Source organism: Streptomyces amritsarensis, from assembly GCF_001953875.1.
GTDB classification, from domain to species: domain Bacteria; phylum Actinomycetota; class Actinomycetes; order Streptomycetales; family Streptomycetaceae; genus Streptomyces; species Streptomyces amritsarensis.
The window spans coordinates 1-40,439 of record NZ_MQUR01000073.1 but is presented as its reverse complement, the minus strand read 5'-3'; the positions used below and the strand labels follow the sequence as shown (position 1 = coordinate 40,439).

The 40,439-nt window shown below is 72.6% G+C and carries 41 protein-coding genes and 4 pseudogenes; 20 read left to right on the top strand and 25 right to left on the bottom strand.

Going from position 1 to position 40,439, the window contains the following annotated elements; genetic code table 11:
* The 4 genes and pseudogenes from AVW11_RS37510 to AVW11_RS26115 all read left to right on the top strand — a co-directional run.
* Positions 1-324 (top strand): annotated as a pseudogene (locus tag AVW11_RS37510) (hypothetical protein); the annotation flags it as partial.
* 12 nt (positions 325-336) lie between these two features.
* Positions 337-636, top strand: a complete 300-nt coding sequence (locus AVW11_RS26125; protein WP_030851862.1) for an RNase A-like domain-containing protein — start codon at positions 337-339, stop codon at positions 634-636.
* A 12-nt stretch (positions 637-648) separates the two neighbouring features.
* The gene (locus AVW11_RS26120) at positions 649-1,305 is read left to right on the top strand and encodes a contact-dependent growth inhibition system immunity protein (protein WP_076046186.1); all 657 of its coding nucleotides are present in this window, start codon (positions 649-651) and stop codon (positions 1,303-1,305) included.
* A gap of 179 nt (positions 1,306-1,484) precedes the next feature.
* Complete coding sequence (locus AVW11_RS26115; RefSeq protein WP_030851867.1) at positions 1,485-1,757, top strand: DUF1876 domain-containing protein; 273 nt, start codon at positions 1,485-1,487, stop codon at positions 1,755-1,757.
* A 47-nt stretch (positions 1,758-1,804) separates the two neighbouring features.
* On the opposite strand, the gene AVW11_RS26110 is transcribed toward AVW11_RS26115, so the two are convergent.
* Both AVW11_RS26110 and AVW11_RS26105 read right to left on the bottom strand, forming a co-directional pair.
* Positions 1,805-2,551, bottom strand: coding sequence for an ABC transporter permease (locus tag AVW11_RS26110; protein ID WP_107277760.1), 747 nt, complete (start codon positions 2,549-2,551; stop codon positions 1,805-1,807).
* Between the two features lie 5 nt (positions 2,552-2,556).
* On the bottom strand, positions 2,557-3,492 hold the full coding sequence (locus tag AVW11_RS26105; RefSeq protein WP_076046184.1) for an ABC transporter ATP-binding protein: 936 nt from the start codon (positions 3,490-3,492) through the stop codon (positions 2,557-2,559).
* A gap of 104 nt (positions 3,493-3,596) precedes the next feature.
* On the opposite strand from AVW11_RS26105, the gene AVW11_RS26100 reads away from it, so the two are divergent.
* Positions 3,597-4,406, top strand: a complete 810-nt coding sequence (locus AVW11_RS26100; RefSeq protein ID WP_076046182.1) for a TetR/AcrR family transcriptional regulator — start codon at positions 3,597-3,599, stop codon at positions 4,404-4,406.
* A gap of 32 nt (positions 4,407-4,438) precedes the next feature.
* On the opposite strand, the gene AVW11_RS26095 is transcribed toward AVW11_RS26100, so the two are convergent.
* Positions 4,439-5,194, bottom strand: a complete 756-nt coding sequence (locus AVW11_RS26095) for a hypothetical protein (protein ID WP_030851879.1) — start codon at positions 5,192-5,194, stop codon at positions 4,439-4,441.
* Complete coding sequence (locus tag AVW11_RS26090; protein WP_076046180.1) at positions 5,178-6,365, bottom strand: hypothetical protein; 1,188 nt, start codon at positions 6,363-6,365, stop codon at positions 5,178-5,180. Before AVW11_RS26090 ends, AVW11_RS26095 begins: the two co-directional genes overlap by 17 nt.
* Before the next feature lie 283 nt (positions 6,366-6,648).
* On the opposite strand from AVW11_RS26090, the gene AVW11_RS26085 reads away from it, so the two are divergent.
* Both AVW11_RS26085 and AVW11_RS26080 read left to right on the top strand, forming a co-directional pair.
* Positions 6,649-8,163: a hypothetical protein gene (locus AVW11_RS26085; protein WP_076046178.1), complete on the top strand. Its 1,515-nt coding sequence runs from the start codon at positions 6,649-6,651 to the stop codon at positions 8,161-8,163.
* On the top strand, positions 8,157-8,783 hold the full coding sequence (locus tag AVW11_RS26080; RefSeq protein WP_143568904.1) for a hypothetical protein: 627 nt from the start codon (positions 8,157-8,159) through the stop codon (positions 8,781-8,783). Before AVW11_RS26085 ends, AVW11_RS26080 begins: the two co-directional genes overlap by 7 nt.
* Positions 8,784-8,819: 36 nt before the next feature.
* On the opposite strand, the gene AVW11_RS26075 is transcribed toward AVW11_RS26080, so the two are convergent.
* Together AVW11_RS26075 and AVW11_RS39440 are read right to left on the bottom strand one after the other, a co-directional pair.
* A complete protein-coding gene (locus tag AVW11_RS26075) occupies positions 8,820-9,065 on the bottom strand; it encodes a DUF397 domain-containing protein (RefSeq protein WP_060180852.1) in 246 nt (81 codons plus the stop codon).
* Between the two features lie 108 nt (positions 9,066-9,173).
* A pseudogene (locus AVW11_RS39440) lies at positions 9,174-9,362 on the bottom strand (Scr1 family TA system antitoxin-like transcriptional regulator); the annotation flags it as partial.
* Here AVW11_RS39440 and AVW11_RS26070 point away from each other — a divergent pair.
* Together AVW11_RS26070 and AVW11_RS26065 are read left to right on the top strand one after the other, a co-directional pair.
* Positions 9,312-9,625 (top strand): annotated as a pseudogene (locus AVW11_RS26070) (ATP-binding protein). The pseudogenes AVW11_RS39440 and AVW11_RS26070 overlap by 51 nt on opposite strands.
* Positions 9,626-9,861: 236 nt before the next feature.
* On the top strand, positions 9,862-10,056 hold the full coding sequence (locus AVW11_RS26065; protein WP_060180855.1) for a hypothetical protein: 195 nt from the start codon (positions 9,862-9,864) through the stop codon (positions 10,054-10,056).
* A 160-nt stretch (positions 10,057-10,216) separates the two neighbouring features.
* Here the strand turns inward: AVW11_RS26065 and AVW11_RS26060 are convergent, their stop codons facing one another.
* On the bottom strand, positions 10,217-11,014 hold the full coding sequence (locus AVW11_RS26060) for a VOC family protein (RefSeq protein ID WP_076046187.1): 798 nt from the start codon (positions 11,012-11,014) through the stop codon (positions 10,217-10,219).
* A gap of 176 nt (positions 11,015-11,190) precedes the next feature.
* Here AVW11_RS26060 and AVW11_RS36040 point away from each other — a divergent pair, with 176 nt between their 5' ends.
* Together AVW11_RS36040 and AVW11_RS26050 are read left to right on the top strand one after the other, a co-directional pair.
* Complete coding sequence (locus AVW11_RS36040) at positions 11,191-11,445, top strand: type II toxin-antitoxin system VapB family antitoxin (protein WP_037833972.1); 255 nt, start codon at positions 11,191-11,193, stop codon at positions 11,443-11,445.
* The gene (locus AVW11_RS26050; RefSeq protein ID WP_060180857.1) at positions 11,442-11,846 is read left to right on the top strand and encodes a PIN domain nuclease; all 405 of its coding nucleotides are present in this window, start codon (positions 11,442-11,444) and stop codon (positions 11,844-11,846) included. The genes AVW11_RS36040 and AVW11_RS26050 overlap by 4 nt, the downstream gene beginning before the upstream one ends.
* A gap of 60 nt (positions 11,847-11,906) precedes the next feature.
* Here AVW11_RS26050 and argS read toward each other — a convergent pair whose 3' ends face one another.
* A complete protein-coding gene (argS, locus tag AVW11_RS26045; RefSeq protein WP_030851902.1) occupies positions 11,907-13,676 on the bottom strand; it encodes an arginine--tRNA ligase in 1,770 nt (589 codons plus the stop codon).
* Positions 13,677-13,855: 179 nt separating this feature from the next.
* Between argS and lysS the strand changes: the two genes are divergently transcribed.
* Positions 13,856-15,595: a lysine--tRNA ligase gene (gene lysS, locus AVW11_RS26040; RefSeq protein WP_076046176.1), complete on the top strand. Its 1,740-nt coding sequence runs from the start codon at positions 13,856-13,858 to the stop codon at positions 15,593-15,595.
* A gap of 97 nt (positions 15,596-15,692) precedes the next feature.
* Here the strand turns inward: lysS and AVW11_RS26035 are convergent, their stop codons facing one another.
* The 3 genes from AVW11_RS26035 to AVW11_RS26025 all read right to left on the bottom strand — a co-directional run bounded on the left by AVW11_RS26035 (position 15,693) and on the right by AVW11_RS26025 (position 18,977).
* Positions 15,693-17,072 (bottom strand): DUF2637 domain-containing protein, encoded by a 1,380-nt coding sequence (locus AVW11_RS26035; RefSeq protein ID WP_076046174.1) that lies wholly within the window; start codon positions 17,070-17,072, stop codon positions 15,693-15,695.
* A 124-nt stretch (positions 17,073-17,196) separates the two neighbouring features.
* On the bottom strand, positions 17,197-17,961 hold the full coding sequence (locus AVW11_RS26030; protein ID WP_076046172.1) for a DUF3558 domain-containing protein: 765 nt from the start codon (positions 17,959-17,961) through the stop codon (positions 17,197-17,199).
* A 113-nt stretch (positions 17,962-18,074) separates the two neighbouring features.
* Positions 18,075-18,977 carry a hypothetical protein gene (locus tag AVW11_RS26025; protein ID WP_063898618.1) on the bottom strand — a complete coding sequence of 301 codons (903 nt, stop codon included), beginning with the start codon at positions 18,975-18,977 and terminating at the stop codon, positions 18,075-18,077.
* Between the two features lie 190 nt (positions 18,978-19,167).
* Between AVW11_RS26025 and AVW11_RS26020 the strand changes: the two genes are divergently transcribed.
* The gene (locus AVW11_RS26020) at positions 19,168-20,361 is read left to right on the top strand and encodes an RtcB family protein (protein WP_060180865.1); all 1,194 of its coding nucleotides are present in this window, start codon (positions 19,168-19,170) and stop codon (positions 20,359-20,361) included.
* Positions 20,362-20,435: 74 nt separating this feature from the next.
* On the opposite strand, the gene AVW11_RS26015 is transcribed toward AVW11_RS26020, so the two are convergent.
* The 3 genes from AVW11_RS26015 to AVW11_RS26005 all read right to left on the bottom strand — a co-directional run bounded on the left by AVW11_RS26015 (position 20,436) and on the right by AVW11_RS26005 (position 22,388).
* Complete coding sequence (locus AVW11_RS26015) at positions 20,436-21,020, bottom strand: Uma2 family endonuclease (RefSeq protein WP_046779368.1); 585 nt, start codon at positions 21,018-21,020, stop codon at positions 20,436-20,438.
* A gap of 196 nt (positions 21,021-21,216) precedes the next feature.
* The gene (locus AVW11_RS26010; RefSeq protein WP_030851923.1) at positions 21,217-21,990 is read right to left on the bottom strand and encodes an SDR family NAD(P)-dependent oxidoreductase; all 774 of its coding nucleotides are present in this window, start codon (positions 21,988-21,990) and stop codon (positions 21,217-21,219) included.
* A 62-nt stretch (positions 21,991-22,052) separates the two neighbouring features.
* Complete coding sequence (locus tag AVW11_RS26005; RefSeq protein WP_060180868.1) at positions 22,053-22,388, bottom strand: YnfA family protein; 336 nt, start codon at positions 22,386-22,388, stop codon at positions 22,053-22,055.
* A 133-nt stretch (positions 22,389-22,521) separates the two neighbouring features.
* Here AVW11_RS26005 and AVW11_RS26000 point away from each other — a divergent pair, with 133 nt between their 5' ends.
* Entirely contained in the window at positions 22,522-23,013 is a 492-nt protein-coding gene (locus tag AVW11_RS26000; RefSeq protein ID WP_078094865.1) for a hypothetical protein, read from the top strand.
* Positions 23,014-23,055: 42 nt separating this feature from the next.
* On the opposite strand, the gene AVW11_RS25995 is transcribed toward AVW11_RS26000, so the two are convergent.
* The gene (locus AVW11_RS25995; protein ID WP_030851930.1) at positions 23,056-23,784 is read right to left on the bottom strand and encodes a Mut7-C RNAse domain-containing protein; all 729 of its coding nucleotides are present in this window, start codon (positions 23,782-23,784) and stop codon (positions 23,056-23,058) included.
* A 42-nt stretch (positions 23,785-23,826) separates the two neighbouring features.
* The gene (locus tag AVW11_RS25990; RefSeq protein ID WP_030851932.1) at positions 23,827-24,243 is read right to left on the bottom strand and encodes a winged helix-turn-helix transcriptional regulator; all 417 of its coding nucleotides are present in this window, start codon (positions 24,241-24,243) and stop codon (positions 23,827-23,829) included.
* Between the two features lie 131 nt (positions 24,244-24,374).
* Between AVW11_RS25990 and AVW11_RS25985 the strand changes: the two genes are divergently transcribed.
* The 6 genes from AVW11_RS25985 to AVW11_RS39010 all read left to right on the top strand — a co-directional run bounded on the left by AVW11_RS25985 (position 24,375) and on the right by AVW11_RS39010 (position 30,704).
* Positions 24,375-25,271, top strand: coding sequence for an NADP-dependent oxidoreductase (locus AVW11_RS25985; protein WP_060180869.1), 897 nt, complete (start codon positions 24,375-24,377; stop codon positions 25,269-25,271).
* 497 nt (positions 25,272-25,768) lie between these two features.
* Positions 25,769-26,152 carry a peptidase inhibitor family I36 protein gene (locus AVW11_RS25980; protein WP_143568903.1) on the top strand — a complete coding sequence of 128 codons (384 nt, stop codon included), beginning with the start codon at positions 25,769-25,771 and terminating at the stop codon, positions 26,150-26,152.
* 73 nt (positions 26,153-26,225) lie between these two features.
* Positions 26,226-27,170 (top strand): hypothetical protein, encoded by a 945-nt coding sequence (locus tag AVW11_RS25975; RefSeq protein WP_143568902.1) that lies wholly within the window; start codon positions 26,226-26,228, stop codon positions 27,168-27,170.
* A 7-nt stretch (positions 27,171-27,177) separates the two neighbouring features.
* Positions 27,178-28,695: a peptidoglycan-binding domain-containing protein gene (locus AVW11_RS25970; RefSeq protein WP_076046168.1), complete on the top strand. Its 1,518-nt coding sequence runs from the start codon at positions 27,178-27,180 to the stop codon at positions 28,693-28,695.
* Positions 28,688-29,434 (top strand): ABC transporter ATP-binding protein, encoded by a 747-nt coding sequence (locus tag AVW11_RS25965; protein WP_107052359.1) that lies wholly within the window; start codon positions 28,688-28,690, stop codon positions 29,432-29,434. Before AVW11_RS25970 ends, AVW11_RS25965 begins: the two co-directional genes overlap by 8 nt.
* Complete coding sequence (locus AVW11_RS39010) at positions 29,424-30,704, top strand: ABC transporter permease (protein ID WP_143568901.1); 1,281 nt, start codon at positions 29,424-29,426, stop codon at positions 30,702-30,704. Before AVW11_RS25965 ends, AVW11_RS39010 begins: the two co-directional genes overlap by 11 nt.
* Positions 30,705-30,740: 36 nt before the next feature.
* Here the strand turns inward: AVW11_RS39010 and AVW11_RS25955 are convergent, their stop codons facing one another.
* The 9 genes and pseudogenes from AVW11_RS25955 to AVW11_RS25915 all read right to left on the bottom strand — a co-directional run.
* Positions 30,741-31,493 carry a zinc ribbon domain-containing protein gene (locus AVW11_RS25955; RefSeq protein WP_076046166.1) on the bottom strand — a complete coding sequence of 251 codons (753 nt, stop codon included), beginning with the start codon at positions 31,491-31,493 and terminating at the stop codon, positions 30,741-30,743.
* Between the two features lie 1,118 nt (positions 31,494-32,611).
* Positions 32,612-33,184 carry a phage tail protein gene (locus AVW11_RS25950; protein WP_076046164.1) on the bottom strand — a complete coding sequence of 191 codons (573 nt, stop codon included), beginning with the start codon at positions 33,182-33,184 and terminating at the stop codon, positions 32,612-32,614.
* On the bottom strand, positions 33,181-35,154 hold the full coding sequence (locus AVW11_RS25945; protein ID WP_076046162.1) for a putative baseplate assembly protein: 1,974 nt from the start codon (positions 35,152-35,154) through the stop codon (positions 33,181-33,183). The genes AVW11_RS25950 and AVW11_RS25945 overlap by 4 nt, the downstream gene beginning before the upstream one ends.
* On the bottom strand, positions 35,154-35,576 hold the full coding sequence (locus tag AVW11_RS25940; RefSeq protein ID WP_030851958.1) for a GPW/gp25 family protein: 423 nt from the start codon (positions 35,574-35,576) through the stop codon (positions 35,154-35,156). Before AVW11_RS25940 ends, AVW11_RS25945 begins: the two co-directional genes overlap by 1 nt.
* Positions 35,576-35,893, bottom strand: coding sequence for a PAAR domain-containing protein (locus AVW11_RS25935; RefSeq protein ID WP_030851960.1), 318 nt, complete (start codon positions 35,891-35,893; stop codon positions 35,576-35,578). Before AVW11_RS25935 ends, AVW11_RS25940 begins: the two co-directional genes overlap by 1 nt.
* Before the next feature lie 60 nt (positions 35,894-35,953).
* Positions 35,954-37,771 (bottom strand): VgrG-related protein, encoded by a 1,818-nt coding sequence (locus tag AVW11_RS25930; RefSeq protein WP_076046160.1) that lies wholly within the window; start codon positions 37,769-37,771, stop codon positions 35,954-35,956.
* Positions 37,768-38,493 carry a CIS tube protein gene (locus AVW11_RS25925; RefSeq protein ID WP_030856159.1) on the bottom strand — a complete coding sequence of 242 codons (726 nt, stop codon included), beginning with the start codon at positions 38,491-38,493 and terminating at the stop codon, positions 37,768-37,770. The genes AVW11_RS25930 and AVW11_RS25925 overlap by 4 nt, the downstream gene beginning before the upstream one ends.
* An 81-nt stretch (positions 38,494-38,574) precedes the next feature.
* On the bottom strand, positions 38,575-39,000 hold the full coding sequence (locus tag AVW11_RS25920; protein ID WP_030856157.1) for a phage tail protein: 426 nt from the start codon (positions 38,998-39,000) through the stop codon (positions 38,575-38,577).
* A 37-nt stretch (positions 39,001-39,037) separates the two neighbouring features.
* Positions 39,038-40,439 (bottom strand): annotated as a pseudogene (locus AVW11_RS25915) (hypothetical protein); the annotation flags it as partial.

Genomic DNA, 40,439 nt, shown 5'->3' with positions numbered 1-40,439 from the left:
GCCGGGCTCCGGCCGATCACGGCCGGAGCCGCCGTCGAGCTGCTCGCCTCGCTCGCGCAGGAGTGGTTCTTCGAGGACAACCCGGTCCGGTTGAGGAAGGACCGCGACGAGGTACTCGCGGACGCCCGGATCGTGCTGGACCGCTTCGGCCCGGACGCGGCGTTCTGGACCTCTTCCCGCCTCGCCCGTACTAGCGACGCGCCCGACTTCCTGGCACAGGACCTCAGAAGCGGCCACCCCTTCACCGGCTACATGATGGATCTCGGCCTGGTCGCGGTGTCCGCCGACGAGGTCGGTGTCTTCTGGTCGTTCAACGCGAATTGAGACAATGATCCGATGCTGACCCGATCCGCCACCTACCCCGACCGGGAGACCGCACAGTGGGCCACCCAGCAGGTGGTGACCGCCAATGAGCAGGTCATCCACCGCTGGCTCGCCCAGGGAACGCGGGCCCGACTCACCATCGAGGCCGCCTGGCCGTCCCGTGAGGAGCCCGTCGGCCGGGTGCAGTTGGAGGCCATGCTCCTTGCCGGACAGGGGCCCGTCGACGTCCGCGCCGCCCGCGTCGTCCTGCGTCGTGAGGCGGACAGCCCGTACGGATTCGTCGTCCAGACCACCGTCCCGTTCTACCTGTAGAGGCAACCGACCGTGCCCATGAAGCCCCTCGAACACGACCGGCGCTACGGCGAGCTCGATCAGGTGATGCGCGCCTACCTCGGCCAGCAGGGGGAGGACACGGCCGAGCGTCGCAGCCCTGCGCTGGACGCCTATCTGCGCCACACCTGGCACACCCGCCCCTGGGCGATCGCGGAGGCGGAGCGCCAGCTGCGCGAGTACAGCCGGAATCCTCCGGGGCGCCTGCGGATCGACCTCGGCGAGTTCTACGCCGTCCCCGACGTCGGGATTCCGCAGGCCGCGATCGGCGACTGGCTGCTCGTGCTCGCCGACCACCTCAAGCAGAGCGTCGAGGACGGCGAGGTGCCCCCGCCGGCGATCCCGCAGACGCACTGGGAGTGGCACGCGCGGTTCCCGGAGGCCGCCCAGCTGCTGGGCGGCTGGTTCTCGCAGGACATCGTCGACGAGTTCCCCGACCACGAGGCTGCGGTCGCGGACTACGCCGCCACCACCGACCCGCAGCTCGTCGCCCGCCTTGTCGGTGAGCTCCACGAGCTGATCGCCCTCCCGCTGGACGAGGGGGACTACGCCCTGGCCGCGGCGGAACTCGGCATGGAGGTCAACCCGCCCGAGCCGTTCTCGTACGGGGCGTGGTTCCAGTCGGTGGCGACCAGCCTGGCCAGCGGCTGACCAGCCCCATACGCGCTTCCCCCGCGCCCCTGCCTCGCCTCGCGCCCCCCGCCCTGTCGGCTGCCGCCGTGTTGTGACCCTGACGCGCCTGGGGGTGGGGCCGGGCTTTGGCTCCGCTCGCGCCTGTCGCGGCGTGGGCGCACTCTGGAGGGAAGGGTGACCCCTGGAGGTGATGCACCATGGCCACGCTCGTCGGGTGGCATGTGGAGCTCGAATTCACCGAGGAGGGCCACCGCACCAGTGCGGCGGCCCTGGTACGGCTCGGGGACGGCTCCGAGATCAGGGCGCGGGGCTATGCCCTGCGTCATCCCTCCGACCCGGAGCAGATGAGGGTCGGGGAGGAGATCGCGGGCGCGCGTGCGCTCATGGATCTCTCGCAGCAGCTGTTGCAGAAGGCCCACTCGGAGATCGACGAGGCGACGGGCCGTCATTCCTACCCGCTCAACCGCTGAGCGGCGGGCGGACCACCGGCCCGCTGAGGGGCTCCTGCCGGAGCCGCTCAGCGGGTCCTGCTGCGGAACAGGACGGCCGCCAGGGCCACGGCCGCGGCCGTGATGCCCGCGCACCAGGCCAGGGCCGTCCAGGGGGCGCTCCCGGCGGGCTGCGCGAGGAGCAGCGCGCGCAGGGATTCGATCACCGGGGTGAGCGGCTGGTGCTCGGCGAAGCCGTGCAGCCAGCCGGGCATGGTCTCGATGGGGACGAAGGCGCTGGACGGGTACGGCAGGAACATCATCAGGAAGGTGAAGCCGCCCGCCGCCTCCGGCGTCTGCGCGAGCAGCCCGAGTGCGGCGGCCAGCCACGAGATCGCCGTGATGTACGCGAGGAGCAGGCCGGCCGCGGCGAGGAAGGCGGCCGGTCCGGCCTGGGGCCGGAAGCCGATGGCGAGGGCGACGGCGAGGACCAGGGTGGTGGAGAGCAGGTTGCGCAGGACGGAGGCGGTGACGTGTCCGGCCAGGATGGGGATGCCGCCGATGTCGAGGGTGCGGAAGCGGTCGATGACGCCGCTGCGCATGTCGTCGGCGACGCTGACGGCGGTGGAGGCGGCGCCGAAGCCGGCGCAGAGCAGCATGGCGCCGGGGACCACGTACGTCACGTACTCCGTGCCGGTGTCGATGGCCCCGCCGAAGAAGTAGACGAAGATCAGCATCAGCATCACGGGCAGCATCAGCGCGGTGATCAGTGCGTCGGGCTGCCGGCTGCTGATGCGCAGGCTGCGGCCGGCCAGGGTGAGGGCGCTCACGGGCATGGCGGTCATCGGTCGGCTCCCGTCAGGGTGAGGAACACGTCGTCGAGGGTGGCGGTGCGGACGGCGAAGCGGTCCACGGCGGTGCGGTCCGGGTCGAGTTCGTCGAGCAGGGCGCGGACGTGGGCGGCGCTCCCGTCGGTGGTGACGCCGAGGGTGAGGTCGTCCGGGGCGAGGTGGACGGCGCGCGGGGCGAGGGCCTCGTAGGCGGCCCGCGTGGTGAGGGTGAGGTCGAGCCGGTGGCCCGCGACGCGGGCCTTGAGCTCGCCGGGCGTGCCCTCGGCGGCGATCCGTCCGTCGGCGAGGACGACGACGCGGTCGGCGAGCCGGTCGGCCTCCTCCAGGTACTGGGTGGTGAGCAGCACGGTCGTGCCGTCGGCGCGCAGTTCCCGTACGAGTTCCCACAGGTCCTGGCGGCTGCGCGGGTCGAGCCCGGTGGTCGGCTCGTCGAGGAAGATCACCTCGGGTCGGGAGACGAGGCTCGCGGCGAGGTCGAGGCGGCGTCGCATGCCGCCCGAGTACGTCTTGGCGGTGCGGGCGGCGGCGTCGGTGAGCCCGAAGCGGGTGAGGAGCTCGTCGGCGCGGGCGCGGGCGGCGCGCGGGGGGAGGCCGCAGAGCCGGCCCATCATGCGGAGCGTTTCGGCGCCGGTCTGGAGCTCGTCGACGGCCGCGAACTGTCCGGTGAGGCTGATGCGTTCGCGTACCCGCGCCCGGGCGGTGGCGGTGTCGTGGCCGGCGACGCGGGCGGTCCCGGCGTCGGGCGCGGTGAGGGTGGTGAGGATCCGGACGGTGGTGGTCTTCCCGGCGCCGTTGGGGCCGAGGAGGGCGAGGACGCTGCCGCGGGGGACGGCGAGGTCGATGCCGTCGAGGACGCGGACGTCGCCGTAGGACTTGGTCAGGCCGGTGGCGTGGATGCCGAGGGCGCCGGAGGCGTGTGTGGTCATGAGGGGAGGTGCTCCCTTCGCGGGGGCTTCTGCGTATGCCTTACGCTCTTCTGTGTAAGTAATACACAGAACTAGGATGGGGGTCAATCGAGGAGTGGGCGGTCATGGCGGACGAGGACGACGAGGACGACGAGGGCGGCGCGGGCGGCGGGACCGGGCTCCCCGCCAGCCTGGAGATGGCCTGGGGACTGCGCGAACGCCCCGGCAAGGGGCCGCGCCCCACGCTCACGCTGCCGCGCATCGTGGAGACGGCCGTGGCGCTGGCCGCCGGTGAGGGCATGGACGCCGTCTCCATGGGCCGGGTGGCCAAGGAGCTGGGCGTCTCCACGATGTCCCTGTACCGGTACGTCACGGCGAAGGAGGAGCTCTACATCCTGATGTCGGACGCGGGCGTCGGCGCCCCGCCGGCGCTGCCGCCGGAGGCGGCGGGGTGGGGCTGGCGCGAGCTGCTGACCCGGTGGGCGTACGCGCAGCGGGCCGTGCTGATGGCCAACTCCTGGATCCTGCGCATCCCGATCACCGGGGCACCGGTCAGCCCGAACCAGCTGGCCTGGATGGAGCGCGGGCTTGCGGCGATGGCCGACGCGCCGCTGACCGAGGGCGAGAAGATCTCGACGATCATCCTGATCGGCGGCCTGGTCCGCAACGAGGCGACGATGGCCGCGGACATGATGGACGCCATCGTGAAGTCCGGTGTCTCACCGGACCAGGTCATGGGCCAGTACGTGCGCACGCTGCGGCTGATGACGGGCCCGGACACCCACCCGGGGGTGACGCGGCTGCTGGAGTCGGACGCGTTCACGGGCTCGGACGAGCCGGACTTCCAGTTCCGCTTCGGCCTGGACCGGATCCTGGACGGCCTGGCGGCGCTGGTCGAGGGCCGACAGGCCGTCCAGGATGGGGCCGAGGCCTGACGGTGCGGCGGTGGTGAGAGGGGGGACAGCCCTCAGGTGGGCGGCAGCAGGTCGCTTTCGCTGACGGTGTAGGCCAGCGGGGGGTAGCGGAAGTCCGTTTCGTGGTTCTCGCGGCGCCGTAGGCGGTAGAACTCGCGGCTCTGCTCGTCGTCGGCGGCCGTGAGGCGTGCGCCCGAGGGGAGGTACGCGTGTCCGTCGCGAAACCGCAGGAAGGTCTTCGACGTCCGGAAGGTCACGCCCAGCCATTGGTTTTCGGCCGTCGGGGCGGGTGCGTCCAGCACGATCCTGTGTTTGAGCAGCCGGTTGGCGTGCACGGAGAACACGACCACGCTGTGGTGGGTGAGGGGGATCTCGAACGCGGCGTCGGACTCCTTCGACTCGAAGACCAGCTTCCTCGGGGGGCTCGCTTCGGGGTGCTGGTAGCAGGAGAAGACGGCGATGAAGGAATCGTCGGCCAGATCCAGGGCCTGGTCGCAATGGCTGCCCATGGTCCGGTAGGCGTTCGTGTAGCTCTCGATGAGAGCGTTGTTGAAGCCGACCGGGAGGGCAGCGTGTTCCTGGATCTGTTGCGACAGCCGTTCGTGCACCGTGCGGAAGCGCCGGCTCGGGCTGTTGTACCGCGTGGTGGTGCGTACCAGGGGCGTACCGTGCGCGGCGTCGACCCTGGTGAGCGTGGCGCCCCGGCGGCCCTTTCCCACGTCTTCCCAGGGGACCGACGCGGAAAGCTCCGCGAAGAGGTTCTGCTCGATCGGCAGCACGTACGACGAGACCCTAGGCTCGGGGGGCAACGTAGTCTCCCGAGTTCATGCTGAAGAGGAACTGGTCGCCGTAGTCGATGAAGGACGAAGTCCTGTTCTCCTCGGCGTACAGCCGGCGCAGCTCGTCCATTCCCTCCGGCGTGGGCGGCCCCAACTCCACCGGGTCACCAGCTCTTTTCAGGAACGTCTGCCCGTTCCGGTGGACGGCTTCGGCGCTGGAACAGCGCACCACGTACCCCAGCCGGGTCGGGAGCGCCTCGGCGTTCAGCGTCGAGGGCCGGATCTCGTGCGTGTACAGGCGGTTGGTCGACAGCGGCATGAAGAAGACGGAGCCGGGATAGAGGGTCAGGGAGAACTGCGGGGGCAGCCCGTCCGCCTCCTCCTTGAGCCGGAAGTGGAGTCGGGTCAGCCCGCTGGCGCGCTTCAGGCCGTGGTCGAAGGGGTCGTCCGCCATGGGCCGCAGCTTGTCGAGCCCGTCGTAGAAGGTGCAGAAGGCCATGATGCCGTTGCCGGGCATGTCCTTGGTCTTGTCGGCATGGGCCGAGATCTTGGCCTTGGACTGCTTGCGCTCCGCCGTGGCGTGGGTGTTGTGGTAGATCTGCGCGAGAACGTGATTCAGCGGCGCATGGTCCCGGAAGACGGAGGCCGCCTCGCGGTTCAGCGCGTCGACGATCTCCGTGTCCGTGGCGCGAAACCCCTCGGTCGGCCCCGAGAGATTCGTCGAGCACCGGAGCAGCCGGAAATGCAGTGCGTCACCGTCCTGCGTGACGGGCGTCAGATAGATCCCGCTCCGATGGGCCGTCCCGGGCTTCGTGGACTCGGTCAGGGACTGGAAGGCGTGCTCCGCCCGGATCCGTCCGAAGTGATCGGCGTCGAGGTCGAAGAACCGGCGGTAGTACACGCCGGCGCCGTGCACCCGGACGGGAACCCGCCCGCCGTCGACGACCGGCCAGGGCTGCTCCAGCCCCTGGGACAGCTCGCCGATGACGAACACCCGTGCCGCTGACTCCAGGTGGCGGCCATCGATCTCGGAGAGGTCGCCGCACAGGTAGACGGTCCGGCCGGAGAGGTCGGCCGTGGCCAGTTCCTCGGGCGAGATCGTGGCTCCGAAGAAGTCCCTGATCAGGTCATGGCCTCGCAGCGTCGGAGGCGCAACCAGTATGTTGCCCGCCTCGTCGATGCGTGCTTCGGTCCGGTACATCGAACGGCACCTGTCATTCGCAGAAATGGGTCACTACTCGAAGCATCGTCCCGAGGGCGGTGCCGGATCAAGCGTCGGCCGGCGTCGACCGGCATCGGCTAGCGTCGGCCGGCGTCGAACGCCCGACCAGAACGGCTGAGGCGTTGTCAGAGCCCCATGCCAGGATCGTCGCAGGTCGGTGACGCCGATGCCGTGGCAGTGCGATCCACAGCCACCTTCGGGGCCAGCCGGTCCCCGGCCCGCGCCATCTGCGCGGACGGCGGCGCGTCAAGAAGGGATGCGGATGGACACGGACGTGGACGACGTCACGGAGGCGTGGCGCCCGACCACACCTCTGTCACGGCTGCGCGAGTTGGCGGCGCTGGGGCCGGGGCCGGCCCGGATCGTGGCCTCCCGCATAGGCATGCCGGCCGGGTTGGCGCAGGAGGTGGCCGTACGGGCACTGGCAGGCGGCCCGGACTGGTTCGGGGTGCTGTGCGCGCTCGCCGCCCAACCGGCCACCCCGGCCGAGCGGCTGGCCGAGCTGGCCGCTCACCCGGAGGAGTCGGTGCGCCGGGTGGTCGCGGTGCACCGTGCGACCCCGAAGGCGGCGATCAGAACACTGGCCCGGGACGGATCGACGGCGGTGCGCCGGGCGCTGGCCGGCCGCGAGAAGCTTCCCCGCAAGGTGGCCGGGGCGCTGGTCACCGATGCTTCGGGGGAGGTCCGGCTGGCTCTGGTCCGGCGGGTCGACGCCCGTCCGGAGCATCTGCGGGCCCTGGCCGCCGACCCGGACGCCCGAGTCCGCCGCGTGGTCGCCGCACTCGGCCACGCCGGCGATGCGGACCTCACCGACCCGGACCCCGGGGTGCGCCGCACCGCCGTGCACAAGCGCTCGGCACCGGAACTGATCGCGCTGCTCGACGCCCTGGCGCAGGACCCGGACACCCGCATTCGGGAGCTGGTCGCCCAGCAGTACCGCAACCACACCCCGGCCGTACTCGCCCGCCTCGCCTCCGACGCCGAGCCCTGCGTCCGGGCCGCCGCGGCCGCCAACCCCTTCACCCCCGTTCGGCAGCTCACCGAACTGGCCGCCGACCCGGACCTGACCGTGCTCGCCGCCGTCAGCGAGAACATGACGGCCCCGCCCGAGACACTCGCCCGACTGGTCGACACGATGTCACGCCTGTCCGATGACGGTGAACGCACGGCCTTCGACGGGGAGGAGGACGTCCAGCGCCTGGCGTATGCGGCACTGGAACACCCCGCCACCCCTCCCGAGTCGCTGCGCGCCCTGCACGCAGCGAACCTGTGGCCGTACTTCCACCCCGGGAACGCCATGGACCAGCCGAACTGGCCGCCGGACCTGCTGATCGAATTCGGCCTGACGTACAGCGCGAGCACGGTGTCGGGCGCAGCGGAACGGGCGAGCTTCGCGGCGATCGACGAGGCCCGGCACACCGAACCGCCGGAGGACGTGCTCGCCGCCATGGTCCACAGCCCGGTCTACTACCTGCGCCGCGCGGTCGCCAACCGGCACACCCCGCCGCAGGCCCTGGCCGCTTTCGTCCGCGATGGCGCGCACGCCGACGACACCAGCCACCTCGACGACATCGCCAAGAACCCGGCGACCCCGGTCGAGATCCTGCTGGCCTGGGCCGAGGCCGGCGAGTACCACTACGAGATGCTCAAGAACCCTTCTCTGCCCGAGCCCGTGCTCGCCGCCATCGCGGCGAGCACGGACACCTCGTACGCAGGGCAGGCCCGGTGGATGCTGGAGGTCCGGGCGCTCCGGGCCGGAACGGAGACCCCTTGCTGACCATGTCCTCGTGGCGGGCCCGGTTCGACCGGCTCGCCGACACCTCCGCGGTGGTCGAGCGGCTGGGCTCCGCGACGAACATGGCCGACTACCTCCAGGACGCCGGCATCGCGTGGCAGTACCACCCGGGCGACCTGGTGGTCCCGGAGGACCTCGCTCTCGACATCGCGCTGGTCGTCGACGGCGACCTGATCGTGCACGGCTTCCTGGACGACTACGTCCGAGACATCGGCATGCTGGTGGTGCTCGGCGACCTGGTGGTACGCGACCTGGTCTCCTGGGGCTCGGTGTACGTGGGCGGCGACCTGCGGGCGGAGGGCATCGTCTACGGCTACTACAACGACTTCACCTTCGAGGTGGCGGGTCAGGTACACGCCCGGGCGCTGGTGCTGTACGACAAGTCCGCCTCCTACAGGACGGGCGAGCTGGGGGTGGAGGTGGAGTCCTACCACCCGCCCAAGGAGCAACTGCGCGCCGCCCGGGACATCTTCGTACCTCAGGTGTACGACGGTGGCGCGAAGCGGGCCAGGAAGGGCCTGCCGCCGAAGCTGAGCCGCCCGAGCTACCAGCGGGTCTGCCGTCGGCTGCGGGACGGCAAGCCGCTGTTCCGCGGTGCGTAGGCGCCTGCCGGCCGGCTCCCGCCCCCTTGCGGCGGGTTATCGAGCGAGCCAGCCCGTCAGTGCCGCCCAGCTCGCCGGGGCGAGGTCCAGGACCGGGCCGTCCTGGACCTTCGAGTCCCTGACATGCACCGTGTCCGGGCCGGTGGCCACCTCCAGGCAGGCGCCGCCTTCGCTGCCGCTGTACGAGGACTTGCGCCAGCCCACGGCGACCTCCAGGCAGGCGCCGCCGTCGCTGCCGCTGTAGCTGGACTTGAACCACTTCAGTGCGGTCATGGCACTCATGTCTCTCCTGCCAGACGGTCCAACAGGCCCCATGTCTGCTCGGTGCTGGTGGTTCGGCGTTTCCAGGAGGATGAACGGGCCGTCGAGAGCCGCGTGGGACGTCCGGCCCAGTGGCAGCACCTGGAGGCTCACGTCCGGCAGAGCGGCGCAGGCGCGGAGGTGGCGGAGCTGCTCCGCGTACACCTCGTCCCCGCAGATCGTCTCCGCGTCCAGGCGGACCAGTTCGCCCAGTTGTCGCTGGGTCAGATTCTTGGCGAACCCGTACTCATCAAGGAGTACGGGTCGGCGCTCAGCCTGTTGCTCTGTGTGAGCGACCTGGCGACCAACGCGCTGAGGTACGGCGTCCCGCCCGGCCGCGGTTACCTGCTGCGGCTCTTCGGCTTCGAGGACGCGACCGTCAGGGCCGAGGTGCACGACGGCGGGCCCGGGCTGTCGCGGATCGCCGGACGGCCGCACGGGCGGGGGCTGGCCCTCGTCGAGGCGCTCGCAGACGACTGGGGGTGGTGGGACGGGCGCCCGGGAAAATCGTCTGGTGCGAGTTCCGGATCGGATGCCGATGACGCTTTCCCTGAATAGGCTTTCCTGGAATTCGTACACGGAAATGAATTCCACGCCCAACAGATTCGTTTCTCCGTAAATGGTAGCCCAAGTGGCGCCCGGAAATTCCGACACGACAATGCGGCACGCCTGAATTCTGGGTGCTCGGTGAGAGTATTTCCCTGCTCGGATCGCGAACCCCGTGGTGGGTCGACCGCGCAGGGGTTCACGCCATCTTCACTCCAGAAAGAAGGCTGCCATGGCCATCCCCGTCCCCAACGACGTGACGACGTTCCAGAACAACTGGCGGTTCTGCAACCACTGTTACACCCTGTGGTGGAACGGCCGTCCCGACAACGGCGCCTGCCCCTCGGGCAACTCCCCGGACGGGCAGCACCACGGTCAGGGGAGCTGGGACTTCTACCTCCCGGCCGATCCCAGCGGGGCCATCTAGGTATCCGGGGAATTCTGAGGTCATCCGGGATTGACTGAGCGAATACCCCCCGACTGCCGAAATCAGTCGGGGGGTATTCGCGTCCGCGGCCCATCCGCCTGCTGCTGCCGCAGCGGGCGTGGCGGCAGGCGGAAGGGGTCGGGGGAAGGGCCCCAATCGATCAGGCGGGCTGTTCCGGGGCCGTGGCCTTGATCACCGAGAAGACGCCGCCCTGCGGGTCGGCGAGGACGGCCATGCGGCCCGCCGCCATGTCGAAGGCCGGGGCCATGACGCTGCCTCCGGCGCGCTCCGCGGCGGCCTGGATCTCGTCCACGTCGTCGACGTGGAAGTACGGCATCCAGTGCGGCGGCACCCCGTCCGGCAGCTTGGCGAGGTCCATCATCCCGCCTACGGCGCGGTCGCCGACCTTGAACTCGGTGTACTCGCCGGCATCGGGCATCTGGGACTTGGCCGTGGTGACGGGGAGGATCGAGGTGTAGAAGGCGGCCGCGGCGGGGACGTCGCCGGTGTTCAGCTCGTTCCAGATCAGGGCGCCGTGCTCGTTGACGATGCCCGCGCCGTCGAAGGTGCCGGCCTGCCACAGGCCGACGGCGGCGCCGGTCGGGTCGGTGATCACGGCCATCCGGCCGAGGTCCATGACGTCCGTCGCGCCCATCATGACCGAACCGCCCGCGTCGGTGACCGACTTGAGGGTGGAGTCGATGGAGTCGGTGGCCAGGTACGTGGTCCACGCGGTCGGCGGCATCGGGTCGGGCACGGTGCCGTCCGGGTTCATCGCCTTCATGATGCCGGCGACGGGCTTGCCCTTGAGGAGGCAGACGGAGTAGCCGCCCTGCTCGGCCGGACCGACCTCGCCCTGCCAGCCGAAGAGGTCGCAGTAGAAGTCGAGGGCCGCCTGCTGGTCGGGGACCATCAGGTCGATCCAGCACGGGGTGCCGGGCTTGTAGGGGCCGTTCATGTCGGGCACGCATGCCTCCGCTGGTGGATGGGGGAAGGACGCGCCGTCCCCTACCCGGCCCGCATACCCCGAATCGGCCCATTCGGGTGACTGTCTAACCCTTGGGGTGGCTCACCAGCCGCTGATATCTTGTTCTCGGATCGTATATACAGCGGCGTTGCGACCTGGAGGCGGCCATGTCCAGAACGGTGATCGACCTGGACGACGACGCGCTCGCCGAAGCCGCGCAGCTCCTGGGCACCACGACGAAGAAGGACACCGTCAACGCGGCGCTGCGGGAGATCGCGGACCGCAGGCGACGGGCGGCGGCCATCGAGCGGATGCGGCAGATGGTCGACGAGGGCGAGATCGACTTCAGGACGATCGGGCACGGCGACGGCGACGCCGACGCCGACGGTCTGGCCGACGGCAAGGGGCAGTCGGCCGCGTGAGCGAAAACTTCCTCATCGACACGAGCGCGCTCGTGCGGTTCTACCGGCGGCAGGCCGGATCCGAGTGGGACCAACTGGTCGAGTCGGGCCGCGTGGGGCTGTGCGAGCCGGTACGGCAGGAGTTCCTGCGAGCGGTCGGCGGCCGGCCCGCCTACTACGAGGCAGACGGCCTCCTGCGGGCGGTGTTCCCCTACCGGACCGCACGCGATGCGGTGTGGACCGGGACGGAAGCCCTCCAGCGGCAGTTGGCGGACGCCGGTGCGCACCAGTGCGCGAGCCCCGTGGACCTGCTCGTGGCCGTCATCGCGCAGCAGCACGGGCTGACGGTCCTCCACCAGGACGCCGACTTCGAGACGATTGCCAAGGTCACGGGGCAGCCGGTACGGCGCATCCTCGGCTGACGGGAACGCGACGGCCCCCGGCGTATCCGCCGGGGGCCTCGCGTGGATCAGGGCGTGGGGTCAGAGCTTCTCGGGGGTGCGGATGCCCAGGAGGGACATGCCCTTCGAGAGGGTGCGGGCCGTCAGCTCGCACAGGAACAGACGGTTCTCGACCTGCTCCGCCGTGTCCGCCTTGAGGACCGGGCACTCCGAGTAGAACGACGTGTACAGCGACGCCAGCTGGTACAGGTACGCCGCCAGCTTGTGCGGGGCGTGCTCCGCGGCCGCCTCCGCGATCAGCTCGCCGAAACCGTCCAGGTGCAGGCCCAGCGCACGCTCGGTCGGAGCGAGCGCCACCTCAGGGTGGGCGGCCGGCTTGGCGTCGCCCGCCTTGCGCAGGATCGACTGGATACGGGCGTACGCGTACTGGAGGTACACGGACGTGTCGCCGTTCAGCGAGACCATCTGGTCCAGGTCGAACTTGTAGTCCCGGGCGGCGGACGTCGACAGGTCGGCGTACTTCACCGCGCCGATGCCGACCTGGGCACCCCGCTCGGCGATCTCGGCCTCCGTCAGGTCCTGGGCCTTCTCGCGGACCACCGCCGAGGCCCGGTCGATCGCCTCGTCCAGCAGGTCCACCAGCCGGACCGTCTCGCCCTCACGGGTCTTGAACGGCTTGCCGTCCTTGCCGAGGACGGTGCCGAAAGCCAGCTGTACGGCCTTGACGTCGTCGTTCAGCCAGCCCGCCCGGCGCGCCGTCTCGAAGACCATCTTGAAGTGCAGCGACTGCCGCGCGTCGACCACGTAGATCAGCTCGGTCGCGCCGAGGTTGCCCACCCGGTCCCGGATCGCCGACAGGTCGGTGGCCGCGTAGCCGAAGCCGCCGTCCGACTTCTGCACGATCAGCGGGGTCGGGTTGCCGTCCGGGCCCTTGACGTCCTCGAAGAACACGCACAGCGCACCGTTGGAGCGGACCGCGACGCCCGACTCCTCCAGCAGCTTGCACGTCTCGACCAGCATGTCGTTGTAGCCGGACTCGCCGACCACGTCCGGGTCCCGGATGTCCATGTCCAGCTTGTGGAAGACGGAGTAGAAGTAGATCTTCGACTCGTCCACGAACCGCTGCCACAGCGCCAGCGTCTCCGGCTCGCCCGCCTGGAGGTCCACCACCCGCGCCCGGGCCCGCGTCTTGAACTCCTCGTCGGAGTCGAAGAGGGCGCGCGAGGCCTTGTAGAGGCGGTTGAGGTTGGACATGGCCTCCTCGCCGGAGGCCTGCTCGTCGCCGTCGCCGGACCTGTGGTCCAGCTCGTGCGGGTGCTCCAGCAGGTACTGGATGAGCATGCCGAACTGGGTGCCCCAGTCGCCGATGTGGTGGCGCCGGATCACCTTCTCGCCCGTGAACTCCAGGATCTCCACCATCGCCGCGCCGATCACGGCGGACCGCAGGTGCCCGACGTGCATCTCCTTGGCGACGTTCGGCTGCGCGTAGTCGATCACCGTCGTGCCGGCGGACGCGTTCAGCGGCACGCCGAGCCGGTCGTCCGCGGCACGCGCCGCCAGCGTCGAGATGATCGCCCCGTCGGCGACGGTGATGTTCAGGAAGCCGGGGCCGGAGACCTCGATCTCCTTGATCAGGTCACCGGTCGGGATGCCCTCGACCACGGTCGTGGCCAGCTCGCGCGGGTTGGCCTTGGCCTTCTTCGCGAGTGCCAGGATGCCGTTGGCCTGGAAGTCGGCCCGGTCGCTACGTCGCAGCAGCGGGTCGGCGCCACCGGCCTCCGGCAGCGCGGAGGCGAGGGCGTCGGCGACGCGCTGGTTGACGGACGAAGCGAGCGAAGGGACCGAGGCCATGAGCTGCCGTTCCTGTGAGTCTGGTACCGGGGTCGGACTTGGGTCTTGCGACAAGTGCCGAGTATCCCACGAGGGCGCCATCCGTTTCGCGGGATATCACCGGGTGGAAGCAACCCCGGAGTGGCCCGTTCCGTCTGGGAGAATGGCCGAAGCCATCATTCGAGATAGAAGGACGTGTCGTGGCTCAGAGCGCGCAGAGCAGCACCGAGACCGACTGGGTCTCCCGTTTCGCGGACGAGGTCATCGCCGAGGCGGAGCGCCGAGCCCCGGGCAAAGCGGTCGTCGTCGCGTCCGGACTCTCCCCCTCCGGCCCGGTCCACCTCGGCAACCTCCGCGAGGTCATGACCCCGCACCTGGTCGCCGACGAGATCCGCCGCCGCGGCCACGAGGTCCGCCACCTCATCTCCTGGGACGACTACGACCGCTTCCGCAAGGTCCCCAAGGGCATCCCCGGCGTCACCGAGGAGTCGCACGCCCAGCACATCGGGCGCCCGCTGACCGCCGTCCCCGCCCCCGAGGGCTCCGCGTACCCGAACTGGGCCGAGCACTTCAAGGCCGCCATGGCCGAGTCCCTGGCCGAGCTCGGCGTCGAGTACGACCCGATCAGCCAGACCGAGCAGTACACCACCGGTGTCTACCGCGAGCAGATCCTGCACGCGATGAAGCACCGCGGCGACATCGACGCCGTCCTCGCGCAGTACCGCACCAAGGTCAAGCCCGGCGGCAAGAAGCCCCAGCAGAAGCAGGTCGACGAGGCCGAGCTGGAGGCCGCCGAGGGCTCCGGCGCGGCCGCCGAGGACGACGGCAGCGCCGGCGAGGGCGGGTACTTCCCGTACAAGCCGTACTGCGGCCGGTGCGGCAAGGACTTCACCAAGGTCACCTCGTACGACGACGAGACGACCGAGATGACCTACGTCTGCACCGAGGACGACTTCACCGAGACGGTCAAGCTCAGCGAGTTCAACCGCGGCAAGCTCGTCTGGAAGGTCGACTGGCCGATGCGCTGGGCCTTCGAGGGCGTGATCTTCGAGCCCTCCGGCGTCGACCACTCCTCGCCCGGCTCCTCCTTCCAGGTCGGCGGCCAGATCGTCCACATCTTCGGCGGCGAGCAGCCCATCGGCCCGATGTACGCCTTCGTCGGCATCAGCGGCATGGCCAAGATGTCCTCCAGCAAGGGCGGGGTCTTCACCCCCGGCGACGCCCTGCAGATCATGGAGCCGCAGCTCCTGCGCTGGCTCTACGCCCGCCGCAGGCCCAACCAGTCCTTCAAGATCGCCTTCGACCAGGAGATCCAGCGCCTGTACGACGAGTGGGACAAGCTGGAGGGCAAGGTCGCGGACGGCAGCGTGCTGCCCGCAGACGCCGCCGCCCACGCCCGCGCCGTACGCGTCGCCTCCCACGAGCTGCCGCGCACCCCGCGCCCGATGCCCTACCGCACCCTCGCGTCGGTCGTCGACATCACCGCCGGACACGACGAGCAGACCCTGCGCATCCTCTCCGACCTGGAGCCGGACAAGCCGCTCACCTCCCTCGACGAGGTACGGCCGCGCCTGGACCGCGCCGAGAACTGGATCACCACCCAGGTCCCGGCCGACCAGCGGACCCTCGTGCGCGAGGACCCCGACACCGAGCTGCTGTCCTCCCTCGACGACGAGGGCCGCGAGTCCCTGCGCCTGCTCCTGGACGGCCTCGACTCCCACTGGTCGCTCGACGGACTGACCACGCTCGTCTACGGCGTCCCGAAGGTCATGGCCGGCCTGGAGCCCGACGCCAAGCCGACCCCCGAGCTCAAGGTCGCGCAGCGCACCTTCTTCGCCCTGCTCTACCGGCTCCTCGTGACCCGGGAGACCGGGCCGCGCCTGCCCACGCTGCTGCTGGCGGTGGGCGCGGACCGCGTGCGCAAGCTGCTCGCCGTCTGAGACCCCGCCCCGGGCCGTGCCCGGGCATGCGGAAGGGCCCGCACCCCTCGGGGTGCGGGCCCTTCCGCAGACAGCTGCCTGCCTGTCCGCCTGCCCGCTACGCCGGCTCGGCCTCCCGGTCCTTGTGGTGCTGCTGCCGGAACGACGAGATCATCCGCCGCAGGAGCGAACCACTGCGCGGGTGCGTCACGCCATAACGGTCCGCCAGCACTATGTCGAGGGCCTCGGCGGTCGGATAGTCCTGCGTCTCCTCGGCCAGCGAGCAGAACACCTTGTACGCGATCTGCGCGAACTCGACCTCGTCCGGGGAGTCCACCTCCGGCACCTGCTCCGGGAAGTCCCCGTCCGGAGCCCCCTCGTGACGCGGCTGCGGAACCGGGAGCTGCTGCGCCTGCTGGTCGTCCGGGCCCATCGGGGGCAGCACCGGCGTCGGTTCCAGGCCCTCGACGTACTGCGGGTTGTAGCCGCCCTCGTACGCCGCCTGCGGCGCCTTCGGCGCGGCGAACCAGGCGCTGTTGTGGGCCGCCGGCATCGCCGTCGGGTCCACCGCGAACGCCGGCGGGGCGTGGGTGGCCGGCGCGGGCGCCACCTGCTGGACCTGGGCCGAGAGCTGCTGGGGCTGGGCCTGGTGAGCCTGTTGGGGCTGCTGGGACTGCCGGGCCGGATCGTCCCACTCCGGGGCGCCCGCCGCCGCGCCCGCCGCCGCGCCCGCCACTGCGCCCGCCGCCGGGGCCTCCAGGGCCGGAGCCGTCCCCGCGACCTGCTGCTCCAGCGGAGGCAGCACCGCCGGATCGATCCCGGTCGCGGCCAGCGCGTCCGGCGTCGTCTGCGACAGCGGGACGCCGATCCGGGCCAGCTTCAGCGGCATCAGCGCCTCCACCGGCGCCTTCTGCCGCCAGAAACGCCCGTACCGCGCCTGAAGGCGCGCCTGGTAGATCAGCCGGTCCTGCTCCATGCCGATCGCCTGCTCGTACGAGCGCAGCTCCCACAGCTTCATACGGCGCCACAGCTTGAACGTCGGCACCGGCGACAGCAGCCACCGTGTGATGCGCACGCCCTCCATGTGCCGGTCCGCCGTGATGTCGGCGATCCGGCCCACCGCGTGCCGGGCGGCCTCGACCGTCACCACGAACAGGATCGGGATCACGGCGTGCATGCCGACACCGAGCGGATCCGGCCACGACGCCGCGCCGTTGAACGCGATGGTCGCCGCCGTCAGCAGCCACGCCGTCTGGCGCAGCAGGGGGAAGGGGATCCGCATCCAGGTCAGCAGCAGGTCCAGCGCCAGGAGCACGCAGATACCGGCGTCGATGCCTATCGGGAACACCAGGGAGAAGCTGCCGAAGCCCTTCTTCTCCGCGAGCTCGCGCACCGCGGAGTACGAGCCCGCGAAGCCGATGCCCGCGATGACGACGGCTCCGGCGACGACGACACCGATGAGTATTCGGTGCGTACGAGTCAGCTGCATCGCGGCCACCCGCGATCCCCTCCCCTTGTCGAGCACAAACCGAGCGCTTACCGCGCCTTTACGGAGCTGCGGCAGGCACAGCGTACGGGTGACCGGAAGTCAGCGCTCCAGGAGGCCCCGACCCGCCGCCGCCCTACTGGGGCTGGGGGGACTGCGGCTGCTGCTCCGCCGGCTTGTTGGCTCCCGCGACCGAGGCCACGGCCTCCTTCGCCGCGGTGATCGCGTCCTGGAGCAGCTTCGCCTGGTCCGGGGCGCCTGCACCCTCGTAGGCGGCACCGTTGTAGTCGAGCGTGACGACCACGTTCTGGGTGCGCGCCACGATCGTCGTGTTGAAGAAGTCGACGTCCTTCTTCACCGAGTACACGATCGAGGTGCCCTGGTCGCCCAGGCCCTCCACGGGCTCGGCCTTCACGTTCTGCGCGCCCTCGGAGGCCTTCGCCGACTCGGCCTGCTTGCCGTACTGCTCCTCGGCACGCTTGTTGGCGCCGCCGAGCGAGGCGTGCGAATCGGTGCGGAAGTAGGAGAGCGAAAGCCAGCGGTACTGCGAGCCCTTCAGGCCGTCCTCGTCCAGACCGTTCCAGGAGCAGCTGGCCCGGGTGGCCAGGTCGTTCGACTTGGTCGCCGTGCCGTTCTTGTCCTTGGCCTCGGGGACCAGCGTGTCTATCGTGCCCGCCTGTATCGCCTTGCAGGGGTCCGGGAGGGTGGCGAAGGCGGCCTTCTCCAGCTCCGGCTTGGACTTCTTCTCGCCGGGCTTCGCGGAAGAGGACGAACCGGACTTCTTGTCGCCCTTGTCGGCGGACTCCTTGCCCGAGTCGGAGGAACACCCGGCCACGGTGAGGATCACCGGGACGGCTGCGCAGGCGAGAACGCGGGTGAGGCGCGAGGCTGATCGGTGCATGGTTCCTTCAGTGCTTCGGGGATCGTCTTCGGACGCGGGACCCGGTCAACGGTAGCCCGATCGGGTGCCGCACTGCTGTGCGCGCCGTCACGCCGGGGCGTGTCGCGCACCGCTCACTCGTTGAGGCGTTCGGCGAGAGCCTGCGCCAACTGCCGTGCCTTGTCCTGGGTTTCACCGCTCGGCGGGATGGTTCCGGGCAGCGTCGGCTGCACGCTGTACTCGATCTTGACGATGACATTCGAGGTACGGAACACAATCCGGACGGTGCGCGACTGGGCCGCCGTGGCCCCGGCGGCGCTCAGCTTGTCGTCCAGGAACGCCTCGGTGCCGAGCCCCTCCAGGACGCGGGAGCCGAGCTCGGGCTGGGCGGTCGGGCTGGTGCCGGGTGCGGGCGTCCCCGCGGCCGGCGCCCCGGCCGACGGCGCGCCGCTCGCGGGCGGTGCGGCGGGCGGTGCGGCGGGCGGGGGCGTGGAGGCGGCGGGGTTGGCCGGGTTGGCCGGGTTGCCCGGGTTGGCGGCGCCCGGGCCGGGGGTGGTGACGGGGCCGGGGAAGGGCAGGTGCGCGTCGGTGAGCAGGCGTACGTAGACCTGCTTCGCCTTGTCGTCGTCGCTGGCGGCGCCGCGGTCGTAGGAGACCACGCGCTCGAAGCCGACCGACAGCAGCCGGGTCTCCTCGGGGGTCTGCGCGGTCCAGCGGCAGCCGACGTGCCGGTCGCCGTCGTACGAGGCGTCGGCGACCCCCGCGTACAGCTGGTCGCGCTGCTGGGGGGTGAGGCTGTCCGGCGCGGGGAGCATGGCCTTGAGCTTCTTGCTGTCGGCGGCCGCCCGGCAGGGCGCGGGCAGGCTGCGGTACTTCCCCGGCTGGGCGGGCGCGGCGGAGCTGCCGCCGGCCTTCGAGTCGCTGGTGCTTCCCCCGTCGCTCCCGCCGGTGCACCCGGTCAGGCCGGCCGCGCCGGCCGCGAGCGCGGTGAGCATCGCGATGCCGGGCAGGACTCGCCGTACCGCTTTGCGCTGCACGTCCACTGGCTCCCTTCGACCGGCGGGCCCCCCGACGGTCAGGAAAATGCGTTGCCGCGACTTGGGCGCGGCTGGACACAATGTCTATCGCACACGCTGGTGCTGGCGCCGGTCCCCTGTCGTATTTGGGATCAAGAGCGAGGCTTTTGCGCATTCTCACCTTTCTGTTGGTTTCGGGGGATTGATCCTTATGTCGTATGTAGAGGTACCGGGGGCACAGGTCCCGATCCGGATGTGGACCGACCCCGCGTCGGTCGAGGCGGGAGCGATGCAGCAGCTCCACAACGTCGCCACCCTTCCGTGGATCAAGGGCCTGGCGGTGATGCCGGACGTCCACTACGGCAAGGGGGCCACGGTCGGCTCGGTGATCGCCATGAAGGACGCGGTCTGCCCGGCGGCGGTGGGTGTGGACATCGGCTGCGGCATGTCGGCGGTGAAGACGTCCCTGACGGCGAACGACCTCCCGGGCGACCTCTCCAAGCTCCGCTCGAAGATCGAGCAGGTGATTCCGGTGGGGATGGGCCTCCACAAGGAGGCGGTGGACCCGTCGCGCCTGTACGGCTTCTCGGTGCCGGGGTACGAGGACCTGTGGAAGCGGTTCGACTACCTCACCGACGCGGTCAAATTCCGTCAGGAGCGCGCCACAAAGCAGATCGGAACGCTCGGATCCGGTAATCATTTCATCGAGTTCTGCCTCGATGAGTCGGGTTCGGTCTGGCTGATGCTGCACTCCGGCTCCCGGAACATCGGCAACGAGCTCGCCGCGCACCACATCGGCGTGGCCCGGGGCCTCGCGCACAACCAGAACCTCGTCGACCGGGACCTGGCGGTATTCCTCGCGGCCACGCCGGAGATGGAGGCCTACCGCAACGACCTCTTCTGGGCCCAGGAGTACGCGAAGTTCAACCGCGCGGCGATGATGAGCCTCTTCAAGGAGGTCGTCCGCAAGGAGTTCCGCAAGGCCAAGGTCTCCTTCGACCGCGAGATCAGCTGCCACCACAACTACGTGGCGGAGGAGCGGTACGACGGCATGGACCTGCTGGTCACCCGCAAGGGGGCGATCCGCGCCGGCAGCGGTGACTACGGGATCATCCCGGGCTCCATGGGTACGGGTTCGTACATCGTGAAGGGCCTCGGCAACGAGAAGTCCTTCAACTCGGCCTCGCACGGCGCGGGCCGGAAGATGAGCCGGACGGCGGCGAAGAAGAAGTTCTCGGCGCGCGACCTGGCGGAGCAGACGAGGGGCGTGGAGTGCCGTAAGGACTCGGGCGTCGTGGATGAGATCCCCGGCGCGTACAAGTCGATCGAGCACGTCATCGACCAGCAGACCGACCTCGTCCAGGTCGTGGCGAAGCTCAAGCAGGTCATCTGCATCAAGGGCTGAGGCCCGGGCGCGGCTGTCGGGGGAGTGGAGGGGCCCGGACCGGTGCAGACCGGTCCGGGCCCCCTCCGCGTGCTTCAGTCCTCGTCGCCGTCGAGGAGGAGATCCACCGAGAGTTCCACGGAGACCCCGAGGGACTCGGGGAGCGGGACGGAGGTGCCCCGCTTGAAGGCCTTGCGGAGGCGGTAGGCGCCGTTGCGGGGGTCCGTGTGGAGGACGACCTCGTCGTGGTGGCGGTCGGCGATGACGTAGACGGGAACGCCGGCCCTGGCGTAGCTCTCGACCTTGATGCCGATGTCGTCCGACCAGTTCGAGGAGGTGACCTCGACGATCAGGCGGAAGGCTTCGGGGGAGTAGCAGTTGTAGGCCGCCCGGGTGCGCTTGTAATCCGCCTCGACCAGGGCGAAGTCGGGGATGGCGAAGTCGTCCGGCCCGGTCGGCAGTGCGATGCCGATGGTCTGGAGGTACTTCAGTCCGGCCTTTCTGGCCCCGGCTGCCGCGAACTCCTCGATGAGCCACGTGAGCGTCTCCGAGTGCGCTCCGTCGGCGGGTGGTGTCACGGTGAGCCTCCCCTGGAGGATTTCCACTCGGTGTCCGGGAAGCTCCTTGGAGAGTCGATCGGCGGCTTCGGCGATCGTGGTCTCGTGCTGCATCACGGCCATAGCTTCCTCCCTCTGGGGGCTCACGCTTTCGGATCGTAGCCGCGCCCGCCGACATACCGCGCGCATTCACCCGTATGGGCCTCGGCGGAGCCCGGATCGCAACTCCCGTCCGATGTAAGAGGGTTGACCGGGCGGGGGCCGCCAGGCTGGGGCCCGGCGGGCCTGATGGCGCATCTGAAGGGGTGCCGGAGAGGGCCTACAGCTCGCGGTGGACCTTCGTGTTCGAGGCCTGGGCGCGGGGGCGGACCACCAGGAGGTCGATGTTGACGTGGCTGGGGCGGGTGACGGCCCAGGTGATGGTGTCGGCCACGTCGTCGGCGGTCAGGGGCTCGGCGACGCCCGCGTAGACCTTCTCGGCCTTCTCCGCGTCGCCGCGGAAGCGGGTCTTCGCGAACTCCTCCGTCCGGACCATGCCGGGGGCGATCTCGATGACGCGCACCGGCTGGCCGACGATCTCCAGGCGGAGGGTCTCGGCGAGGACGCGGGCGCCGTTCTTGGCGGCGACGTAGCCGGCGCCGCCCTCGTACGTGGCGTGGCCGGCGGTGGAGGAGAGGACCACGACCGTGCCGTCGCCGGAGGCGGTGAGGGCGGGGAGGAGGGCCTGGGTGACGTTGAGCGTGCCGATGACGTTGACCTCGTACATGGTGCGCCAGTCGGCGGGGTCGCCGGTGGCGACGGGCTCGGCGCCGATGGCGCCGCCCGCGTTGTTGACGAGTACGTCGACGGAGGGGTAGCGGTCGAGTGAGGCGGCGAGGGCGTCGACGGCGGCGCGGTCGGTGACGTCGAGGGCGTGCGCGGTCGCGGAGTGGCCGGCCCCGGTGAGCTCGGCGGCGAGGGCCTCGATGCGGTCCTTGCGGCGGGCCGTGAGGACGACGTGGTAGCCGGCCGCGGCGAGCTGCCGGGCGGTGGCCGCGCCGATGCCGCTGCTCGCGCCGGTGACTACGGCGGTTCGGGTGGCGGCCGTGCTCATGTGCGGGCTCCTCGGTCGTTCGTACGGGCGATCACCCGCCAGCATAGGCGCGGCGGGGCGGCTCAGCGGCCGCGCGGGGCGTACATGATCACGGCCATGCCGGCGAGGCAGACGAGGGCGCCGACGACGTCCCAGCGGTCGGGGCGGTAGCCGTCGGCGAGGGCCCCCCAGGCGAGGGAGCCGGCGACGAAGACGCCGCCGTAGGCGGCGAGGACCCGGGCGAAGTCGCCCTGGGGCTGGAGGGTGGCGACGAAGCCGTAGAGGCCGAGGGCGATCACGCCGGCGCCGATCCAGGCCCATCCCCTGTGCTCGCGCACGCCCTGCCAGACGAGCCAGGCGCCGCCGATCTCCAGGAGGGCGGCGAGGGAGAAGAGGGCGGCGGAGCGGGCGATCAGCATGGCTCAAAGGTACGCAGGGCAGATGGGGGAGGGCGCGCCCTCGTTCGTGTGATGGTCCGACTTCTCGGGCTCGTTGGGGTCTAGCCTCCGCGCGAGAACGCGAGACGCGAGACCGAGACACGAGGAGGAGGTGGTGGCGGTGCGCCGTGTCGCCGTACGGAGTGTGGTGGTGGCGGGGTTGCTGGCGCTCGGGGCGGGTGTGCCCGGGCCGTCGCAGGCGTGGGGTTCGGGGTGGGCCGGGCCGGAGGCCGACGTGTCGTACCACGGCCGGGTGGCCCTGGCCGGGTCGCAGCTGCGGGTCCTGCTGGTTCCGGAGAACGACGGGCCGGCCGCGCTGGCGAACGCGACGCTGCGGGTGCGGTTGTCGGCGGACCTTGCGGACCGGCAGCAGCTGCCGCAGGGATGCGCGCAAGCCGGGCTGCGGGAGGTGGTGTGCGAGACGGGGCCGTTGCCGCTGCAGGGGCGGGGCCGGCACGTGGGGCTGGCACTGGAGCTGCGGGAGCGGGTGCCCGAGGTGGTGGTGCGGGTGGACACGTGGTGGAACGGTGGTGCGACGGACCGGAACCGCGCGAACAACGAGCACGTGGTGCTGGCCCTGGACACGGGTGACACCTACGCCTTCTGAGGGCGGGCCGGGCGGGCCCGGCGGGCCGGGCGGTCGCGGTCGTCAGGCGGTGCCGAATTCGACCAGTGCCTCGTCGACGATCCGCTCCAGCCGGGCGTGGTGGGCGCCGCGCCAGTAGACGCGCTCGCATGCGGCGCACTGCGCGAAGACGTCGTAGGAACGGTGCGTGCCGTGTTCCAGGCGGTCGCCGACGCTCTCCTTGTCGGCTTCGTGGAGCGGGCCGTTGCAGGCGGTGCAGCGGGTCCACGGGGCCAGGGCGGGCGCGAAGCGGCCCAGGACGTCGCGCAGTTGCTCGTCGGGGTTGTCGCTGTAGATGTACGCGCCGGCGAAGATCTCACGGCGGCGGAGCAGGCCGCGGTCGCGGGAGAGCAGGACGCGCCGTTCGGCGGCGGACCGGGTGGCGAGGGCGGGGTCGCCGATGTCCTCGTTCTCGTAGGCGGCGTCGACGCCGAGCAGGCGCAGGCGGCGGGCGAGCGTGCCGAGGTGGACGTCGAGGAGGAAGCGGAGGGGGGCGCCGGGGACCTGCTGGGGGCGCTCCACGCCGAACACCTCGACGCTCTGGCCGTCTTGGGGCACGTAGGAGACGGGGACCTCGTGGCCGTCGACGAGGAGGCGGCCGACCTCGGTGAGCGGGACCCCCGCGGATTCGACGACGTGGCCGAGGCTGGAGGCGCCGTCGGTGGCCGTCGGTACGCGGTCCGCGCGCCGGCTGGGCGGGGCGAAGAGGCGCAGTTCGGGGGCGAGGGTGAGCTGAATGCCGGGTCCGTTCACCCTGTCAGCATGCCATTGCGGGGCGGCTGGTCGCGCCTGATTTCAGGAGGCCGCGGCGGCCCGGTCGTAGGTGTCGCGGTGGGCGCTGACCTCGTCGAAGTGGTTCTCGGCCCAGACCTTCACCGAGGAGAGCAGGTTGCCGAGGCTGCTGCCGAGGTCCGTGAGCCGGTAGTCGACGCGGACGGGGACTGTGGGGGTGACGTGGCGGGTGACGAGGCCGTCGCGTTCGAGGGAGCGCAGGGTCTGGGTGAGCATCTTCTGGCTGACGCCGGGGATCTTGCGGCCGAGGTCGCTGTAGCGCATGGAGCGGTCGTCGGCCTCGCCGAGGGCGCTGACGACGAGGCCGACCCACTTGTCGCTGATCCGGGCCAGGAGCTGGCCGGTGGGGCACTCCTTGAGGAAGGCGTCGTAGGCGGAACGGGCTTCTTCGCGGCGGGCCGCGGCGGTGCTGGTGGCCATGGGCACCCACTTCCAGGTCCGGTACGCACCTTCGAGTGCGTACTTACGAAAGGAGAGTACCTCTCCCTAGGTTAGTGGTCATCGGAACGAGCGAAGACGACGGAACGGGGAGAACGATGAGTGAGCGGACGATGCTGGCGGCTGTGGTGACCGGGTTCGGCGGCCCGGAGCGGGTCGAACTGGCCGAGGTGCCGGTGCCCCGTCCGGAGGCCGGACAGGTCAGGATCCGGGTCGCGGCCGCCGGCCTCAACCCGGTGGACGCAGGGGTCCGCGCCGGGATCTTCGGCGGCGCCGGTCAGCGGCTCGGCCTCGGCTGGGACGTCGCCGGCGAGATCGACGAGACCGGCCCGGAGGTGACCGGCTGGAGCCGCGGCGACCGGGTGGTGGGCCTGCACTACGGCCCGGTGAAGCCGCTGGGCACGCACGCCGAGTACGCGGTGCTCGACGCCGCCGCGGTGGCCGCCGCGCCGGCCGCGGTGGACGACCTGGCCGCTGCGGCGCTGCCGCTGGCCGGCCTGACCGCCGCCCGCGCCGTGGAGCAGCTGGGGCTCGCCCCCGGCTCCTCGGTGCTGGTCACCGGCGCCGCGGGTGTGGTCGGCGGCCTGGCGGTGCAGCTGGCCGCGCGGGCCGGCCTGGTGGTGACCGCCCTGGCGGGTCCGGGGGACGAGGAGCTCGTACGGTCGCTGGGCGCGGCCGCCTTCGTCCCGCGCGGCGGGGCTCCGGCCGGGCCGGTGGACGGGGTCCTGGACGCGGCGGTCCTGGGCGGGGCCGCGCTGGCCCGGGTCCGCGACGGCGGGGTCTACGTGGGCCTGATCCCGAACCACGCCCCGGCGGCGGAGCGCGGCATCCGGGTGGAGGAGCAGGAGGTCGCCGCGGACGGGGAACTGCTGGCCCGCCTGGTGTCCCTCGTCGACGAGGGCGCGCTCACGCTGCGGGTCGGGGACGTCTTCCCGCTCGCGGAGGCGGCGAAGGCGCACGAGCGGCTCGCGGCGCCGGGGGTGCGCGGGCGGATCATATTGACGGCGTGACCGTGACCGTGACCGTGACCGTGACCGTGACCGGTGCCGGGGCCTTCGGCCCCTTCTCCCTCATGGAGCAACCCTGTGGACGGCAGCGGTTCATGACTGCACGTCAAGGGACGCCTCCACGGTGTGACGAAGGGGCGTCGGGGTGCGGCCGGGGGCGGCGGACGCCGAGATTTTCTTACGCGTGTTCGTGGCTCGTCCGGGTGGCGCACATCCGGACAGTGCCCGCCTGTGCCGCCCCGCCGCGCCCCGGGCGTGGCTGACCTGCGCCGGGTCCCTGGCCGAAGCGCGGGCGGCACACCGAAATGGAGGGCGGCCGGGGCGGATATCGAACACTGAATGATCAATTCCAAACGCCAACGGTCCCTGTTGCAAAGGGAATTGACCTTTGACTTCCGATCGGTGTGGCCTAGCCTGGCTATCAGCCGACCGGGGGGAAGGGCTTCGGCTGCCCTGCCCTCTCACTGCATCAGTCACCACCCGACGAGGGGGAGTAACGAGTGCTCAGTAAGAGGATTTCGGCCGGATTCATCGCGATGGCGGCCGTCGCCGGCGTCGTCGCCGCGGCACCGTCCGCATCGGCCGTGGACCGTACCTGCTACGACGGCAATTTCTGCATCTACAAGGACCGGGACTTCTCCAAGAACAACTCGATGTACCGGACGAAGTACGAGTCCGCGCGCTGGGACATCGACATGCCGGCCGTCTACGAGGCCGACAGCTCCTGGTGGAACCGGCGCGGCCAGTCCTCCAAGACCTACGGCGGTCGCTGGATGTCTCTGGGCGTCGAAATCTGTCTCATTCCCGGTGGTTCCGTGAACTACTACTGGGACGCCAACGACGATGGTGCGAGCAACACGCTGAACGACGGCTCGCGCTGCTGACCATCGCTCGAAGGCCGGGCCGCCCCCGCAGCCGCGGGGGCGGCCCGGCCGCACCCTCCGGAGGACACGGACATTGAACAAGCGCACCCGGGTTGTGACGGCGATCGCGGTGGTGGCGGTGTTGACGGGCTCCGCCTCCGCCTGCTCGGAGGAGTCCCCCAAGGACATGGAGACGGCCCGCCGGGCCCAGGCCGCGCTCGACAGTGCCAACGAGGCGCTGGATCAGGAGCGTGAGGCCGAGACCAAGCTGATCCGCAAGTGCATGAACGACCAGGGCTTCAAGGTCTTCCCGTCCGACGGCGCCAACAGCAGCAAGGGCGGGAAACGCAGCGAGGACCTCACCCCGACGTCCGAGGCCGCGCGCACCGTGGGCTACGGCGCGGACCCGCGCCGGTCGGAGAACCAGAAGACCCAGGAGGCCGGCGACGACTTCGACGCGCTGCCCGAGGACGTCAAGCGGGCCCACAGCATGGCCATGGACGGCTACGTCGACAAGCCCGAGGGCGGGGTCGAGTTCGACTTCGGCGGCGGCAAGGTCATGGTGCCGTCGAAGGGCTGCCGCGGCGAGACCCTCAAGGCCGTGTACGGGGACGTGAAGGAATACCTGCGGCTCAACTGGACGGTGTACAACACCGTGAAACAGGACAGCGCGCGCATTCTCGGCGACGACGACGCATATCAGAAGGCGTTGTCGGAATGGGCCTCCTGCATGAAGGCCGGCGGCTATCCGGAGATTCCGACTCCCGAGAAGGCCAGGGAGGCGGCGCTTTCGCATTATGCGAACGTCCCGGACGGTGATACCGCGGCGCTCGACAATGCGCAGCGCGCCGAGATCAAGCAGGCCACCACCGATGCCGATTGCGGTACGAAGGTCGGGCTCAACACGAAGGCGCGAGAGGCGAAGAGCAAGGCGTCCGCCGATTCGCTGGTGAAGCACGAGGCGGAGATCACCGCCTGGCTGGAACTCATCACGAAAGCCAAGGCCAAGGCACAGGAACTACTGCGAGAGACGTCGTAATACCGTGATGAGCCTCGAACACCCCGAGGGGCCCCAGGCGGCCGAGCCGTCCGGCGGGCGGGCCCGGCACCGGTCCAGGAGGGCCCTCGTCATCGCCGCCGCCGTCGTCGTGCTGTTCGGAAGTTCCGGATCGGTCTGGTGGATCGCGTCCCAGGCCAGAACACCCGAGCAGCGTGCCTCGAACGCGGCGGCGCCGCCGCCCTCCCGGATCACGGGGAAGGTCTCAGACCAGCAGCTCGTCGAGAAGATGGAACTGACCGGGAAGGTCGAGACGGCCTCACGGACCACCATCGCCGGCGTCCAGCCGCAGGGCACCAGCCGCGCGGTCGTGACGGGCCTGCCCGCGGCCATGGGCAAGACCCTCAAGGCCGGCGCGGTCGTCGCCGAGGTGTCCGGCCGGCCGGTCCTGCTGCTCCCGGGGCGCTTCCCCGCGTACCGGGACCTGAAGGCGGGTGACAAGGGCCCGGACGTCCAGCAACTGCAGCGCGCGCTAAAGCCGTTGTACGGGACCGCCGTGAACGGCACGTACGGACCGGCCACCGTCGAGGCGGTACGCAAGCTGTACGCGGCGGCCGGGTACGAGGCGCCCTCCGGGCAGGGCCAGAGCCAGGGTGGCGGCGGTGCCGGCGGGGGCGGTACGGGCGGGGGCGGTGCCCCGTCCGGCGCGTCCGGCGGCGGCAGCGCGCCCCGCGGCGGCGCGGAGACCGACGGCGGCACGGGCGCGGCCCCCGGCACCAAGGCAGGGGCGAGCGCGCCGCCCGCCCGCGGCTCCGACGCGCCGCCGGCCTCCGGACCCGCCAAGGCCGGGGAACTGCTGCCGGCCGCGGAGGTCGCGTACGTCAGCACCCTGCCCGCCACGGTGGTGCAGGTCACCGCGGCGGTCGGGGACGCGGCCGACAAGCCGCTCGTCGTCCTCGGCAGCGGCGGCCGCCAGGTGCGGGCGACCCTCACCGCGGACCAGCGCACCCGGCTGCGCGATCTGCCGGACGACGCGGTGATCCGCTTCGGCACCGGCCCCTACGAGGGCCGGGAAGGCAGCCTGGGCTCCCTAGCCGGCCCCGCCGACGCCAAGAGCGGCGACCAGCAGGGGAACGCGAAGACCGGCGGACAGGACGGCGCAGGCACGTCCGGCGCCGCGGGTACGGCGGGTACGGCGGGCGCGGGAGGCGGCAACGGCGCGAGTGGCGGTGGGGGTGGTGGCGGTGGCGCAGGCCAGCACGAGGCGCTGTTCGTCCCCAGCGGGGCCGAGGCCAAGGAGGGCGCGGTCCAGCAGATCAGCGTGGAGCTGCGGCGCAGCCCCAAGGGCGCGCTGACCGTTCCGGTGTCGGCCGTGTGGACCGACCTCGGCGGCGGGTCCACCGTCACCGTCAGCGACGGCGGCAAGGAGCGCGACGTCCCTGTCGAGGTGCTGTTCACCCATGAGGGGCTCACCGCGGTCACCGCGCTCGACGCGAACCTCGGCGCCGGCGAGACGGTCGTCCTCGTACGCCGCGGAAAGGGCGCCGAAGGGGGCACCGATGACTGACCCGGCCGGCAGCCCGGCGGCCGGCCGGGCTGTCGACCCGGCGGCCGGTCCGGCCGGCGGCCCGGCTCTCGACCCGGCCCCCGTCATCGAGATGGCCGGCATCGCCAAGACGTACCCGGGGCCGCCGCCCGTGCACGCGCTCACCGACGTCACGCTCGACATCCGGCCCGGCCGGCTCGCCGCGATCGTCGGCCCCTCCGGCTCGGGGAAGTCGACGCTGCTGAGCGTGCTCGGACTGCTCGACGTCCCCACCCGCGGCCGCTACCTGCTGCAGGGCAGGGACACCACCGCCCTGTCCGAACGGGCCCGCACCGCGCTGCGCGCCTCGACGCTCGGCTTCGTCTTCCAGGCCTTCCACCTGGTCCCGCACCTCACCTGCGTACAGAACGTGGCCCTGCCGCTCGTGCACCTCGGCGTGCCCCGCGCCCGGCGGCGGCCGCAGGCCGTCGCGGCCCTGGAATCCGTGGGCCTCGGACACCGCCTCGACGTCCGGCCCACCACCCTGTCCGGCGGGGAGCGGCAGCGGGTCGCGGTCGCGCGGGCGATCGTCCACCGGCCCGCCGTGGTGCTGTGCGACGAGCCGACCGGCAACCTGGACACCGCCAACTCCGCCCGCGTCATGGACCTGCTGACCGGACTGGTGGCGCAGGACCGGGCCGTCGTCGTCGTCACGCACGAACCCGAGGTCGCCGCCCGCGCCGACCGCGTCTTCAAGGTGGTGGACGGCCGTGTTTCGTAGCCGCAGGACGCGTGAGCGGTCCGCGGACGTGGAAGCCGGATCGGACGCGGAGGGGACGGCGCCCGCGGCCCCCCGGACGTCCGCCGCGGACCTGCTCGTCCAGGCGTTCCTCGCGCTGTTCGGCCGCAGGTTCCGCACCCTGCTGACGATGGTGGGCATCTCTGTGGGGCTGGCCGCGGCACTCGCCACGCTGGGCATCACCGCCAGTGCGGCCGGCGCCGTCTCCGACCAGTTCGACGCCCTCAAGGCGACCCGGGTGACGGTCAAGTACCCGTCGGAACCGGTCGCCGGGGTCCGGCCGCGGCCCGACGGCGGCGACACCCAGCGGGTACGCGGCCTCAACGGCGTCCGCACCGCGGGTCTCGTCAGCAAGGCCGGTGAGCAGCCGGTGGTCTCCCGGCTGGCGTCGGGCGGGTCGAACGACCTGCCCGAGGGGACGGTCCTGGCCGCCCAGCCCGACGCCCTGCCGGCCATGTCGGCCGAACTCACCCAGGGCCGGTGGTTCGACACCGGGCACGACGCGCGGCGGGAGCGGGTGGCGCTGATCGACACGGCCGCCGCGTCCCGGCTGACCGTCGACGGCGGGGCCGGCAACTCCGTGATCCACGTCAACGGTGTCGCGTTCAGCGTGCTCGGCGTCTTCCGCGCCCCCACCGGCGACACCGACCTCACCGGCTCCGTCGTCGTCCCCTACTGGGCGGCCCTCCAGGACCCGGCCGGTCTGGGCTTCGCCCCCGCCGAAATGATCATCCGTACGGATCTGGGTGCCGCCGACCAGATCGGCGCCGAGGCCCCCTTCGCCCTGGCCCCGGGCGCACCGGACAAGCTGGTCGCGCTGGTGCCGCCGGACCCCCGGTCGTTGCGCCAGGGCGTCGAGTCGCAGACCCGGGCCCTGTTCCTGGGCCTGGCCGCCGTCTCCCTGGGCGTGGGCGCGCTGGGTGTCAGCAACACCGCCTACGTGTCCGTCCTGGAGCGGCGCTCGGAGATCGGCCTGCGCCGTGCCCTGGGTGCCTCCCGGCGGGCGGTCGCCGGGCAGTTCTGCATCGAGAGCGGTCTGGTCGGGCTCGCCGGCGGTGTCGTCGGCACGGTCCTGGGCATCCAGATCACCGCCGTGACCTGCCTGGCCAAGAACTGGCTGGTGGTCCTCGACCCCGTCCTGACGACGGCGGGGCCGCTGGTGGGCCTCGTGGTGGGGCTGGCCGCCGGGCTGTACCCGGCCCTGGCGGCCGCCCGTATCCTGCCCGCCGAGACGCTCCGCGCGGGCGTGTAGGCGGGGCGGTGTCGCGTCGGCGGTGTTTCAGCTGCCTCAGCCGCGCTGGAAGAACTCCACCTCCGCCAGGGCGAGAGGGCGCTCCGGGGCCGAACCGGCGGGCTCCTGGAGGGTCAGCCGGACCGTCGCGACATCGCTGATGCCGGTGGGGAACGTCTGCGGGCCCGGCTTGTCGCTGAGGACGAGCTGCTTGTGGACCGTGGCGCCGTCCCGGTCGGTGACCTCCATGTCGATCCGCAGTGCCCGGCCCTGCTTCGCGTACTCCTCGGGGGCGGGCGAGGCGCCGTTGGTGATGATCACGGCGACCAGGCGGAACGGCTTGCCGAAGGTGTACGTCGCCGAGGTGCCGGGGCCGGGCGCGGCCCAGTAGCGGTTGCTGAGGCCGTCCGTGCTCAGGCCCACGGGGTGCCCGGGGAGTTCGGCGCTCGCCTGGGCGCGGGTCGGGGTGACGGCCTTGGCCTTGCCGAGCTTGTCCAGGGTGTCCTGCACGAGGTGCTGTCCGGCGGGCAGCAGCAGGAACCCGGCCGCGCACAGGGCCAGTACGACGGTCAGGACCACCAGGAAGCGGACCAGGCGGCCGGAGCCGGCCCGGGTCCGGCGGCGCAGCGGCCAGACCGTGCGCCACCAGGGCAGCGGGGCCGCGATGGTGGAGGGCGTCAGCGGAGCCGCGCAGCGGCGGCAGAAACGGCGGTCCGGCGGGTTGGGCGTGCCGCAGGCCGGGCACGGCACCCCGGCGACGTCGTCGCTCACGGCGAGGGGACGTACGACGGGCCGCGGCGCGACGGGCATGGCCGGCAGGACAGGGGCCGGGGACGCCGGCGCCGGGTGTGCCGGGGGCCGCGGCGCGGGCTGGGCCGGGCGCGCCGGAGCCACCGGCGCGGGCCCGGGCCCGGCGGATGGCGCCGCCGCTCCCGCGGGCGCGACCGGACCGGACTCCGCCCCGGCGGGCTGTGTGGGCGCGACCTGGCCGGGCCGCCTGCGCAGCCAGGACAACCACCGATCCGCGACGCCGGACTCGGGTGCGGCCGACTCCGCCCCGGGCGTGTCCCCGCGGCCTCTGCCGCCCGGCGGGGTGCCCTGCCCGGGCGCGCCGCCCTCCGGGGGCGTGCCCCCGCGGGATGCGGCCCCCTGCGCGGTGCCCGCGCCACCTCTTCCGTCCGGGGGCGTGCCCTCCTGCGGCGCGCCGCCGTCGGAGGCTGCCTCCCGCGCCGCACCCCCTCCGGCGGTTCCGCCCCGGGGCGCGCGGGTCGGTGCCGTTCGGGCTGTGTCCCGCTGGGGGGTTCCGCCCGGCGGGGTGGGCTCTTGGGGCGTGGCGGAGCCGGGCGTGGGGCGGTCCTGGGCCGTGCTCCGCCGAGGCACGTCGGGGTGGGGTGCGCCGCCCCGGGGGGTGCCTTCCGCGGTCGTGCCCTGCTGGGGCGCGCCGCCTGGCGGGGTGCTCTCGTGGGGCGTTGCGTCTTCGGCCGTCTCCTGCCGGGATGTGCCGCCTCGGGCCGGCGCCGCCCCCTGGACCGTGCCCTGCCCGGCCGTGTCCCGCCGGGTGGCCGTCTCCTGCGCGGTGGCCGGCGGGGACGTCGCGGGCCCGGACGCCGCGTTACCGGGGGTGCTCCCCTGGGGCAGGCCTTCCCGGGGTGGGGCGGTCTCCTCGGCCGCGCTGTCCCCGGGTGTGCCGGCCCGGTCCGTGGCTCCCCCGGTGGCCCCTTGGGGCGCGGCTTCACCGGGTGTGCCGGCCGGGCCGGTCCCGGGCGGGGTCCGGCCGGGGGGCGTGCCCGGGGCGGCCTCCCCGGCCGGGGGCGCGGCCGAGGGGGAGGGGGCGGAGGAGGACCAGTTGAGGTAGGCGCCGCAGTTGGCGCAGAAGTCGTCCGTCGGGGCGTTGGAGGCCCCGCACGCGGGACAGGCGCGCATGGCCGTCAGCTCCCTTTGGGCGCGGGCGGGCCGGGCAGGATCTCCACCCGGCAGACCGTGTGCACGGGGCACAGGGCGCGGACGAGGGCGTGGACCCGCTCGGCGTCCACCCCGTGCGCGGGGTTCGTGCCGCGCGGCCACACCCGTACGAGGACTTCGCCGGCCGCCACGGGGGTCGGCTCGGTACCGGCCGTGCGGGACCAGACGGCCCCGCCGTCCCCGCTGACGTCGGCGGACACGCCGAGGACCAGGCGCAGGGCCTCGACCAGGCCGCGCCGGGTGCCGCGCCACCGGTGCAGTTCCACCGCGCGGGCCACCGCCTCGCGCCGTAGGGCGGCCGGCCAGTCGGGGTCGTCCGCGCCGCCGACCCAGGAGGCCAGCCAGGACAGGAAGTCGGCCGGTGCCAGCCGGGGGTCGAAGTACGCGGGCAGGTTGTCGAGGGTCGTGAACACCGGGGCCAGGACGGTGTCGAGGCCGGCCGTGAACCGCTGGGCGAAGTCGTCGTCGGCGTACAGCGCGGGCAGTTGCCCGCCGATCGGGTGCCGGCTGGGCAGGCCGGGTACGGCGGCGCGGCTCATCCGTGCACCTCCGGCTCCGTTACGACGACCTGGTGCTGGTAGGAGAAGACGAGCGTGCCCGCGCCGATGTCGATGCGGTCGACCGGGGCACCGCGCCGCCCCGTGATCGGGTCGGCGGCGAACAGCCGGATCTCCTCCACCAGGACGTCCCCGACGGCGCGTTGCAGCACGCCGAACACCTCGCCGTACTGCACGGGCCGGCCGAACGGCCAGCCGGTGCCGTCGGGTCCGCCGTGCAGCGGGTTGAGGTGCCGAAACAGTGCGGCGAGCGCCGCGTCGCGTATCCGGTCGGCGTCGGCGGCGGGCGCCGACAGCCGGGCGACGACGGTGACGCCCTGGTAGGCGGGGGGTTCCACGACGAGGCCGGTGCCGATCAGGCGCCGCTCGTCGAGGGCCGTGGTGATCGCGGCGAGGACCTGGTCGGAGGGGATCAGCTGCTCGAAGCGGAGCCGGTCGCCCTCGTCGGCGACCGCGTCGGGCACCACCAGGACGCGTGCGGAGCCCGCGCCGCGCCCGCCGTCCGTGGCGGGCAGGCAGCGCACCCGGCGCACCGAGGGCGCCGCCCGGCGGGCGATGATCTCGTAGTCCTCGGCGGTGACCGCGCGTTCCTGCATGCGCAGCGCCTCCGGGGCGCGCAGTTTGGCGTTGTCGACGGTCTCGCCGGCGACGCCGCCGCGGGCCGCCTCCCGGTTGGCGACCCGGGCTATGTAGGGGACGGAGCTGCGCAGTACGGAGATCGCGCCGCGTGAGACGTTGCCCGCCGGGCCGCCGCCCGTGCGGTAGCGGGCCACGCGGATCCGGGAGCCCTTGGGCGGTACGGCGCCGCAGGCGCGCAGGCTGCCGTCGGCCTCGCGCAGCACCGGTGGGAAGGAGAACTCGCCGGTGGTGGCGTCCACGCGGACGTGCCGGTCGTCGGGCCCGGAGCGGCCGAAGTGTTCGACGACGTCCCAGCGCTGCCAGCCCTCGGGGGAGGACACCTCCACCACCGGGGGTTCCCCGTCGAGGAGGACGGGCGGGCGGCCGAGGCGGAAGCTCTGCCCGGCCACGCCCTCCGACGCGCCGAGCGGTACGTCGCTCACGCGTTCGGCGTGTTCCACGGTCATGGTGCCGCCGACGGTGAAGACGGCCGCTTCGCGGACGGTGGGGGACTCGGAGTAGAAGGGCTGGCCCGGTTCGGGTTCGGTGACGCGGCAGCGCAGCCAGCCCGCGCGGGTCCCGCTGATCACCGACGCGGTGTGGCCGGCCGGGACGTAGACGATGATCTCGCCGGGCCGGTTGAGGCCGCCGGTGCTGTCGGAGTCGGTGGCGCAGCGCTGCCAGCGGCCGCCGTCCCAGGCCTCCCACACCAGCGGGGGCTGGCGCGGGTCGACGCCGACGCCTTCGACGCGGCTGTCGAGGCGCACCGCGACGATGCAGCGGGGGACCGCGGTGGGCAGGCCGAAGAGTACGGCGTCGCCGGGTTCGGGTGTCGCCTGGAAGCACGGTATGCCGCGGCCCTCGGCGAGTGCGCCCGTGCGGTCGGCGGGCTCGCCCGTGCGGGGCGCGGTGACCAGTTTCGTCAGCTCGCTGGGCAGGATCCGCAGGTCGCCGGTGGTGGCGAAGACCACGGCCTCCTCGCTGTCGCCGGCCGAGGTGGTCACCTCGGTGGTCACCTCGGTGCCCGCGGGCAGGGTGACGGTGTCGGGCTGGGGGGCGGACAGCCAGAAGTCGACGTCGGCGGAGGCGGCCGAGGGCGGGTACAGCTGGATGCCCAGCAGGTCGAGGAAGGCCAGGTAGTTCTTCTCGGGGACCCGGTTGAGCCGGTACAGCAGCTGGTCCACGAGGTAGGCGAACGTCTCGATGAGGGTGACGCCCGGGTCGGAGACGTTGTGGTCGGTCCACTCCGGGGCGCGCTGCTGCACGTACCGCTTCGCCTCGTCGACGAGCTGCTGGAACCGTCGGTCGTCCAGGTTGGGGGAGGGCAGGGCCATCAGTCCGCGACCATTTCCTCGGCCCCCTCCTCGGAGGGGATCGTGTAGAAGGGGAAGACCAGGTTGCGCCGGTCGTTGGTGGTGCGCACCGTGTAGTGCACATCGATGTAGAGGGTGCCCGCCTCGACGGAGTCGAAGGCGACGACGACGTCGTCGACGGTGATGCGGGGCTCCCAGCGTTCCAGGGCCTCGCGGACCTGTTGGGCGACGCGTCCGGCGGTGTCGCCGTCGCCGGGGGCGAAGACGTACTCGTGGATGCCGCAGCCGAATTCGGGCCGCATGGGCCGTTCGCCGGGCGCGGTGCCCAGGACGAGGCGGATGGCCTCCTCCAGCTCGCGTTCGCGGTCGACCATGGCGATCCCGCCGGTGGGGCCGACCCGCAGGGGGAACGCCCAGCCGCGTCCGATGAACCGTTCGCTCATCACACGCCTCCGATCAGGACGTCGAGGGCGCCGGTGAGGACCATCGCGCCGCAGGCCGTCTGGTCGCGGGCCCGGGCGGCGGGCAGCCCGCCGATGAGGACGGTGCCCGAGGCGAGGGCGGCCGGGTTCGGGACGATCACGTTGGCCGGTCCGAGGGCGGCGTGCGGCGGGACCACGCAGACGTGCAGGCTGCCCACGACGGCGGCGGGCCGGCCGCCGATCAGCACCGTGGCCACCTGCGCGGCGGCGCCGGGCGGTGGCGTGGCGAGCCGGCCACCGTGGTTGGTGGGGTCGCCGGTACGGGCTGCGGCTGGCATCGGGGCTCCTCGGGGGCGGCGGTGGCGGCGTAGGGGGGGGGGCGGGGGCTGGGGCGGGCGTCAGTTGATGCGGATGAGGCGGGCCTTGAGGACGGCGAGCAGGCCGCCGTTGACCGTGACGTCCGAGGTTCCGGAGACCTTCACCGACCGGCCGCCGATGCTGACGCCGGCGGTGCCGTCGATGTCCACCTGGCGGCCGGACACCTTCACGGTGCCCTGCCGGGCGTCGAGGGTGATGCCCTTGCCGTCCATGAGGACGGAGGTCAGCGGGCGGCCCCGGCCCGCGTACACGGTGAGTTCGATCCGGTCCCGGCGGTCGTCCATGCGTACTTCGAGCCGCTCGTCGCCGGTGACCAGCCGCAGCCCGGAGGGGCCCGGCGCCGCCGCGTCCAGCAGTTCCACGCGGTGGCCCGAACGCGACACGATCGAGCGGCGGTTGACCTTGCCGCTGGTCCTGTCGATCAGCGGCACGTCGTGCGGTGAGGGCTGGTCGACGCCGTTGTAGAGGCCGCCGATGACGTACGGGCTGTCGAGCAGGCCCTGCTCGAAGCCGACGAGCACCTCGTCGTTGACCTCGGGGCTGACCACGCCGCCGCCCCCCTTGCCGCCCCACTGGACGGTGCGGACCCAGCCGGTGGTGTACGTGTCGTCCAGCCACGGGAACTTCAGTCGGACCGCGCCGCGCTGGGAGCCGTTCGGCTCGCGCACGTCCGTGACCACGCCGATCGCCAGACCGGGGATGCGCGGCCCGCGCCCCGGCGCGTTGGCGCCGGTCACCAGGCCGGTCAGGGAGCGGTCGGGGCTGGCGCTGACCCACACGGTCGTGCGGAAGCCGCCGTGCGGCTCCAGGACGTGCTGGACGGCCGTGGCCGTGTACCGGCCGGAGAACGCCGGCCCGACGTTGCCGAGCGCCACGGGCTTGCCGGCCCGCAGCAGCGGGTTGCCCTCGGCCACCGCCTCCAGTTCGCCGAAGCCGGAGCTGATCTGCGCCGCCGTCGCCTTCGCGACCGCGGTCGTCTCGGCCTGTGTGCGGTAGGGGGTGTCGGTGACGGACACCGACGCCGCCCCGAAGCGGGCGGCGGTCTGCGGGCCGAGGCCCGGCACCACCGTGTCGCTGACGACGGACGGCTGCTCGGCGACGAGCGGCCGCTTCGTGGTGACGTCCCAGCCGCGGACCTGCACCTTGGAGGCGCCGTCGGCGGCCGACAGGGCGGCCCGCAGGGCGAGGAGGTTGCGCCCGTACTCCAGGACCATCGGGTCACGCACCGCCGACGTCGACGGGGCGGGCGCCCCGGACGCCTTCACGGGCCGGGTGAACTGCAGCAGGCCCTTGTCGTCGACGCGTACCTGTGCGCCGCTCTCCCCGGCGAGGTACTGCAGGAAGTCCCAGTCGGAGACGTTCGCCTGGGACAGCTGCTTGTACGTGACCGGCGCGGCCTCCACCTTCCCGACGGCAAGGCCCGCTCCGGCGGCCACCTTGCGGACGATGGCGGCGGCCGTCATGTTCCGGTACGCGACGACCTTGCGGCCGCGCTGGAGGCGGTGCGCCTTGGAGTAGGCGCGTACGACGGTGAACGAGCCGGTGCGGTCCCGGTCGATCTCCAGGGCCGTGACCTCGCCGTTGAACAGCCGTTCCCGGGCCTGCCCCTTCACGGTCGCCACCGACACCCGCAGCGGGGTGCCGATGGTGATCCCGGTGGCGCGCAGGAACTCGTGGTCGGGGTCGCGGTAGGTGAGCACCGCGGTGTCGGGCAGGCCCACGTTCTCGTCGACGACGCAGGAGACCAGCTGCGCCGCCCAGATCTGCGGCAGTTCGCCGGGGGCCTCCACGATGGGGTCGGCCGCGAACGACCGGCCTCCGGGCTCGGATCCGCTCACCGCTGTTCCTCCTCGCCGTGCTGGTCACGCGTGCCCGGCACCACGATCTCGGTGCCGGGGACGAGCGCCATCGGGTCGTCGATGCCGTTGGCCTCCGCGATGACCCGCCAGGCCGTCGCGTCGCCGTATTCGCGCCAGGCCAGCATGGCCAGGCTGTCGCCCGCGACCACGGTGTGCGTGCTGCGGGCGGTGCGGGAGCCGGAGGTCGGGTTCTGGCCGGGCGGGTCGACGCTCGCCTCCTCGATGGACAGCGAGCAGGTCGCCCGCAGCGGCTTGCCGTCCACGTCGAAGAGCGTGTACGACACCGACAGGTTCGACAGGACCCCGTCGAACGACGTCGTTCGCGCGCTGCCCCACTCGAAGCGCACCCAGGGGCTCGCCGGCTTCTTGCGGCCCAGGCTGGCCGGGGTCGGCACGCACGCCTTCATCAGCTTCTCCACCGCCTGCTCGACCGAGTTGTCGTGCTTGGCGGTGGCGTCCAGGAACACCTCCAGGCTCAGGGTGCGGGGGCCGCTGCCGACGAACTCGGGCAGCGCCGACTGGCCCGCCATCCGGGACGGGGAGCGTCGCCACTCGGTGGTCTTCCCCAGCTGCAGGGTCGAGGGGTTGAACTGCAGGTCGAGCCGGGCGATCGTCCCGCCGGGCTTGGCCCCGACGGATGCCGGGGGCTCCTTGAGGGTGAGCTGGGCCCGGGCGCGGCTGGCGCGTGCCGAAGAGGCCATGCCGTGGACTTCCTTCCGGGGCGGCGGGACGGGGACGGGGACGGGCGGGGACGCAGGGGGACGGGCAGGGGGACGGGCTGGTCAGGAGGGCAACAGCCCCTGGTGGGCGATCTCCAACGTCTCCACCGCCGCCGCGGAGTTGGCGGGATCGAAGGACGGGCCCTGCCAGCGCACCGGGACGATCCCGAACACCTGCCAGCCGATGATCCGGCTCAGGTCGGGCCGCAGCGCCACGATCTCGCCGTCCTTCGGCTCGACCCGGCGCAGCGTCTCGTCCAGCCAGCGGCCGATCTTCGCCGTGTCCGTGGTGACGGGCCGGGTCAGCGTGATGTTCGACCAGGTCACACGGCCGGGCAGCTGCCAGGTGAAGCCGTTGTTGCCGCCCTCGGCGTAGCTCTCCATCTCGACCTCGGCGCCCATGCCCGAGCAGGTGTGGAAGGCGCCCAGGTCGTTGCCGCCGATCGCCAGCCGGAAGAACACGCTGGTCGCGAAGATGTTGTCCGTCATCGGTCCGTCGTCGTCCGTTTCTCGTTCGTACGTGTTCTCAGCGGCGCCCGTCGAAGGGCCTGCCCGCGCGTTCCCGGCCGCGCCGCAACTCGGTGCGCAGGAGGCGCGCGACCGGGTCGAGCAGCCGCCGCGCCAGGTCGTCCAGGTCGAGGTCGCCGCCGCCGTGGGCCGCGGCGTCGCGCCCGCCGCCGGCCCGGCCGGCCCGGCCCGTGTCGCGCTGTACGGGCGGTGGCGGGCCGCTCGGCGGCGGTACGGGGACGGGCGGGCCGGCGACGGGCGGGCCCGGGACGGCGGCGGGAGCCGACGCCCGGGGGCGCACGACGGGTACGGATCCGGCGGCGGGGGCGGCGGGGGCCGGCTGGACCACGAGCGGTGGCGTGTACGGGCCGGTCACCGGCAGAGGTGCAGCCGCCGTGGCGGGGGCCGCGGCCGACGCGGGCGCGGGGCGCACGGCGCGCGCGGGCCGCGGGACGGGGGCGGGCGCGGCGGGCGCGGAGGCTCGTTGGACCGGCTGCGGTGCGGCGGCCGAGGGCGCGGACCAGCGTGCGGGGACCACGGGCCGGCCGGCCGGGCGGGAGGCGGCGGGCGCGCTGCCCAGGCCCGCCGCGTCACCGGTGCCGAGGGCCAGGGGCCGCGCCGCCAGCAGCTGGAGGGACGGGGGCGCGGCCGGCGCGGCGGCCGCCGCGCCGCCGACGGCGCGGGCGGCGACGAGCGGGACCGGTCCCGAACTCCGGGGGGCGGTGGCCCGCTGGACCGGCGGGGCGGCGGCCCGGGGGTGTACCCCGCCCGCCGCGCCGCCCAGCAGGGGCGCCTGCGGCCGGGCAGCGGCCGGCCGGGGCACTGCGGCGCTCGCCGGCAGCGAGGGCAGGGGCGCCCCCAGCCCCGAACGCACGCGCGGCGCGACCCGTCCCACGGGCCCGCTCGCCGCGGGCTCGGCGGTTGGTGTGGCGGGTGCTGCCGGGCTGCCGGTGGTGGGCTCCGTCTGGCGTTGCACGGTGGGCATGGCGGGGCCCGGGGTGGCCGGTGCGGGGTGGGACGGTGTGGCGGTGGGCGGGAGTTCGGTCAGGGGGGCGCCGAGTGGGGCGCGGGTGCGCATCGGCTTCTCGGCCGTCGGCCCGCTTGCGGCGGTTTCGGCCTGCCGCTGCACGGTGGGTGTGGCGGGTGCTGCCGGGCTGGTGGTGGCGTGCTCCGTCTGGCGCTGCACGGTGGGCATGGCCGGGCCCGGGGCGGCTGGTGCGGGGTGGGACGGCGTCGCGGTGGGCGGGAGTTCGGCCAAGGGGGCGCCGAGCGGGGCGCGGGTGCGCATCGGCTTGTCGGCCGTCGGCCCGCTTGCGGCGGTTTCGGCCTGCCGCTGCACGGTGGGAATGGCCGGTGCTGCCGGGCCGGTGGTGGCGTGCTCCGTCTGGCGTTGCACGGTGGGCATGGCGGGGCCCGGGGTG

Bases quoted from the DNA above. Each gene is read 5' to 3' on its own strand.
- AVW11_RS26010 (WP_030851923.1), bottom strand. From the start codon at position 21,990: ATGAGCACGGCCGCCACCCGAACCGCCGTAGTCACCGGCGCGAGCAGC.
- AVW11_RS25985 (WP_060180869.1), top strand. From the start codon at position 24,375: ATGCTGGCGGCTGTGGTGACCGGGTTCGGCGGCCCGGAGCGGGTCGAA.
- AVW11_RS26105 (WP_076046184.1), bottom strand. From the start codon at position 3,492: ATGACCACACACGCCTCCGGCGCCCTCGGCATCCACGCCACCGGCCTG.
- AVW11_RS26020 (WP_060180865.1), top strand. From the start codon at position 19,168: ATGTCGTATGTAGAGGTACCGGGGGCACAGGTCCCGATCCGGATGTGG.
- AVW11_RS25955 (WP_076046166.1), bottom strand. From the start codon at position 31,493: ATGCCCGTCGCGCCGCGGCCCGTCGTACGTCCCCTCGCCGTGAGCGAC.
- AVW11_RS26110 (WP_107277760.1), bottom strand. From the start codon at position 2,551: ATGCCCGTGAGCGCCCTCACCCTGGCCGGCCGCAGCCTGCGCATCAGC.
- AVW11_RS25945 (WP_076046162.1), bottom strand. From the start codon at position 35,154: ATGGCCCTGCCCTCCCCCAACCTGGACGACCGACGGTTCCAGCAGCTC.
- AVW11_RS26115 (WP_030851867.1), top strand. From the start codon at position 1,485: ATGGCCACGCTCGTCGGGTGGCATGTGGAGCTCGAATTCACCGAGGAG.
- AVW11_RS26060 (WP_076046187.1), bottom strand. From the start codon at position 11,014: ATGAACGGCCCCTACAAGCCCGGCACCCCGTGCTGGATCGACCTGATG.
- AVW11_RS25920 (WP_030856157.1), bottom strand. From the start codon at position 39,000: ATGACGGACAACATCTTCGCGACCAGCGTGTTCTTCCGGCTGGCGATC.
- AVW11_RS25990 (WP_030851932.1), bottom strand. From the start codon at position 24,243: ATGGCCACCAGCACCGCCGCGGCCCGCCGCGAAGAAGCCCGTTCCGCC.
- AVW11_RS25965 (WP_107052359.1), top strand. From the start codon at position 28,688: ATGACTGACCCGGCCGGCAGCCCGGCGGCCGGCCGGGCTGTCGACCCG.
- AVW11_RS25935 (WP_030851960.1), bottom strand. From the start codon at position 35,893: ATGCCAGCCGCAGCCCGTACCGGCGACCCCACCAACCACGGTGGCCGG.
- AVW11_RS26085 (WP_076046178.1), top strand. From the start codon at position 6,649: ATGGACACGGACGTGGACGACGTCACGGAGGCGTGGCGCCCGACCACA.
- AVW11_RS26075 (WP_060180852.1), bottom strand. From the start codon at position 9,065: ATGAGTGCCATGACCGCACTGAAGTGGTTCAAGTCCAGCTACAGCGGC.
- AVW11_RS25940 (WP_030851958.1), bottom strand. From the start codon at position 35,576: ATGAGCGAACGGTTCATCGGACGCGGCTGGGCGTTCCCCCTGCGGGTC.
- AVW11_RS36040 (WP_037833972.1), top strand. From the start codon at position 11,191: ATGTCCAGAACGGTGATCGACCTGGACGACGACGCGCTCGCCGAAGCC.
- argS (WP_030851902.1), bottom strand. From the start codon at position 13,676: ATGGCCTCGGTCCCTTCGCTCGCTTCGTCCGTCAACCAGCGCGTCGCC.
- AVW11_RS26090 (WP_076046180.1), bottom strand. From the start codon at position 6,365: ATGTACCGGACCGAAGCACGCATCGACGAGGCGGGCAACATACTGGTT.
- AVW11_RS25950 (WP_076046164.1), bottom strand. From the start codon at position 33,184: ATGAGCCGCGCCGCCGTACCCGGCCTGCCCAGCCGGCACCCGATCGGC.
- AVW11_RS26015 (WP_046779368.1), bottom strand. From the start codon at position 21,020: ATGGCCGTGATGCAGCACGAGACCACGATCGCCGAAGCCGCCGATCGA.
- AVW11_RS26005 (WP_060180868.1), bottom strand. From the start codon at position 22,388: ATGCTGATCGCCCGCTCCGCCGCCCTCTTCTCCCTCGCCGCCCTCCTG.
- AVW11_RS26030 (WP_076046172.1), bottom strand. From the start codon at position 17,961: ATGCACCGATCAGCCTCGCGCCTCACCCGCGTTCTCGCCTGCGCAGCC.
- AVW11_RS26100 (WP_076046182.1), top strand. From the start codon at position 3,597: ATGGCGGACGAGGACGACGAGGACGACGAGGGCGGCGCGGGCGGCGGG.
- AVW11_RS25970 (WP_076046168.1), top strand. From the start codon at position 27,178: ATGAGCCTCGAACACCCCGAGGGGCCCCAGGCGGCCGAGCCGTCCGGC.
- AVW11_RS25925 (WP_030856159.1), bottom strand. From the start codon at position 38,493: ATGGCCTCTTCGGCACGCGCCAGCCGCGCCCGGGCCCAGCTCACCCTC.
- AVW11_RS26065 (WP_060180855.1), top strand. From the start codon at position 9,862: ATGGCCATCCCCGTCCCCAACGACGTGACGACGTTCCAGAACAACTGG.
- AVW11_RS26125 (WP_030851862.1), top strand. From the start codon at position 337: ATGCTGACCCGATCCGCCACCTACCCCGACCGGGAGACCGCACAGTGG.